Origin of the sequence: Micromonospora sp. MW-13, assembly GCF_003434305.1 — a bacterium.
Taxonomy (GTDB): Bacteria; Actinomycetota; Actinomycetes; order Mycobacteriales; family Micromonosporaceae; genus Micromonospora.
The window spans coordinates 1-56420 of sequence record NZ_QKKX01000013.1 but is presented as its reverse complement, the minus strand read 5'-3'; the positions used below and the strand labels follow the sequence as shown (position 1 = coordinate 56420).

At 74.6% G+C, this 56420-nt stretch carries 52 protein-coding genes and 1 pseudogene; 29 read left to right on the top strand and 24 right to left on the bottom strand.

Annotated elements, in window-relative coordinates; translation table 11 throughout:
- Positions 1–398: 398 nt before the first annotated feature.
- From C5N14_RS10320 to C5N14_RS10300, 6 genes are all read left to right on the top strand, one after another.
- Complete coding sequence (locus tag C5N14_RS10320) at positions 399–1010, top strand: hypothetical protein (protein ID WP_207892691.1); 612 nt, start codon at positions 399–401, stop codon at positions 1008–1010.
- Positions 1011–1016: 6 nt separating this feature from the next.
- Positions 1017–1607: a MauE/DoxX family redox-associated membrane protein gene (locus tag C5N14_RS10315; protein ID WP_117667856.1), complete on the top strand. Its 591-nt coding sequence runs from the start codon at positions 1017–1019 to the stop codon at positions 1605–1607.
- Positions 1604–2152 (top strand): hypothetical protein, encoded by a 549-nt coding sequence (locus C5N14_RS10310; RefSeq protein ID WP_117667855.1) that lies wholly within the window; start codon positions 1604–1606, stop codon positions 2150–2152. The genes C5N14_RS10315 and C5N14_RS10310 overlap by 4 nt, the downstream gene beginning before the upstream one ends.
- A complete protein-coding gene (locus C5N14_RS10305) occupies positions 2149–3084 on the top strand; it encodes a peptidoglycan-binding protein (protein WP_117667854.1) in 936 nt (311 codons plus the stop codon). Before C5N14_RS10310 ends, C5N14_RS10305 begins: the two co-directional genes overlap by 4 nt.
- A gap of 20 nt (positions 3085–3104) precedes the next feature.
- Positions 3105–3254 (top strand): hypothetical protein, encoded by a 150-nt coding sequence (locus C5N14_RS32070; protein ID WP_165878068.1) that lies wholly within the window; start codon positions 3105–3107, stop codon positions 3252–3254.
- Positions 3255–3341: 87 nt separating this feature from the next.
- Positions 3342–3839, top strand: coding sequence for a hypothetical protein (locus C5N14_RS10300; protein WP_207892690.1), 498 nt, complete (start codon positions 3342–3344; stop codon positions 3837–3839).
- Between the two features lie 108 nt (positions 3840–3947).
- Here the strand turns inward: C5N14_RS10300 and C5N14_RS10295 are convergent, their stop codons facing one another.
- Entirely contained in the window at positions 3948–5015 is a 1068-nt protein-coding gene (locus C5N14_RS10295) for an N-acetylmuramoyl-L-alanine amidase (protein ID WP_117667853.1), read from the bottom strand.
- Positions 5016–5255: 240 nt separating this feature from the next.
- Between C5N14_RS10295 and C5N14_RS10290 the strand changes: the two are divergent.
- Both C5N14_RS10290 and C5N14_RS10285 read left to right on the top strand, forming a co-directional pair.
- Positions 5256–5687, top strand: a pseudogene (locus tag C5N14_RS10290) (substrate-binding domain-containing protein); the annotation flags it as partial.
- A 290-nt stretch (positions 5688–5977) separates the two neighbouring features.
- Entirely contained in the window at positions 5978–7201 is a 1224-nt protein-coding gene (locus tag C5N14_RS10285) for a multidrug effflux MFS transporter (protein ID WP_117667876.1), read from the top strand.
- Positions 7202–7387: 186 nt separating this feature from the next.
- Here C5N14_RS10285 and C5N14_RS32065 read toward each other — a convergent pair whose 3' ends face one another.
- Positions 7388–8260, bottom strand: a complete 873-nt coding sequence (locus tag C5N14_RS32065) for a hypothetical protein (protein ID WP_165878071.1) — start codon at positions 8258–8260, stop codon at positions 7388–7390.
- The gene (locus C5N14_RS10270; RefSeq protein WP_128763548.1) at positions 8257–9378 is read right to left on the bottom strand and encodes a hypothetical protein; all 1122 of its coding nucleotides are present in this window, start codon (positions 9376–9378) and stop codon (positions 8257–8259) included. Before C5N14_RS10270 ends, C5N14_RS32065 begins: the two co-directional genes overlap by 4 nt.
- A 427-nt stretch (positions 9379–9805) precedes the next feature.
- Here C5N14_RS10270 and C5N14_RS10265 point away from each other — a divergent pair, with 427 nt between their 5' ends.
- Positions 9806–10237, top strand: coding sequence for an ATP-binding protein (locus tag C5N14_RS10265; protein WP_165878070.1), 432 nt, complete (start codon positions 9806–9808; stop codon positions 10235–10237).
- Positions 10238–10301: 64 nt separating this feature from the next.
- On the opposite strand, the gene C5N14_RS10260 is transcribed toward C5N14_RS10265, so the two are convergent.
- From C5N14_RS10260 to C5N14_RS10235, 6 genes are read right to left on the bottom strand one after another with little or no spacing between them, the layout of a single operon-like run.
- Positions 10302–10625, bottom strand: coding sequence for a CU044_2847 family protein (locus C5N14_RS10260; protein WP_117667849.1), 324 nt, complete (start codon positions 10623–10625; stop codon positions 10302–10304).
- Between the two features lie 29 nt (positions 10626–10654).
- Positions 10655–12001: an ABC transporter substrate-binding protein gene (locus C5N14_RS10255; protein WP_117667848.1), complete on the bottom strand. Its 1347-nt coding sequence runs from the start codon at positions 11999–12001 to the stop codon at positions 10655–10657.
- Entirely contained in the window at positions 11998–13122 is a 1125-nt protein-coding gene (locus tag C5N14_RS10250) for a hypothetical protein (protein ID WP_117667847.1), read from the bottom strand. Before C5N14_RS10250 ends, C5N14_RS10255 begins: the two co-directional genes overlap by 4 nt.
- Complete coding sequence (locus C5N14_RS10245; protein WP_117667846.1) at positions 13119–14552, bottom strand: VWA domain-containing protein; 1434 nt, start codon at positions 14550–14552, stop codon at positions 13119–13121. Before C5N14_RS10245 ends, C5N14_RS10250 begins: the two co-directional genes overlap by 4 nt.
- A 19-nt stretch (positions 14553–14571) precedes the next feature.
- Positions 14572–16779, bottom strand: a complete 2208-nt coding sequence (locus tag C5N14_RS10240; RefSeq protein ID WP_117667845.1) for a serine/threonine-protein kinase — start codon at positions 16777–16779, stop codon at positions 14572–14574.
- Positions 16779–18434, bottom strand: coding sequence for a serine protease (locus C5N14_RS10235; RefSeq protein ID WP_165878069.1), 1656 nt, complete (start codon positions 18432–18434; stop codon positions 16779–16781). The genes C5N14_RS10240 and C5N14_RS10235 overlap by 1 nt, the downstream gene beginning before the upstream one ends.
- A 227-nt stretch (positions 18435–18661) precedes the next feature.
- Here C5N14_RS10235 and C5N14_RS10230 point away from each other — a divergent pair, with 227 nt between their 5' ends.
- The 3 genes from C5N14_RS10230 (at position 18662) to C5N14_RS10220 (ending at position 21524) form a co-directional block, all read left to right on the top strand.
- A complete protein-coding gene (locus C5N14_RS10230; protein ID WP_117667843.1) occupies positions 18662–19204 on the top strand; it encodes a GNAT family N-acetyltransferase in 543 nt (180 codons plus the stop codon).
- A 56-nt stretch (positions 19205–19260) separates the two neighbouring features.
- Entirely contained in the window at positions 19261–20502 is a 1242-nt protein-coding gene (locus tag C5N14_RS10225; RefSeq protein WP_207892689.1) for an MFS transporter, read from the top strand.
- 92 nt (positions 20503–20594) lie between these two features.
- Positions 20595–21524 (top strand): alpha/beta fold hydrolase, encoded by a 930-nt coding sequence (locus C5N14_RS10220; RefSeq protein WP_117667842.1) that lies wholly within the window; start codon positions 20595–20597, stop codon positions 21522–21524.
- 153 nt (positions 21525–21677) lie between these two features.
- Here the strand turns inward: C5N14_RS10220 and C5N14_RS10215 are convergent, their stop codons facing one another.
- Together C5N14_RS10215 and C5N14_RS10210 are read right to left on the bottom strand one after the other, a co-directional pair.
- Complete coding sequence (locus C5N14_RS10215) at positions 21678–22850, bottom strand: YncE family protein (protein WP_243639399.1); 1173 nt, start codon at positions 22848–22850, stop codon at positions 21678–21680.
- A 97-nt stretch (positions 22851–22947) separates the two neighbouring features.
- On the bottom strand, positions 22948–24177 hold the full coding sequence (locus C5N14_RS10210; RefSeq protein WP_117667841.1) for a CdaR family transcriptional regulator: 1230 nt from the start codon (positions 24175–24177) through the stop codon (positions 22948–22950).
- Positions 24178–24263: 86 nt separating this feature from the next.
- On the opposite strand from C5N14_RS10210, the gene C5N14_RS10205 reads away from it, so the two are divergent.
- From C5N14_RS10205 to C5N14_RS10195, 3 genes are read left to right on the top strand one after another with little or no spacing between them, the layout of a single operon-like run.
- Positions 24264–25355, top strand: a complete 1092-nt coding sequence (locus tag C5N14_RS10205; protein WP_117667840.1) for a ferredoxin reductase — start codon at positions 24264–24266, stop codon at positions 25353–25355.
- Between the two features lie 14 nt (positions 25356–25369).
- The gene (locus C5N14_RS10200) at positions 25370–26521 is read left to right on the top strand and encodes an acyl-CoA desaturase (protein ID WP_117667839.1); all 1152 of its coding nucleotides are present in this window, start codon (positions 25370–25372) and stop codon (positions 26519–26521) included.
- A 37-nt stretch (positions 26522–26558) separates the two neighbouring features.
- Positions 26559–27212, top strand: a complete 654-nt coding sequence (locus C5N14_RS10195; protein ID WP_117667838.1) for a hypothetical protein — start codon at positions 26559–26561, stop codon at positions 27210–27212.
- A 15-nt stretch (positions 27213–27227) separates the two neighbouring features.
- On the opposite strand, the gene C5N14_RS10190 is transcribed toward C5N14_RS10195, so the two are convergent.
- The 3 genes from C5N14_RS10190 to C5N14_RS10180 form a co-directional block, all read right to left on the bottom strand.
- Positions 27228–27965, bottom strand: a complete 738-nt coding sequence (locus tag C5N14_RS10190; RefSeq protein ID WP_207892688.1) for a hypothetical protein — start codon at positions 27963–27965, stop codon at positions 27228–27230.
- Between the two features lie 172 nt (positions 27966–28137).
- On the bottom strand, positions 28138–29835 hold the full coding sequence (locus tag C5N14_RS10185) for a long-chain-fatty-acid--CoA ligase (protein WP_117667873.1): 1698 nt from the start codon (positions 29833–29835) through the stop codon (positions 28138–28140).
- Between the two features lie 178 nt (positions 29836–30013).
- Complete coding sequence (locus C5N14_RS10180) at positions 30014–30727, bottom strand: spermidine synthase (protein ID WP_117667837.1); 714 nt, start codon at positions 30725–30727, stop codon at positions 30014–30016.
- 168 nt (positions 30728–30895) lie between these two features.
- On the opposite strand from C5N14_RS10180, the gene C5N14_RS10175 reads away from it, so the two are divergent.
- Positions 30896–31912 (top strand): zinc-binding dehydrogenase, encoded by a 1017-nt coding sequence (locus C5N14_RS10175; protein ID WP_243639397.1) that lies wholly within the window; start codon positions 30896–30898, stop codon positions 31910–31912.
- A gap of 50 nt (positions 31913–31962) precedes the next feature.
- On the opposite strand, the gene C5N14_RS10170 is transcribed toward C5N14_RS10175, so the two are convergent.
- The gene (locus tag C5N14_RS10170) at positions 31963–32331 is read right to left on the bottom strand and encodes a DUF4180 domain-containing protein (RefSeq protein ID WP_117667836.1); all 369 of its coding nucleotides are present in this window, start codon (positions 32329–32331) and stop codon (positions 31963–31965) included.
- Positions 32324–32782 carry a helix-turn-helix domain-containing protein gene (locus C5N14_RS10165; protein WP_117667835.1) on the bottom strand — a complete coding sequence of 153 codons (459 nt, stop codon included), beginning with the start codon at positions 32780–32782 and terminating at the stop codon, positions 32324–32326. The genes C5N14_RS10170 and C5N14_RS10165 overlap by 8 nt, the downstream gene beginning before the upstream one ends.
- A gap of 613 nt (positions 32783–33395) precedes the next feature.
- Here C5N14_RS10165 and C5N14_RS10160 point away from each other — a divergent pair.
- Positions 33396–34283, top strand: a complete 888-nt coding sequence (locus C5N14_RS10160; protein ID WP_117667834.1) for a peptidoglycan DD-metalloendopeptidase family protein — start codon at positions 33396–33398, stop codon at positions 34281–34283.
- Here C5N14_RS10160 and C5N14_RS10155 read toward each other — a convergent pair.
- The 3 genes from C5N14_RS10155 to C5N14_RS10145 are packed head-to-tail and all read right to left on the bottom strand — an operon-like array spanning position 34261 to position 35882.
- Positions 34261–35025, bottom strand: a complete 765-nt coding sequence (locus tag C5N14_RS10155; RefSeq protein ID WP_117667833.1) for a class I SAM-dependent methyltransferase — start codon at positions 35023–35025, stop codon at positions 34261–34263. The genes C5N14_RS10160 and C5N14_RS10155 overlap by 23 nt on opposite strands.
- Before the next feature lie 51 nt (positions 35026–35076).
- The gene (locus C5N14_RS10150) at positions 35077–35268 is read right to left on the bottom strand and encodes a DUF397 domain-containing protein (protein ID WP_117667832.1); all 192 of its coding nucleotides are present in this window, start codon (positions 35266–35268) and stop codon (positions 35077–35079) included.
- On the bottom strand, positions 35259–35882 hold the full coding sequence (locus C5N14_RS10145) for a DUF5753 domain-containing protein (RefSeq protein ID WP_371685827.1): 624 nt from the start codon (positions 35880–35882) through the stop codon (positions 35259–35261). The genes C5N14_RS10150 and C5N14_RS10145 overlap by 10 nt, the downstream gene beginning before the upstream one ends.
- A gap of 438 nt (positions 35883–36320) precedes the next feature.
- Here C5N14_RS10145 and C5N14_RS10140 point away from each other — a divergent pair, with 438 nt between their 5' ends.
- From C5N14_RS10140 to C5N14_RS10120, 5 genes are all read left to right on the top strand, one after another.
- Positions 36321–39089: a LuxR family transcriptional regulator gene (locus C5N14_RS10140; RefSeq protein WP_117667831.1), complete on the top strand. Its 2769-nt coding sequence runs from the start codon at positions 36321–36323 to the stop codon at positions 39087–39089.
- A 46-nt stretch (positions 39090–39135) separates the two neighbouring features.
- The gene (locus C5N14_RS10135) at positions 39136–39657 is read left to right on the top strand and encodes a hypothetical protein (protein WP_117667830.1); all 522 of its coding nucleotides are present in this window, start codon (positions 39136–39138) and stop codon (positions 39655–39657) included.
- 31 nt (positions 39658–39688) lie between these two features.
- Positions 39689–40294 (top strand): hypothetical protein, encoded by a 606-nt coding sequence (locus C5N14_RS10130; RefSeq protein ID WP_117667829.1) that lies wholly within the window; start codon positions 39689–39691, stop codon positions 40292–40294.
- A gap of 17 nt (positions 40295–40311) precedes the next feature.
- The gene (locus C5N14_RS10125) at positions 40312–41697 is read left to right on the top strand and encodes a hypothetical protein (RefSeq protein WP_117667828.1); all 1386 of its coding nucleotides are present in this window, start codon (positions 40312–40314) and stop codon (positions 41695–41697) included.
- 138 nt (positions 41698–41835) lie between these two features.
- On the top strand, positions 41836–44178 hold the full coding sequence (locus C5N14_RS10120; protein WP_243639396.1) for a flippase-like domain-containing protein: 2343 nt from the start codon (positions 41836–41838) through the stop codon (positions 44176–44178).
- A gap of 37 nt (positions 44179–44215) precedes the next feature.
- On the opposite strand, the gene C5N14_RS10115 is transcribed toward C5N14_RS10120, so the two are convergent.
- Entirely contained in the window at positions 44216–44485 is a 270-nt protein-coding gene (locus C5N14_RS10115; protein ID WP_117667870.1) for a metal-sensitive transcriptional regulator, read from the bottom strand.
- Positions 44486–44626: 141 nt separating this feature from the next.
- Between C5N14_RS10115 and eccB the strand changes: the two genes are divergently transcribed.
- Positions 44627–46000 carry a type VII secretion protein EccB gene (gene eccB / locus C5N14_RS10110; protein ID WP_117667826.1) on the top strand — a complete coding sequence of 458 codons (1374 nt, stop codon included), beginning with the start codon at positions 44627–44629 and terminating at the stop codon, positions 45998–46000.
- Positions 46001–46034: 34 nt separating this feature from the next.
- On the opposite strand, the gene C5N14_RS10105 is transcribed toward eccB, so the two are convergent.
- Both C5N14_RS10105 and C5N14_RS31720 read right to left on the bottom strand, forming a co-directional pair.
- Entirely contained in the window at positions 46035–46646 is a 612-nt protein-coding gene (locus C5N14_RS10105) for a bifunctional 2-polyprenyl-6-hydroxyphenol methylase/3-demethylubiquinol 3-O-methyltransferase UbiG (protein WP_117667825.1), read from the bottom strand.
- A 61-nt stretch (positions 46647–46707) separates the two neighbouring features.
- Complete coding sequence (locus C5N14_RS31720; protein WP_128763547.1) at positions 46708–46890, bottom strand: hypothetical protein; 183 nt, start codon at positions 46888–46890, stop codon at positions 46708–46710.
- Between the two features lie 46 nt (positions 46891–46936).
- Here C5N14_RS31720 and C5N14_RS10100 point away from each other — a divergent pair, with 46 nt between their 5' ends.
- Positions 46937–48307, top strand: coding sequence for a hypothetical protein (locus C5N14_RS10100; RefSeq protein WP_371685826.1), 1371 nt, complete (start codon positions 46937–46939; stop codon positions 48305–48307).
- Positions 48308–48624: 317 nt separating this feature from the next.
- Positions 48625–49395: a VOC family protein gene (locus C5N14_RS10095; protein WP_117667824.1), complete on the top strand. Its 771-nt coding sequence runs from the start codon at positions 48625–48627 to the stop codon at positions 49393–49395.
- A gap of 55 nt (positions 49396–49450) precedes the next feature.
- On the opposite strand, the gene C5N14_RS10090 is transcribed toward C5N14_RS10095, so the two are convergent.
- Positions 49451–49867, bottom strand: coding sequence for a GNAT family N-acetyltransferase (locus C5N14_RS10090; RefSeq protein WP_243639394.1), 417 nt, complete (start codon positions 49865–49867; stop codon positions 49451–49453).
- A 248-nt stretch (positions 49868–50115) separates the two neighbouring features.
- Between C5N14_RS10090 and C5N14_RS10080 the strand changes: the two genes are divergently transcribed.
- Together C5N14_RS10080 and C5N14_RS10075 are read left to right on the top strand one after the other, a co-directional pair.
- Positions 50116–50556, top strand: coding sequence for a hypothetical protein (locus tag C5N14_RS10080; RefSeq protein ID WP_117667822.1), 441 nt, complete (start codon positions 50116–50118; stop codon positions 50554–50556).
- Between the two features lie 62 nt (positions 50557–50618).
- On the top strand, positions 50619–51347 hold the full coding sequence (locus tag C5N14_RS10075; protein ID WP_117667821.1) for a class I SAM-dependent methyltransferase: 729 nt from the start codon (positions 50619–50621) through the stop codon (positions 51345–51347).
- 56 nt (positions 51348–51403) lie between these two features.
- Here C5N14_RS10075 and C5N14_RS10070 read toward each other — a convergent pair whose 3' ends face one another.
- Positions 51404–52084, bottom strand: a complete 681-nt coding sequence (locus tag C5N14_RS10070; protein ID WP_117667820.1) for a CBS domain-containing protein — start codon at positions 52082–52084, stop codon at positions 51404–51406.
- Positions 52085–52393: 309 nt separating this feature from the next.
- Between C5N14_RS10070 and C5N14_RS10065 the strand changes: the two genes are divergently transcribed.
- On the top strand, positions 52394–52735 hold the full coding sequence (locus tag C5N14_RS10065) for a DUF2267 domain-containing protein (protein WP_117667819.1): 342 nt from the start codon (positions 52394–52396) through the stop codon (positions 52733–52735).
- A gap of 331 nt (positions 52736–53066) precedes the next feature.
- A partial coding sequence (locus tag C5N14_RS10060; RefSeq protein ID WP_117667818.1) for an AMP-binding protein occupies positions 53067–56420 on the top strand: 3354 nt, incomplete at its 3' end.

The window sequence follows — 56420 nt, the reverse complement described above, 5'->3', positions numbered from 1 at the left end:
CGCCGGGCGGCGAGTTCGGCGCGGTTGCGGACCCCGAGTTTGCGGAAGCGCCGCAGGTCGTTCAGCACCAGCGCGAGCATGCCGCCGGCACCGGTTCGGGCGTACCCCGCGCACTGTCTGGGCCTGGTGACGACGGCACGTCGACCGCGTGCCCGGCCCGACCCCGCCGGGGACGGGCCGGGCACGCAATCTCCGGCGTCGGAACTGCTGTCGGCCGGTGACGATGATCCATCTTGTCAGATATTTACATACCCGTATATTGTGCCGGTGGTTAGTTTCGGATCCGGACGAAGGGCGGTCGGATGGCAGCCAGCGGGGTGCCGGTGACACATCGGGCAATCGACAAAGGTCGGTTCCTGCTCGATGGGTCACTCGACCTGAGCGCACCGTTCACGTCCGTGGCCGATGTGACGATCGGCGGCCGACTGCACGAGTTCACGGCCGGATCGGTCGGGCTCGCGGACGACGTGGCCCGGACGCTCGGCGTCGAGAAGTTCGACGAGGAACTCACCTACCAGGGCGGAACGCTGCTGACCGCGCGCATCCGATCCTACGACCCGCAGATCCAGTTGGCCGAGGAACGGCTCGTGGCGGTCTGGCGGGGGCGGGGACACTGCTTCTTCACCGAGATGTACGGCGCGGCGACCGTCGACCTGCTCGGGGCGTTGCGGACCCTGCGCGTCGAGGAGCACGACGACGGCCTGACCCTGCGCCCGACCGCGAAGACCGGCACCGAGTTCGCCGCACCGGCCACCGTGCTCAAAGAGGTCCCCGGGCTCGGTCTGTTGGAGATCGCACCGCTCACCAGGCAGCGTGTTGGGCAACTGCCCTCCTGGCGGGGCCTGCAGACGCAGGCGGGCGAGCTCTTTCGGGACGTACTCCCCGACGGGACGCCCTACTTCGTGCTGGCCGCGGCGGACGCCTGGCTCAGCCTGGTGCCGTTCGCCGACACGGACCTGGAGCAGGTGCCCGCTCTGGTGAACCGGCTCCGTGTCCAGACGGCCGGGTAGGTCGGGATGTCCGGACTGCTGAGCAGCGTGGCCACGTACACCGTCCTGTTCACCCTGCTCGTCAGCACCGCCGAGCACCTGTCACGACCGGCGGCGCTCGCCGAGGCGTTGGCCGCGCACCGGGTGCTACCGGCTCCGGTCACGGTCGCCGTCCTCGCCATCGCGAGCGAAGGTCTGCTCGCCGGAGCCGGGCTCGCGGCGCTGCTCTATGACGGCGGCGAAGGCCTGCTCATCGCGGTCCTCGTCGGCAGCGGCGCGCTACTCGGCCTGTACGCCGGCTACGGCCGGCACCTGATGTCGACCGGGCGCACCGGGTCGTGCGGGTGTTCCCGGGTGGAACTGCCGATGACCGGTTGGGTGGTGGCACGAGCTTCGATCCTCGCCGGGCTGGCCCTGGTCGCACTGGCCCTGTCCGGCTCGATCATTCCGCTGAATCGAGCCGACGCCGCACTCGCCGTCGTGCTGCTGGCCTCCGCCACGTTCACCGCGCTGCTGTGGCATCTGCCCGCCGCGATGTACGAGCCGGCCACGGCGACAGCCGCGCGGCCCACGAACGGCCGGTCCGTCGGCATGACAGAGGGAGGCATACCCGGATGAGCTTCCAGACCAGCGCACTGATCCTGAGCTGGATCGCGATCCTCCTGTTGGCTCTCACGGTCTCGGGCCTGGTACGCCAGGTGCACGCGCTGTCGAGCGGGGCGGTCCAGCGTCGTCCTGAGTCGGTCGGCCTGCGGCCGGGAGCACCAGCGCCCGGATTCGCCCGGTTGGCGCCGGGGGCACCGACGGTTCCGCTGGTGCTGCTGTTCCTGGAGCCCGACTGCGGGACCTGCACCGAGGTGCTGGCCGAGGCGAACGGCCACGTCGGCCGCCCTGGCCTGGAGTTCCGGGTCCTCTACCGGGACAACCCCTCGGCGCAGGCAGCGGGCCTGCCGATCACCGTGCTCGGCGGGCAGGCGGAGCTGTTCGAGCGGTACGACGCCCTCGCCACCCCGTTCGCCACCGTTGTCGACCCGGCCGGGCGGGTGCTCCGCGCCGAGCCGCTCGGCTCCCGCGCGGCACTGCGCCGCCTGCTCGACGAGATCGACAGCCAACCCGGCGGCTCCGGACCGGCGGTCGCCACGAATCAGGGAGGTCGGGCATGACCGGTCTCGACACCGTGCCCTGGCTGCGCGGAGCCGACCCAGGTACCGGGGCCGCCGTCCGGCGGGTGCCGGTTCAGCCAGGTGGCCGCAGGCGCGCGGGCTGGGAGCTGTCGCGACGCACCCTGCTCCGGGCGGGCACCGCGGTGGGTATGGCCGCGCTCAGCGTGTTTCCGGCAGCCCGCCGCGCGTACGCCGACGGCTACGAGATCTATGCCGCATGCCCGACGTACGCCAGCGATCACAACTGCTCGCCGGGGTGTGGCCCGAGCACGATCTTCGCCGACTCCTGCAACACCAGCGGGACGTACACCGGATTCCACAAGAACGACGGCGTCACCTGGATCCTGCGGCCGAACCAGTGCTACGGCGGGACGTACGACGGTTGGCTGTGGGCCTACAACGGGGCGTGCGGCGCCTGCGCCTGCTCGGTCGAACGCCGATGCCACGACGGATACAAGAAGACAAGCTCGGGCTGGGTGAAGTCGATCTGCCGGTGGAACACCAAGTGCGGATGCCTGGGCACGGTCGGCTGGCCCACCACCCAGCGGACCAACACCGGGGTGAACGTCTTCACCGTGCAGCACCTGCTGACCGCCCGGGGCCACGCGACCGAGATCGACGGGATCTTCGGTGGCGACACCGAGGCGAAGGTGAAGAACTTCCAGGCGGCGGCCGGCATCGGGGCCACCGGTGTCGTCGACGCGACCACCTGGCCGGCGCTCGTGATCACGGTCCGCTCCGGGGTCAGCGGCGACGCCGTCAGCGCCGCGCAGCGCCAGCTCAACAGGCGCGGCTACGTGCTGGTGACCGACGGGGTCTTCGGCCCGGCGACCGACAGCGCCGCGCGCGACTTCCAGCGGCAGAACGGGCTGACGGTCGACGGTGTGATCGGGGTCAACTCCTGGCGGACGCTGACCGGCGCCGCCGTATGACCCGAACGCTGCCCGGGCCCGTGCGGGCGGCACGCCGCTGGGGCGCCGATCCGCTCGTACCCCTCCTGCTGCTCACCGTCGGTGCGCTCGCCGCCGCCGCGTACGGGCATGTGCTCACCTGGGCGATGATCGGAGGGCTCGCCGGCTACGCGCTCTCCGGCTCGGTTTGAACGCACAACAGCGCGCACGCGCTGGCCTCGCCCGGGTGGCGAGATCGAGATCGGCAGGGCGTCGTCCTCACGCTGTTCGTCACCGGGTTGATCGTCGGTGGCTCGCTCAGCGGGTTGGTGCTGGGGTTGCTCTCCGGGCTGTCCGCTCCGCTGCCCGGCCCCTGGCGGTACGCGGGCATCGTGGCGGTGGCGGTGCTGGGGCTGCTCCGTGAGCTGGGCCTGGTGCCGATCCGGCTGCCGCAGAACGCCCGGCAGGTGCCGCAGGACGTACTTCAGCGCAGCCTGCGGCGCGGGGCGCTGCAGTTCGGGTTCGAACTCGGCACCGGGGTCCGCACCTACGTCTCGGCGACCGCCCCGTACGTGCTGGCGGTTGCCCTGCTCCTCGGCGGTCAGCGCCTGCACGTCGCGATGCTCGCCGGAATCGGATTCGGTGTCGGGCGCGCGTTGACCCCGCTGGCCCGCCGTGCCGCTGGCACCGGCGACAGGTGGGACACCGACCTCCGGGTCCGGATTCGGATGATCACCGTCGTGGCGGCCGTCGTGCTGGTGGCCGTCCTCAGCCTGCTGGCCGTGCGGCAGATCTGAGTGCGGCGCGGTGCTCTGTGGCCAGAGCCGGCCACTGGGCACCTCCGTCGACGGACCGGCGGGCTCGTGCCCGCCGGTCCGGACGTCAAGAAGGCCGACCGGGCGGTCTCAGACCCGGGTGACCCGCACCGCATCGGCGATCACGTATCCGGTGGCGTTGGTCCAGCGGCTCACGCCCACCAGGTCACGGTCGCCCGCGGCGAGGTTGAAGGTGCCGATCGAACGCCATCCGCCGCCGCCGGTGCGCTGGTCCACATTCACCGTCTGGTTTCCCGAGGCGGTGACGACCACGTGCGGCGCCGCGCTGTTGTACCCGGGGTCAGCCGGATTCCACACGTCGATCCGATAGTTGCCGGCCTGCGGGATGTTCACCTTGAACCAGGCCGCGTCGCTCGCGAGCACCGGGTTGGCGAAGCGGTACTCGGTTCCGTAGCGCTGGGCCGAGTAGGCCGAGGTGGACCAGTTGGTGCTCGCGGTGAAGCGGCCCGCGGTGGCGTTGTCCACAATGGTGCTGTACGCGGGCGGAGTGGTGCCGAGCCCCAGGTAGGCGGCGATGCCCTGGGCGTGCCCACGCGCGACAGCGGTGATGAAGTCGGCGCGCTTGAGCAGGTTCGCGTCGGCGACCGTGTCGATGAACAGGCTCTCGGTCAGCACCGCCGGCATGGTGGTCTCGCGAAGCACATGGAAGTTGGCCGTCTTCTGACCACGGTCGGTGACCGTTCCGATCGAACGCATGCCGGACAGGACCCGTGGATGGAGGGCGTTGTGCAGGCTGACGGTCGCCGAGTCCGACGTGGGATACCGGTAGCTCTCGAAGCCGGTGCCGCCACCGGAGTTGATGTGGACGCTCACGAACAGGTTCGCGCCCCAGGCGTTGGCGTCGTCCGTACGGTAGGTGAGGCTGCGGGTGATGTCGGTCGTCCGGGACATCCGCACGTCGACACTCCAGTTGGCCTGCAGGATGTTGCGTAGCTGTAGCGAGATGTCGAGGGTGAGGCTCTTTTCCTGCAGACCGTTGCCGACCGCGCCGGGGTCGGTGCCGCCGTGTCCCGGGTCGATGTAGACGCGGGGGACGGCGGCGTGCGCCCGGCCGGCGAACATGGGCGCGACCAGTGCGCCCGCCGCGGTGGCGAGAAGGGTGCGGCGTCGCACGACGGAGTTACCAAAACTGGACATAGACGCCTCTCGACTACGGGGGATGGGGTGAGGTGGCGGGCTGGACCTCGCGTCGCGGCCGACGATGTGCTCGGCCCCGATCGGCGTCCCCGCTCACCCGTCGCCGCCGCCACGACGGGCCGGGTGTGCGTCCGCCTGGCGTGATCCAGAAGACGTTCCCGACGAGATCGTAACGAGCATCGATGCGCACGTGAAGAATGTTTACAGGAAAATATCTTGATCTTGGAAGTTTCCTACACGCTCGCCGAGGTGGTCACCGGGACGCTGGCCCAGCGCGGGTACACCCCGGCGCTCTGCGCCCGCACCATCGGCGGCGTGTCCGAGTCGGACTACGTCGAGATGCTGCTCGACCACCAGGTGTCCGGCATCATCTTCGCCGGCGGGTCGTACGCGCTCGCCGGCGCGTCGCACGACCACTGCCGGCGGCTGACCGACCGGGGGCTCCCGGTGGTGCTGGTGAACGCCGGCGTCGACGACTCGGCGTTCATGACCTGCACCGATCCGCCGCTGACCACGGTGCGGCAGCCGATCGAGACGATGGGCCAGGCCGCGGTGGACCTGCTGGTCACCCAGATCGACGGCGCCGGTGTGCTGCGCGACGAGTTGCTCTTCGAGCCGGAGTTGGTGGTCCGCGGCTCGACCAGCCCCGCGACCCGGCACCGACCCCGCTGAGCTGCGGTCCGCCCCCTACCCCCCGCCCACCCCGCCCGCCCCGGCCGCCCCCGGGGGTGCGCGGCTCGGTCTGGGGGCGTGCCGGCGTGCCTGCGGACGGCCGATCGTCACCGGCGGTGACGTCTGTCACCTCTGCTGCGAGGGGGAATCAGATCAGCGGATCCGGGTTTGCAGCCAGGTGTGACTGCTGAACCGTTCCCCGCCCGGCGCTGCGCCCACCGGTCGGAGCCGTCCCGGTGACCGCCACCGGTGTCGACGCCTCGGCGGCGCCGCGCACGCCGGGGGACCTGATGAGCCGCCGGCAGCGCCTGCGCCTCGTCCTCGTCCTCGGCTCGCTGATCGCGGTGGGCCCGCTGACCATCGACATGTACCTGCCCGCCCTGCCCTCGATCGTCACCGACTTCGGCACCACGTCGGCGGCGGTCCAGCTGACCCTCACCGGCACGCTGGCGGGCCTCGCCCTCGGCCAACTGGTGATCGGCCCGCTGTCCGACGCCGTCGGGCGGCGTACGCCCCTGATCGCCGGCATCGCGCTGCACGTCGTGGCCTCGCTGCTCTGCGTCGTCGCGCCGAACATCGCGGTCCTCGGCGCGCTGCGGGTGGTGCAGGGCCTCGGCGTCGCCGCCGCGTCCGTGGTCGCGATGGCCGTGGTCCGGGACCTGTTCGACGGCACGGAGTTCGCCCGGCTGCTGTCCCGGCTGCTGCTGGTCATGGGGGCGGCGCCGATCCTCGCGCCGACCCTCGGCAGCGGGCTGCTGCGCTGGACGGACTGGCGTGGCGTGTTCGTCGCCCTGGCCGCCTTCGGCGTGCTGCTCGTCGTCGTCGCCGCGATCGGCCTGCGCGAGACGCTGCCGGCCGAACGGCGCCGGCGCGGCGGGTTGCTTGGGACGGCCCGGGTGTACGCCTCGCTGCTGCGGGACCGTACGTTCGTGGGTCTGGTCCTGGTCGCCGGGCTGGCCATGGCGGCGCTGTTCGCGTACGTGGCCGGGTCGTCGTTCGTCCTACAGGAGCAGTACGGGCTGGACGAGCAGCAGTTCGGGCTGGCCTTCGGCGCGGGAGCGGTCGGCCTGATCGCGGCGACCCAGGGCAACGTACGACTGCTGCGCCGCTACTCGCCGCAGCGGATCCTCGTGGCCGCCCTGGCCGTCGGGACCGTGGCCGGGATGGCGCTGCTCGCCTTCGCCGCGACCGGGCTCGGCGGGCTGCCGAGCCTGCTGGCGTCGCTGTGGGTGGTGCTGGCGGCGGCGGGCCTGGCGATGCCGAACGCGCCGGCCCTGGCCCTGTCCCGGCACGGCGAGGCGGCCGGCACCGCCTCGGCGCTGCTCGGCGCGGTGCAGTTCGGCGTCGGCGCGCTGGCCGCGCCCCTGGTGGGCGTGCTGGGCACCGGCGCGGTGGCGATGGCCCTGGTCGTCGCCGGTGGCATGGTGGCGGCGACGACGGTCCTGTTGCTGGTGGTGCGGCCGGCCCGGCTCGCCGAGCTCGAAGCGGACGCGGTGGTCGTGGCGGCGCACTGAGCCGCCGGGGCGCTCAGCGCAGCGCGGCGTACGCCAGCGGCAGCGCGGGCCGGCCGTCCCACGTCCCGGTCAGCCGGTGCCCGGTCAGCCCGGTGTCGGCACCGGGGCAGCGGACGACGGCCAGCTCGACGTACTCCTTGACCTGGCCGCCGTCAGTGGGGACCGGCGCGCCCGGGAACGGCGTGCTCAGGCCGGCTCGCGCGGCGCGCAGGTCCGTGGTGGCGGCCGGTCGACATACCGTAGTTCGGCGCAGTACCGCAGGACGCGCGCCGGGGAGAGGGTCCACTCGTACCGGGCGGCCTGGAAGCCCATGAAGGTGGTGCGTCCGCAGCACCGGAAGTACCCGGTGCCGTTGCGCAACTCCCGGGTCTGTTCCACCCCGTCGACCTCCATCCGCACCTGGAGGTAGTAGTCGGCGATCCCGGGCGGGAACGCCCGGTCGGGACCGGACGGCGGGTCCAGGTCGACCGGCAGTTCCACGGCCTGCCCGGCGGTGAGGACGTGCCGCTGGGCGCCGACGTACGCGGGACCGTCGTCGGCCGGGAAACTGGTGGCGGCCGGGGAACTGGTGGCGGCTGGGGGGCCGGTGGCGGCCGGGGCGGCGTCGCGGCAGGCCAGCTCGACCCACGGCCCCTGCGTGTCGAGGGAGGGCTGCGCGACCGGCACCGCGACGACGCCGATGAACTGCACGTCCACGCTGCGCCGGGCGTGCAACGACAGGATGTGGACGGGATCCGGGCCGGCCGGGACGCCGCCCTCCCGCTGCGCCCACGCCGCGAACTGGCGGCAGTCCCGCACCTCCGGCGGCGGGCTCACCGCGGCCCGCTCCTGCCGTACCTGGAACGTCGGCTCGCGCTGGTAGCGGGTGCCGACGAGCGTGGCGGTCAGGTCGAGCGCCTCGGCCGGCCCGGTCGCGTCGACGTCCCCGCCGCCGCTCGACCGTCCCCGATGATCCTCGCCGTCACCCGCCCGCAGGGCGTGGACGACGACGAAGGCCAGCATCGCGGGCAGCACCCCGACGGCGACGAGCCGGACCAGCCGGTTCCGGCCGGCGCTCACTTGCGCCACACCGGCGGGCCGGCGCCGTCGGCGCTCCAGCCGCCGGTGAGCCGGGCGTGGTGCCGGTCCTGGTAGCGGGGGGCCAGGCTGCTGCTCCGGAAGGGCCGGCCGTCGTCGTCGACGGTGAGCACCCGCTGCTCGCCGCCGAGGTCGAGTTCCACCTCGATGACCCACTCGCAGTACGACCGGTCGGTCTGGGCCTGCACGTCCACGGAGAGCGGCTCGCCCGGCGCCAGGCTCAGCGAGTGCCGGTCCAGGTACGCCGCACCGAGCCGCCCGTCGGGTTCGAGGACCCGCGCGACGGCGTCGGTCGCGTCCAGGTCGAACCCGATCGGCAGCGGCTCCCCGCCACCCTCGCTCCCCTGGAACAGGAACGCGCCGGACAGCGGCGACGAGCGTTGCCGCACCCGGGCCCGGATCCGGGTGACGAAGACGGGACCGGTCCACTGGCCGACCACCGACAGCCGGACCCGGGTGAACGACCGGTACGGGTGCTGCTCGGCAACCCCCACCACCGTTCTGACCCCGCTGGCGGAGGCCAGGGCCGCCGGGGCGAGCAACTCCTCCGGCCGGGTGCGCAGGCGCTCCTGCTGCTCGGCGGTCAACGGCTGGGCGAACAGGTAGGCCACGGCGTCGTCGGACCGGTCGTAGTAGTAGGCGTTGACGGACAGGGGCGGCTTCCGCTGGGCCGTCGCCCGCTTGGCCTCCTCGACCGCGACGTCGTCGCGCACCGCCTGCTCGGACGAGGTGAGCCGGTTGGCAGCCTCGGCGACCACCGCGCCGACGACCGCGCTCACCAGCGCGCCTCCGGCCGCCCACAACACCCCGCGCCGCGAGAGGCGGGCCGGCGGGACGTCCGGCTGCCCGTCCGAGCGGGGCGGCTGCCCGTCCGCGGTGGCCGACCGTTCCTCCCGGCCTGATCGTTTCTCCCGGCCTGATCGTTTCTCCCGGGGGGCCGGCTGTCCGGCCCCGGCCTGGTCGGCCCGGGGTCCGGCCTGGTCGGCGTGCTGGCCGGCGCGGTGCGGCGACCCCGCGTCGGGTGGCGAGTTCCGGCCGTCGGCCCGGGGCGGCTGCGACCCGCGCCGGCGCTCCGGCTTCCTGGCTGAGGACGGCGGCACGTGGATCACCTCGGGGCAGCGGGTCGGTCGACGTTCCGCATTGTATTGAACGCGGCAACTGGTTCGGCCCGATCGCGGCCGGGGGCCGCCGAACCGCCGAACTACCTCTGCGGGTCTTCGTCGTGGTGCCGCCGCCCGGCGCCGGCCGACTGAGGTCGACGGTTCGGACGGGCGGCAGGCGCGGGCCTTGGCGGCGGGCGCGGGCGTTGTCGGCGCGCCCCGGCGGCCACCCCGGCCGGGCGGGACCGCCGACGTCGAAGCTCCGCAGGGCGGCGGGTCACCGCGAGGACGCCGCGACGGTGGCTGCGCCGCTGCCCTGCCGTACCCGGCGTGCCACACTGGGAGACGTCAGCCGCCGGTCGGCGGCGATCCGATGGGCACCGACGAGGACCCCGCGCGCCGCCAGCCATCGTCTCTGGAGCGCCTGTTGCCGCCGGATTCCGCGCTTTCCTCCTCCCACCACTGGCCGTACCTGGCGACCCTGCCCGTTCTGCCCAACGCCGGCACCGCGAGCGCCGAGGGTCGCCGCTTCGTCGCCGAGCACCTGCACCGGTGGCGGGTGCCGGACCAGGTCGCCGACACCGCCGTGCTGCTGACCAGCGAGATCATCACCAACGCCGTGCGATACGCAGCGCCCCCGCTCGGGCTGCGGGTGGGCCTGCGCGCCGGCCAGGTCCGGGTGGAGGTCACCGACTCGAACCCGGAGTTGCCGGTGCTCGCCCGCCCGGACTTCGAGGCGCTCGGCGGGCGGGGCATGTGGCTGATCGACACCCTCGCCGCCGCGTGGGGCTGCCACCCGGATCCCCGGGGCAAGATCGTCTGGTGCGAGGTGCACGTCCCGGCCCCCGACGGGAGCTAGGACCGGGCGCTCCGCCGGCGAGCGGACGAACCGTCCGAGGCACCCCGACGTGGAAGGGCGCCGGTCAGGCGGCGGGGGACCGGTGCCAGCGCACGGTCACCTGGAGCTGGCCCTGCACCCCCGTACGGGCGATCAGCGCGCCCGCCTCGGCGCTGAGCTGGACCCCGAAGCTGATCTCCACCTCGTCCGGCCGGTCGGCCATGGAGCGGAACTCGGTCAACGCGGCGGATGCGGCGTCGCGCGCCTGACCGATCGCCCGGTTGAAGCTCACCCCGGCCTTGCGCAGCACGTCCTCGGCGGCGGAGGCAGGAGCGATCCCCGGGGTGTCGTCCACCGCGACGAGCACGCTGCCGCCGCCATCCAGGGCGAACTCGACCACCTCGGTCATCGGCCACGTCCTTTCTCGATCGACTGCCGTCAGGCGCTGAGGCAGGACAGCCTCATCCACTGGTCCTTCGGCGTCCGGCCCCGAACGGTATCGAGTTCGGTCAACAGCCTGTCGAGCAGCGCGGGGTCGTCCAGGAATTGCAGCGCCGCCGACTGGAACGCCGCGGTCATCGTCGCCGGCATCATGTCCGAGGCGTCGCGGCAGCGGGTGCCGGTGGTCAGGGTCCGCGCGATCCGGCGCGGCAGGCCGTCCGGGTACGCGGTCGGGTCGGTGCCCGCGTTCAGGGTGAACGCCAGGTGGCCGCTCGCCTCCTGCCACACCGCGCGGGCCGGGTCGCCGGCCAGGTAGCGGATCAGCTCCCGGGCCTCGGGCGTGTCCCGGAACATGCCCATCACGTCCTCGGCGATCTCCCGAACCGGGTCGGCCGCCGCCGGGCCGGCCGACGGGAACGGGAAGAAGTCGAACCCGCGGGGTGGGTCCTGCGACTGGTAGGACCGGACGATGAACGACGCCTGGTGGTCCAGGTGGCACCTCGGCGGCGCGGTGAACATGCCCAGCCCGGCCGCGTCGAAGGTGGTCAGCAGGGCGTTGTCGGTGCGCCGGCCGGCCGCCACCAGCTCGCCCCACGCCTTCCAGGCGGCCCGTACCCGCGCGGACGTCCACGCCTCCTGACCCGCCGCCCAGCTCTCGTAGAAGGCGGGCCCGGACTGGTGCAGCAGGATGTCCTCGATCCAGTCGGTGCCGGGCCACCCGGACACCGGCTGCGCGCCCATCCCGAGGCACCACGGCACGCCCCCGCGGGCCTGGATGTCCCGGGTGAGCCCGACCAGCTCCGCCCAGGTGGCCGGGGGGTTCTGCGCGGTGGGGCCGCCGGGCACCCCCGGGACGTACCAGACCAGGCTCTTGGCGTGGGCGCCGACGGACAGGCCGTAGACCCGGGGGCGCTCGTCGCGCGGGCCCTGCAGGGGGAGCAACTGCGGCGCGAGGTCCGCCCGCTCCTGCGGGTCGAGGACGTCGTCGAGCGCGCGCAGGTCGCCGCTCTGGACGTACGTCTGAAGGTCGTTGAGCCGGGGCAGCACGGCCACGTCCGGCGGCCGGCCCCGGTCGACCCCGGACCGGAGCACCTGGCTGACGTCCCGGGTGCCCTGGTAGATGACCTTGATGCCGGTCTTCTTGGTGAAGGCCTTCAGCACCGCCAGGAAGGGCCCGGCCTCGCTGCCGCTTCTCCGCTCGGCGTCGCCACTGTCCACGTCGGACTCGTCGTCGTCGCCCGTGGTCCAGGACGCGACGACGTTCAGGGTGCGGGCCTGCGTGCAGGCGACGAGGCCGCCGGCGGCCAGCAGGACCGGGACCAGGGCGAGGGCTACGCGTCTCATCGCTGTCGAAACCTGTATTCCTCTAGGCGGGGCAGGAGTCCGAGGGCAACCATCGCCAGGGCGAACAGGGCCGCGGCGAGCAGGACGACCTCGCCGGCCCGGCTGTCGGCGGCGCGCTCGGCGGATCGGGCGGCGTCCTCGCCGTGCCGGGCACCGGCCTCGGTGACCTGCGGTGCGGGCGTCGTCGCCGCGCTGCCCGCGGACGGTGCGGGCGCCGGGCTCGCGTCCTGCCTGACCCGCGCGATCGTCTCCGGGCAGCCCGGCGATCCGCAGGCGGCCGTCAGCAGGGCGGACAGGCGGTCGCTGTCGCGGGCGGACAGCGTCGCGAGCTGCGCCTCGCGGTCGTGGGCGGCCTGGCCCGTCTCGGCCCGGGCGTCGGCGAGCTGGTGGCCCGACCACAGGCTCATCGCCGCCGTCGCGCCCATCACCACCACCGCGAGCGTCGCCAGCAGCAGCGGCACGTTCAGCCGGCGCCGGAACCGGCGGCGCAGGAACCGCTGCGCGGCGACCAGCAGCGCGAGCAGGGCCAGCACCGGCACGAGCCAGAGGAGCGTCATCGCCCCGCTGGTCCACAGGCCGTCGGCCTGGCCGTCCAGCGCGTCGATCTGCTTGGCCCCGAGCCGGTCGAGGCGGCGCAGGATCTCCTCCAGCAGGATCGACGCGTCCCACAGCGTGGCGGTGCCCCGCGCGTTGCCGCCGTCCTGCGCGAAGTACGCGTGGGCCCGCTCGACCAGGCCGGTGTACGTCACCACCGACGCCTCGACCACCTGGATGTCCCGGCTGCCGTCCTCCCCGGCGGCGTTGTCCTCGGCGGCCTGGGCGAGCTGCTGGCCGGCGCGGGCGATCTGGTTCCGGTAGTCCTCGCCGGGGTCGGCGAGCAGTCGGGTGCCGCCGGAGAAGCCGGCCAGGGCCGCGCCGTGCGCCTGCCGGAGGGCGAGTTGGGCGTCGTACACGGCCAGCACCGCCGGCACGGACCGGTCGTGGGCGGCAGCGGTGCTCCGGTGCACCCCGACGAAGACCGCGAGGCAGCCGCCCAGCGTGGCCACGATGCCCACGAGCAGCGCGGCGAGGAACCCCAGCAGCGTCCGCCGGGTGGTGCTGGTCGGCCGGTCCGGGCTCACGCCGGCACCGGCCCGGCCTCGTCGCCGGTCGGCAACCGCTCGCCGCAGCGCTCGCAGAACCGGGCCCCGGGCGGCGACCGGTGGCCGCAGGGACAGAGCCGGGGCGGGTCGTCGGGGGCGGGCGCGGGCGGCGGCACCGACCCGGCCTCGCCGTCGTGCACCGTGAACGACGACCGGAGCGCCGCGTTGATCACGTCGAGCCGGGCGAGGTCCTCGCGCAGGCGTACCGTGCCGGTGTCGACGCCGTCGACGAGCAGCCGCAACTGCTCCAGGTGCAGGGCGTCCCCGGCGGCGGTGGCCACCTCGACCGCGCGGCCGAGCAGGCCGACGGCGGCCTCCCGGTCGCCCGTGTCGTACGCGTCGCACCCGTCGGCGATGAGCTGGCTGAGCTGCTCCTGCCCGGTGTAGTGGGCGACCCGGGGATCGATCCGGCTGGACAGCAGCAGGTCGTCGGTCCAGTGCGCCAGGACGTTCTCCGGCCGGGCGGCCGGAGTGTCGCCCACCCGCAGGTCGATCCGGGCGACCCGGACGTCCTCGCCCCTCGGCCGGTTCGTCCCGTCCACCTCCAGGCAGAGGTGGTACTCCCGGCTCTCCTCGGCCCAGGACCCGGTCGGGCACTCGACGGTCCGGGCGTCGACCGGGGCCACCGGCAGGTCCGTCACCGTGGGGTACACCTGCCGGCAGTACAGCACCCGGGCCGGCGGCACCAGGGCGATCCGCAGCCGGGCTTGGGCCACCTGCTTGGCCATCGCCGCCCGCATGGTCTCCCGGAAGTCGGACTCCAGTTCGGCGGGCTGGCGTACCGCGTCGGCGGTGCCGTGCAGCGCCCCGGCGACGCGCATCAGCTCGCGGGGCTCCCAGCCGTCGCCGATGCCCCGGGCGTCGCAGACGAACTGCCCCGCGCAGCCGGCCAGCACCTCCGCCAGCCGCTGCGGCGTCTCGTGCTGGTTGCGACCGTCGGTGAGCAGCAGCGTGTGCCGGATCGCCTCGGGGTGCGCGGCCAGCAGCTCCCGGGCCAGCTCCAGCCAGGTGCCGATCGCCGTGCCGCCGATCGCGACCAGCTTGCTCACCGCCTGCCGCGCCTCGCGGCGGGTCGCGGGAGAGGAACTGGCCAGGCCACGGTGCCGGGGGTAGACCACCCGGGCCTCGTGGGTCCCCTCGACCACGGCGAACCGGACCCCGTCCGGCAGCACGGCGACGGCGGCGGCGGTGGCCCGCCGGGCAGCGGCGATCTTGGTTGGGGGATACGTCATCGACTCGGAGCAGTCGATGACGATCACCTCGGCGTGTCCCGGCCCGTCCGGGTCCGCCCCGGCGCGGGCCTGTCCGGCCCGGGCGGTGACGGTGAGGATCGCGTGCAGCTCGCGGTCCCTGGTGGAGAGGAACTTGTCGTGGCCGATCGTCAGGTCGAAGTCGAGCCTGCTGCGCACTGTTTCGCTCCTCCGCGGGTCAGAGTCCGGTCAGCGGCCGGACCGCGTTCGCCCGGTCGACGAGGACGCCGTGGTCGTTGGGCGTGCGTGCCTGCCGGGCCAGGGCGCGCAGGGAACTTTCGAGCAGCGTCCGTACCGAGCGCTCCGACACCTCGCCGCCGAGCGTCCCGCCGCCGGCCAGCCCGTCGGCGCCGTCGGCCAGCAGCAGGTCCAGGGCCGCCTGCCGGATCGCCGCGGTCATCCGGTCCCGGGACTCCCCGTGCCGGGCGCCCGCGTCCAGCCGCAGCTCGTCGAGGCGGCGGACCGCCTCGTTGACCTCGGCCGCCTCGGGCGGGTCGGTGCCGAGCCACGTCCCGAGCACCCGGACGGCGGCGATCCGGGCGGCGTCGTAGTGCCGCGAGACGCGGGGGACCTCGTCGAGACAGCGCACCGCCGCTGCCCGGTCGTCCTCGGCCAGCCGGAGCCGGGCCAGCCCGAACGCGGCGCTGGCCGCCGACTGGTCCCGGCGCCACACCGCGCGGTAGTACCGACCCGCCGGCTCCGCCTCACCCTGCTGCTCGTGGCAGTAGCCGAGCGCCAGCTTCGGCGTCACCTCGCCCGGCAGTTCGCGGTACGCCTCGTCGAACCACCTGGTGGCCCCGGCCACGTCGGACCGGGTCAGCGCCAGCAGCCCCTCGTGCCAGGTCAACCGCCAGTCGGCCACCGCGTCCTCGCCGAGCAGGGCGCGGGCGGCGGCCAGCGCCTGCCCGGCCGGGCCCGGCTCGGCCAGCTCCAGGTGGGCCCGGCAACGGGCCAGGTGCAGCTCGACCGACTCCGCCTCGACGGCCGCGAGCCGGGCCAGCAGGCCGCGCGGGTCCAGGGTGCCGATCAGGGCCAGAGCCGGCGTGGCCGGGTCGCCGGCCGCCGGCCGGGGCACCGGCAGGCCGACGGCCACGGCGGCCGGGCCCGGGCGGCCGTGGTGCGGCAGCTCACCGGTGGCCGGTTCGATCCAGGCGGCCAGCGGCGGCACCGCGCCGAGCCCCGCGTCGAGCAGCGCGGCGGTCGGCGCGAACACGGCCGACGGCTCCTGCGCCCGGTCCGCCGGCAGGTCCCGCAGCAGCTCGCGCAGCACCCCCCTGAGCTGTTCGGACATCTCCGTGGCGGACGCGAAGCGCCGCCGCCATCCCGCCTTGGCCCGGCCGACCAGTCGGCGGAAGGACTCCTCCCCGACCGGGTCGGGGGCGAGCGGTCGGGCGAGGGGCTTGCTCAGCTCCTCCAGCAGGACCCCGACCGCGTACAGGTCCGACCGCACGGTGAACCCGTGCGTCGCCATCTCCTCGTCGCTGACCCGGTACGGGTGGGGGGTGCGGATCCGTGGGCTGGTGTCGTCGTCGGCCCGGCGCGCCCCGCCGAGGTCGATCAGCTTGATCCGGTCCCCGGTCCGGATGGCGTTGCCCGGGTGCAGGTCGGTGTAGAGCAGGCCCTTGCCGTGCAGGTACTCCAGCGCGGTGAGGATCTCGTGGCCGTACGCGAGGATGTCCACCAGCGACAGCGTGACGCCCGGCTGGCCCAGGCGGACGGCCAGGAGCAGCTCGTGCAGCGACATCCCGGCGAGGTACTCCATCACGATGTAGCTGGTCTGCCCGCCGAAGAGCCGGTCCTCGGCGGTGACGAAGTTGAAGATCCGGACGATGTTCGGGTGATCCAGCGTGGTCAGGAACCGCCGTTCGGAGACCTCGATCGCCAGCGCCCCCGCGCTGGTCTTGTTGAGCAGCCGCTTCAGGGCGACCGGGTTGCGGTCCAGGTGGGTGTCCTCGGCGAGGTAGACCTGCCCGAGGCCGCCCTGGGCCAGGTACCCGACCACCTCGTACTGGTCGGCCACCAGGTCGCCGGGGTGCAGGGCGGACACGAACGCGAAGGGCGTCCCGCAGGCGGGGCAGTAGCCGTGGTCGAGCCGGTCGGCCCCACCCCGACCGACCCGGCCGCCGCACCGGGTGCAGGACCGGCTCTCCTCGGGCACGCTGAGCGGGGGCGAGACCCGGCCGTGTCGGGGGAAGGACAGCACCGGCAGCGACACGAGGCCGGCCACGGTCCAGGAGCTGTCCCCGACCGGCTCCCCGGCCGCCGGACCGTCCGGGAACGCGGGCGGCGTCGCCGGGCGCCCGGGCTCGGGCGCGAGGCCGCAGACCGTGCAGAAGCCGTCGGTGTCGACGGCGCCGGGGCATCCGGGGGTACGCGGACAGCGCATCAGGACGGCTCTCCCTCCCGCCGGTCATCGAGGGCGCGCCGGACCTGGTCGGCGTACCCGTGCACGGCGGCGGTGGCCTCGGTCAGCTCGCCGGGGCCGGCCCAGAGCAGGTCATGGGCCCGCCGGTAGGCCGCTCCCAGCCCGGGGTGCTCGGTGAGCCCGCCGGCCACCGCGCGGGCCCGTTGCGCGTCCAGCAGCCCCCGCAGCCGCTGGTGCGCGGACGCCAGTTCGGTCAGCCGCCGCCGCAGTTCCGCCATCTTGTGCAGGGCCCGGTCGGTGGCCCGCTCCACGGCGGCCAGGTGTTTGGCCAGCGCACCCGGGTCGGGCTGGCCGGCGGCGGCGCGTAGGGCGGTGAGCCGGACCCGCAGCCGGGTGGCCCGGGCGGGCACCGTCGGCAGCCCGGTCAGCAGCGCCGCCAGCTCGCTGTGCTGCGCACGGGCCAGTTCCTCGGCGGCGCGCAGCCCGTTGATCCGCCGGGCGAGCAGCCCGAGCCGGACGTCGATCGCGGGGGCCCGGAAGCCCAGCAGCACCCGCAGGTCGCGTTCGGCCGCCCGGTCGACGATCGGCCCGACCACCTCGGCGAGGAGCTCCTTGGGGTCGGTGGACTCGTCCACGCCGTCGATCAGCACCGATCGCGGCACCGCGGCGCCGACCAGGTCGCCCACCGGGCCCGTCGCCTGCTCGCCCGCGCCGACGAACTCCAGGATCCGCTCGGCCAGCTCCCGGGGCGGCTTGCCGGTGGCGTCCAGCGAGAGGTCGATGCTGCCCAGCGGCGGGACGGTGGGGTCGCCGTCCGCCTCGGCCGGGCCGGCCGAGGCCGGCCGCAGCTCCCGGTTGGACAGCACCACCGCCCGGCGCAGCGCGGCCGACACCGTGGACCCGGGTCGGCCGGTGACGATCACCAGGACGTTCTCGGGCGAGCGGCGGGCGTAGAGCCGGGCGATCCGCAGCGCGGCCGGGCCGTCCCGGTGGCCCGCGCCGAGCGAGGTGAGCTCCCCGTCCACCGAGGACCCGCCGACGACCCACCGCGCGACCGCGGGCACATGGCGCAGGATCGTCTCGACCGGGACCAGGTACGAGCGGCCGGCGGCCGGGTCGCTGTAGTAGGAGACCACCATGCCCACCACGTGGCCGGTCCGCTCGTCGACGGCCGCCGCCCCGCTGAAGCCGCTCCGCACCCACAGCCCGGGGTTCGCCGGGGTCATCTGCACCTGCTCCCCGCCCGGCCCGACCTGCCCGTCGAGGACGGCGTGGACGGTCTCGCCGTCGCTGAACTCCCTCGGGAAGCCGAAGGCGTAGACGTGTTGCTGCCAGAGGGGGAGTCGGCGCAACTCCGCGCCCTGCTGGTCGGGGACCGGATCCGCCAGTTCGAGCAGGGCGACGTCGCCGTGGCCGTCCTTGTCGAGCGGGGCCCACCCGCCGGGCGTCACGCGCGCCGACCGGGCGGCCAGGTGCGGCAGCCGGACCAGGTCGACCCTGACCCGGGTGGCGGGCGGGTCGCCCGTCGCCGCCCCCCGCCGGCCGGCCGAGCTGTCAATCACGTGGGCGCAGGTGAGGACGTGCCGGTCGCCCAGGAGCGTCCCACTGCCCAGGATCAGGCCGCTGTCGCCACGGATGCGGACCGGCCATGGCTGACGGCCATGACTCTCCTTCACCCAGAACATCCTATTCGCTCAGTCCCTACCCGGTGGGGCGCGGCATCGACCGGTGTAAGAAATGCGACTCGGGCGCGGAGCGTGGCTCCCGGCCAGGTGGCCGACTGTGGGTGGTGCAGTGCCACGGCCGCCGGGGCCGTCGGGTACCGGGGTCAGCGACCACCTCGGGGAATCGGGCCCGATATCCGCTGGCGGCCCGGGCCCCGGGGTGGCTAGCGTGCCCGGCCATGGAGATTCGCGCGGAGCGGCCCGAGGACCACGAGGCCGTACGGGAGGTGCACCGGCGGGCCTTCGGCGACCACGGCGGCGTGGTCGCCGACCTGGTCGACGCCCTGCGCCGCGCCGAACCCGACGCGTTGTCGCTGGTCGCCGCCGACGAGGGCGGGGTGGCCGGGCACGTGCTGCTGTCCCGGAGCCTGCTCGACGCGCCGCGCCGGCTCGTCGGAGTGCAGGTGCTCAGCCCGCTCGGGGTGCTCCCCGAGCGGCAGCGGCGGGGCGTCGGCGCGGCGCTGGTCCGGCGCGCCCTGGCGGTCGCCGACGAGCGGGGCGTGCCGCTGGTGTTCCTGGAGGGCGACCCGGGCTACTACCCGCGCCTCGGGTTCGTCCCCGGGGCGTCCCGGGGGTTCCGCAAGCCGTCGCTGCGCATCCCCGACGCGGCGTTCCAGGTCGCGGCGCTGTCCACGTACGAGCCGTGGATGACCGGGACGTTGGTCTACGCGGCGACGTTCTGGGAGCTGGACTGCGTGGGGCTGCGCGACCCGGGGCCGTGACGGTTGGCCGGTGGCGTCGCCCCCGCCGGGGTGGGTGGGCGGCTACGCTCGGCCCGGTGACGATCACGGGGCAGCCGGCCGCGCCCGCCTCGCTGGGGCGCAGCCGCGGCTTCAACGCGTTCTGGTCGGCGCAGATCCTCTCCGTGCTCGGCGACTCGTTCGCCCAGCTCGCCGTGCCGCTGCTGGTGCTCGACGCGACCGGCTCGATCGCCACGGCCGGCCTGCTCACCGGCGTGTCCGGCACGGCGGCGGTGGTCGCCGGCCTGTTCGCCGGAGTCGTGGTGGACCGGTGCGACCGGCGGGCGCTGCTGATCGGCGCCGACGCGGCGCGGATGCTGCTGTTCGCGGTGATCCCGCTGGTCTGGTGGCTGGCCCCGGCCCCGCCGGTCTGGCCGCTGTTCGTGCTGCTGCCCCTGGCCGCGGCGATTGGAATGGTGTTCCAGGTCGCCGCCGTCACCGCGATGCGCGGCCTGGTCCCCGGCGCGGAGCTGACCCGGGCGAACGGCCGGCTTTACGCGGGCGGCGCCCTGGCCTCCGTCGTGGGGCCGGCGCTGGCCGGCGCGGTGTCCGGCTGGCTCGGCCCGGCGGGCGCGATCGCCGTCGACGCCGCGAGCTTCGGGCTCTCCGCGGCCCTGCTGACGCTGGTCCGGCTGCCCCGGCGGACCGCCGGAGCAGCCGAGCAGGGGGAACGGACGGGACCCTGGGCGGAGTTCCTCGCCGGGGCGCGGTTCCTGCTGCGGCACCCGGTGCTGCGCCCGCTGACCGGGCTGCTGACCGTCTTCATCCTGCTCACCTACGGCATGGACGACGTGGTGATCTACCACCTCAAGCACGGGCTCGGCCAGAGCGACGGCACGGTCGGCCTGGTGCTGGCCGCCGGCGCGGCCGGGACGGTGACCGGCTCGCTGGCGGTCGCCTCGCTGCGCCGCCGGTTCGGCTTCGCCGCGTGCTGGACCGGCGCGGTGGCGCTCACCGGCGTCGCCGTCGTGGCGCTCGCGCCGACCCGCCGGCCCGCCGAGGTCGGCGCCCTGCTGCTGGTCTACTTCGGCTGCCTGAGCGTCGGCGGCATCTGCTCGCTGTCGCTGCGCCAGGAGGTGACGCCGGAGCACCTGCTCGGCCGGGTCACCGCTGCGTTCTGGACGATCCACTTCTCCCTCGGCGGCCTCGGCGCGGCGGCGTTCACCTGGCTGGCCCAGCACCACGGCACCACGCTGACGTTCGCCCTGGCCGGGACCGGTGGCGTCGCGGTCGCCCTGGCCGCCCTGTTCACCGCCGTCCGCCGCGCGGCCCCGGCCTGAGTGCCCCCGCCCCGGCCGGCGGGCGTCACCCGACCGGGTGATCCCCGGCAGTTCCCGCTCCGGGTCGGAACACCGCTGCCAGACTCGGCCGCATGTCCAGCACCGGGGAGATCATCACGCTCAGGGACGGTCGGCGGGCGATGGTGCACCGGCTCGGTGCGGAGGCCGGCAGGCGGGTGGTGGTGTTCTGCCACCCGGCCCCGGGCGCCGGAGCGTTCGATCCCGACCCGGCCGCCACCCGCGCGGCCGGGGTCACCCTGCTCGCCCTCGACCGGCCCGGCTACGGCCGCTCCGACCCGGCCACCGGGTGGGCCGACGTGCCGTCCGCCGCCGACGATCTCGCCGAACTGCTGGACCAGCGGGGCCTGGGCCCGGTGCCGGTGGTCGGGTGGTCGGCCGGCGGCCGGGTCGCCCTGGCGCTGGCCGCCCGCCGGCCGGAACTGGTGCGCCGGCTCGCGGTGCTGGCCACCCCCGCCCCCGACGAGGAGGTCCCCTGGGTCGACCCGGGGCAGCGGGAGCAGTTGGCGGCGCTGCGCGGCCAGCCGGTCGAGCAGGTCCGGGACCGGCTCGACGCCGAACTCGCGGGCCTGGTCCCGGCCGATCCGCAGGATCCGCAGGCGTTGCGGACGCTGCTCGGGGCGGGCCCGGCCGACGAGGCCGCGCTGGCCACCCCCGGTGCCGCCCGGCAGTTCGCCGACCTGCTCGCCACGGCGTTCGCGCAGGGCGCGCGGGGGCTGGTCGACGAGATCGCCGGGTACGTGTTGCGCCCCTGGGGCTTCACGCCCGACCAGGTGCGCGCGGCCACCCTGCTGCTGTACGGCGCCGACGACGCCCTGGCCGGCCCGGAGCACGGTCGCTGGTGGCGCGACGCGCTGCCCGACGCCCGCCTGGAGGTCGTCCCGGACGCCGGTCACCTGCTGGTGGTGCCGTCCTGGGCGCGGGTCCTCGACTACCTGGTCGGCCCGCCGACCCGGGCCACCTCTGCCCGGGAGGCGGTCGCGTACATCCTGCGTGCCCCGTGACCCCCGTGGCTCCGGCCGGCCGGTGCCGCCCACTGGCCGGTGGCGCCGATCGTCGGCACCAGCCGCCGGGCCGCCTGCGACCCCGCGACTGGGGGCACGGGCCGGGGCGACCACTGCGAGCAGCAGCCGGGCGCCCTCCGGTGGCGCGGAACGTCAGCGGATGTTGGCGGTGTGGCCGAGGGAGTAGCGGCCGGGCTGGGGCCAGACGGTGAGCCCGTGCGGGCCGGCGCCGACCGGTATCCGGGCGAGCAGCTTGCCGTCGCTGGTGCGGATCGCGTAGACCTCGTTGTGGAAGCGGCCGGACAGCCACAGGGTGCCCCCGTCGGCGGAGAGACCGCCCATGTCGGGGCTCCCTCCACCGGGGATCTTCCAGGTGGTGACGGGTTTGAGGGTGGCCAGGTCGAGCACGGTGATGCTGCCGGCGTCGCGGTTGGTGACGTAGGCGAGCCTTCCGTCGCGGCTGAAGTAGATGCCGTGGGCGCCCTTGCCGGTGGGAACGAACGCGGTCTGCCGGGTGGCCTGGGCGTCGAAGACGTACACGCCGTGGGCGTGCATGTCGGCGACCAGGAAGTGCTGTCCGTCCGGGGTGAGCCGGGTGTCCTGCGGCATCCCGTCGGGCGTCTCGGTCAGCCTGAACTCGCGCAGCTTGTCGAGCGTGGTGGTGTCCAGCACGATCATGCGGTTGGCGAACTCGCAGCTGAACAGCATGACCTTTCCGTTCGCGGAGTAGTCCATGTGGTTGATGCCGCCGCACGAGGGGAACCGCACCGACCGGGTCCGCTGCCAGGTGCCCAGGTCGTACAGGTCCAGTCGCTGGTACGCCTCGGCGACCACGATGGCCTGCCGGCCGTCCGGGGTGAAGTAGAGGTTGTAGACGTCCTCCAGTTTCCGGAACGTCCCCGGCTTGCCGGTGCGGGGGTCGATGGGCACCAGGCCGCCGTCGGGAATCTTGCTGGAGGCCACGTACAGCGTCCGCAGGTCGTAGGCGGGCACGACGTGCTGCGGCTCGGGCCCGCCGGGGAACGTGTCGACCACCTGGTACGTGGCCGGGTCGATCACCGACACGTCGTTGCTCTTGGTGTTGGGCACGTAGACCAGGGCCCGGTCGGACCGCACCGGCTCGGCCAGCATGCCCGGTCCCACGGCCGCGTAGACATCGCCCGCCTTCGGGTACGCCGGCATGCCCGCGACCAGCGGGCCGAAGGGCGACCCGGTCGACGCCGGTGCGGCGGAGGGCGGCTTCCGTTGTTCGCCGTCGGCGACGGTGCAGCCGTGGGCGGCCAGCAGCGCCACTCCCAGCAGGGTTACGAGCTGCACTCTCCGCACGGATCCAGCGTAGCGCCTGATAATACGCAAAAGGGTTCTTTGTGAACGGAGTGGACCGACCGGGGCTCTCCGGCTGCGGTGCCGGCCCGGCGCCGGCTCAGCTCGCCTCCTCCGGGGCGGGGAGCAGCGCCAGGGCCAGCGTCAGGTCCAGCACGGTCGCCGGGTCGTGCAGCCGCTCGCCGTACAGCTCCCGCACCTTGGCCATCCGGTAGCGCACGGTCTGCGGGTGTACGAACAGGGCCGCCGCCACGTCGTCGCGGCGGCCCTGGTGCAGCAGCCAGGCGCGCAGCGTCTCGGCGAGCCGGTGGGCGGTGGCCGGCGGCAGCGACGCCAGCGGGCGCAGCACCTGGGCGCGCAGGTCGGCCAGGGCCTCCGGGTCGGTGCTGAGCAGCAGCTCGGCGAGGTGCTGCTCGGTGTCCAGCGGCGCGTCGGCGCCGGCCCGGGGCAGCCCGAGCAGCAGCGCCCGGGTCGCCCGCTCGTACGACCCGGCCACCCGGTGCCACGGCCGGGCGGGCCCCAGCACCGCCCGGTGCCCGCGCAGCACCCGGGTGAGCTGCCGCCGCCGCCCGCCGTGCGCGTCCGGCACGAGCAGCACGGCCAGCTCCTCGGTCGGGTCCACCCCCGGCATGTCCTCCCCGCTCTCCAGGGTGTGCGGGCTCAGGGCGGTCAGCACGGTGCGCAGGCCGCTGCGGGGCAGCAGCACGACGGTCAGGGTCTGCGGCACCGGCCAGTCCGCCCGCTCGGCGCCGCGCCGCAGCACGTCCTCGGCCTCGCCGGCCAGTAGCTGTTGGGTCAGCCGTTCCAGGGACCGCCGGCGGGCCCGGCCGACGCTGGCCAGCTCGTCGGCGTGCCCCGCCACGCTGGCGGCGGACAGCTCGTCGATGTAGGCGAACATCAGCTCGGCGAACTCGGCGACGGTCGCCGCGGCGAGGCCGCTGCGCACGGTGGTGGTGGAGACCTCCCGCCAGGCCACCCGCGCCCCCACCCGGTACGCGGCCAGCAGCGCGTCCATGCTGCGACCGGAGCGGGCCTCGCCGCTGCCCAGCGCGTACGCGGCCTCCAGCGCCGGGGTCAGCGGGGTGCTCGGGTCCGACGCCTGGGGACGCCCGATGAGCTGGAGAAACGTGCCGAGCGCGATGCGTACCGCGTTCTCGATCTTCTCCCGCATCTGCCCGGTCAGGGTGCCGGAGTAGGCGGGCACCTCGGCGGTGATGGCGGTGATCGTACGCTCGGCGACCAGGGGCAGCGCGGCGCGCAGCCGGGCGGCCATCGGCTCGTCCAGTTCGAGGTGGGCAGCGCGGCGGCTGGTCCCGGACCCTTCCGACATCGATTGTTCTCCCGGAACAAACCCCTGCGGTTGATTCACCTTCCTTGGCCAAGATGTTATGCGATCGTGCCCGTCACCCTGGTCGTATGACCACCACCGTCCCGCGCCCGTCCGGCAAGCTCACTGTCCGGGACAGGCTGTTCCGGCTCGCCGAGACGGTCACCACGCCCCTGCTGCCCGAGGACTACCTCGACCTGGTCGCCCCGCTGCGCTCCGGGGCCGCCCTGCGCGGGCGGATCGTCGACGTCCGTCCCGAGACCCGGGACGCGGCGACGGTGACCATCCGCCCCGGGCGGGGCTGGCGCGGGCACACCCCCGGGCAGTACGTCCGCCTCGGCGTGGACGTCGACGGGGTCCGCCAGTGGCGGGCGTACTCGCTCACCTCCGTCCCCGGCCGCCGCGACGGGCTGATCTCGGTCACCGTGAAGGCGATCCCGGACGGCCGGGTCAGCAACCACCTGGTCCGCAGGGCCACGCCCGGCACGCTGGTCCAGCTCGACCAGGCGCAGGGCGACTTCGTGCAGCCCGCGACCGCCCCGGAGCGGATCCTGTTCGTCACCGCCGGCAGCGGCGTCACCCCGGTGATGGGGATGCTCCGCGCCGGCGCGACCGGTTCCGCCGACGTCGTGCTGGTGCACTCCGCGCCGACCCCGGCCGACGTGGTGTTCGCCGACGAGCTGCGCGGCCTCGCCCGGCAGGGCGCGATCCGCCTCGTCGAGCGGCACACCGACACCGACGGCGTGCTGGGCGTGGCCGAGCTGGCCGACCTGGTGCCCGACCACCTCGACCGGCAGACCTGGGCGTGCGGCCCGGTCGGCCTGCTCGACGCGGTCGAGGCGCACTGGGCCGGCCACGGGGTGGCCGACCGGCTGCACACCGAGCGGTTCCGGCCCACGGTGATCTCCCCCGGCGCCGGGGGCACGGTCACCTTCACCCGGGCCGGGGTCACCGTCGGCGCCGACGGCGGCACCGCCCTGCTCGACGTGGGTGAGGACGCCGGGGTGCTGATGCCGTCCGGGTGCCGGATGGGCATCTGCTTCGGCTGCGTGGTGCCGCTGCGCCAGGGCGCCGTCCGCGACCTGCGCAACGGCGACGTCACCACCGCCGTCCCCGGCGACGGCGTGCTCATCCAGACCTGCGTGTCGGCGGCGGCCGGTACCTGCGACATCGACCTCTGACAGGAGAACCGGATTTGACCGCGATCCAGAAGAAGCCCGTCAACCCGATCGCCCACCTCACCGCCGAGGACATCGAGACGCTGGGCCGGGAACTCGACGCCATCCGCGACCGGGTGATCGCCAGCCGGGGAGAACGGGACGCCGCCTACATCCGTCGGGTGATCTCCACCCAGCGCCGGCTGGAGCTGGGCAGCCGGGCCGTGCTGCTGTTCTCGCTGTTCCCGCCGGCCTGGCTGGTCGGCACCGCCGGCCTCGCCGTGGCCAAGATCCTGGAGAACATGGAGATCGGCCACAACGTCCTGCACGGCCAGTGGGACTGGATGCGCGACCCGAAGATCCACTCGACCACCTGGGAATGGGACCACGTCTCCCCGGCCGAGCAGTGGAAGCACTCGCACAACGAGCTGCACCACACGTACACCAACGTGCTCGGCAGGGACAACGACCTCGGGTACGGCATCATGCGCGTCGACGAGGACCAGCGGTGGCACCCGATCCACCTCGGCCAGCCGCTGTGGAACCTGATCAACGCCTGCTTCTTCGAGTACGGCATCGCCGCGTACGACCTGGAGCTGGGCCGCAACCTGCGCAAGGGGCGGCACAAGGCCCCGGAGTTCCGGGCCCGGGCCCGGGCTGTCGGCCGCAAGATCCGCCGCCAGTTCCTCAAGGACTACATCGTCCACCCGCTGCTGTCCGGCCCGTCGTTCCTCAGCACCCTGGCCGCCACCTTCACCGCGAACCTGATCCGCAACCTGTGGAGCCACTCGGTGATCATGTGCGGGCACTTCCCGGAGGGGGTGGAGACCTTCGAGAAGACCTCCATCGAGGGGGAGACCCGGGGCGAGTGGTACCTGCGGCAGATGCTCGGCTCGGCCAACATCAGCGGCAGCCGGCTGATGCACATCATGACCGGCAACCTGTCGTTCCAGATCGAGCACCACCTCTTCCCGGACCTGCCGAGCAACCGCTACCAGGAGATCGCCCCGCAGGTGCGCGCGCTGTTCGCGAAGTACGGCCTGACGTACACCACCGGGCCCCTGCCGAAGCAGGTCGCCTCCGCCTGGTGGAAGGTCATCCGGCTCTCCCTGCCCGACCGGGCCACCCCGGCCGCCAGCCGCCCGGCCGACGACCTGCCCACCCCCACCCCCGCCCTCGCCGAGGTGTAGGGCGGCCGGTGTCCGACCCGGGCGCTATCGTCCCGGCATGGCCAACCGCTGCTACCTCTTCGTCACCGACCACGAGGGCATCTGCCCGGACTGGGCGGACGTGCCGGACATCGCCCGGCAGGTGCTCGCCGAGGACGTGTGCGGCGTCCCGCTGCTGTGGCTGGCGATGTTCCGGCCGGGCGACCTGGTGACCGCGACGTTCCCCGCCGACTTCGACGACGAGGAGGACGTGACGGTCACCGCTCCGCTCGCGCCGAAACAGCGCGCGCTCGACCAGCTCGACGCGGCGCTGCCCGTGCTGGCCCGCGTCTTCGCCGACGAGGGGCCGCTGGACGGGCACGCCGCGCTGCTGCGCGCGGGCGTGGCGGCCATGCCGGGCGCGTTCGTCACCGTCAACCCGTACGAGATCGCCGTGCTCGACGACGAGCGGGCCTGGTACGACAACCTGCGCGCCGGCCTGGCCGGCCTGGACCGCCCCGGTGGCCCGCAGGCCGACCGGCGGTGCCTGGCCGACCTGGCGCAGTTGCGGCCGGGCCGGCCGTTCCCGCCGGCCCGGCTGCTGCTCGACCAGCTCGACGCGACCGACGACGACTGGTGGAACCACACCCGCCTGCTCGGTTCCGGCTTCGGCCGGCCGGCACCGTGGGAGCAGCGCGACGCCACGCCGCAGGGCGCGCCCGCCCCGGCCTGACCCCGTCCCGCGCCGTCAGCCCGCCGGTCGAGCCTGGGCCGCCGGGTCGGACGTCGCGCCGGCCGGGGTGGGCCTGGTCGGGGCGGCCGGCCGGGCGGCGCCTCCGCCGCGCCGGCGGCGCAGCACCAGCCAGGTGCCGAGGATCGCCAGGGAGACCAGCGGGGCGGGGTGGCCGAGCAGCGCGGCGACGGCGAGGTCCGCCGCCACTCCGGCGACCGTGGCGACGAAGACCCAGCGGGGCGCGGTGTCGTGGGCGGCCCGGCGGCGGTCCCTCGGCATCCACCGGGTGGTCGACCAGGGCTTGGCCACCGACACCCAGGCCTGGAACGCGATGGCCCCGGCCATCAGCGCGGATCCGGCAGCCAGCGGCACGGCCGGCCCGGACCGGCCCGCGGCGGCGGCCGAGGCGGACCCGGCAAGGGCGTCGCTGAGGACGAAGATGCCCAGGTGGAGCTGGACCAGGGTGATCGCGAACTTCACCAGCACCCAGCGGTACCGGAAGAACCCCCACGGGGTGGCGGCGGCGAGCATGAACCCGGTGAACGCCGAGGCGTTGGCCAGCGGCGCGAGCAGCCTGCCGTCGAGTACCTGGGCCATGGCCGTGGCGCTGACGGCGACGTCCCGACTCGGGGTCGTGAGGCTGGTGGTCACCAGGACGAAGATGGCCAGGGCCTGCGCCATCCAGCCCACCGAGGTCGTCACGTGCAGCCACAGGGCGAGCTGACGCCAGCCTCGCACGGATCGAGATGCCATGTGCCCCACGCTGCCACCGCCGTCGTCCGTCCTCCATCGGAGGAAACCCGCGATCGCGACGCGCACCGTCCTAAGGGGATCCCCTGGGCCGCCCCCTGTTCGCCAACCCTACCGACTGAGGTCTGGCCGGCGGCATGACCACCTCCAAGCCCTGCCGGGCGCGGCCGGTCACCTAGGCCCGGGCGGGCGGCTGCCCGGCGCGCAGCCGGTCGCGGACCTCCCGGTGGAGGACCTTGCCGAACTGCGAGCGGGGCAGGTCCTCGACCACGAACACCCGGCGGGGGACCTTGTAGCCGGCCAGCCGCTCCCGGCAGCCGGCCCGCAACGCGGCCTCGTCGGTGTGCGCGCCGGGACGCAGGACGACGGCGGCGGCGACCTCCTCGGCACCGTGTTCGCCCGGCAGGCCCACCGCGGCGGCGTCCCGGACGCCGGGCAGCCGGCGCAGCGCGTCCTCCACCTCGGACGGATAGACGTTGAAACCGCCGGTGACGATCAACTCCTTGATCCGGTCGACCACGGTGACGAAGCCGTCCGCGTCCATCGTGACGACGTCGCCGGTGCGCAGCCAGCCGCCGGGCAGCAGCGCCCGTGCGGTCTCCTCGGGCCGCCGCCAGTAGCCGGCGAACACCTGCGGGCCGCGGACCAGCAGCTCGCCGGCCTCGCCGGGGCCCCGGTCCCGCGTCGGGTCGTCGGGATCGACCACGCGTACGTCGGTGGAGGGGAACGCCACCCCCACGGTGCCGGGCCGCCGGGCCGGGGAGACCGGATTGGCCAGGGTGATCGGCGAGGACTCGGTCATGCCGTACCCCTCGACGAGCAGGCCGCCGGTCACCGACTCCCACAGCTCGACCGTGGCGGGCGGCAGGGCCATCGCGCCGGAGATGGCGTACCGCAGGGAGGTGAGGTCGACGCCGCGCTCCCGGGCTGCGGCGGCGAGCTTCTCGTAGATCGGCGGCACGGCGGGCAGGAAGGTCGGCGGGCGGCGGCGGACCGCGTCGAGGACCTGGTCGACGTCGAAGCGGGGGAAGAGCACCATCGTCGCGCCGATGCCCATCGAGAAGGTCAGGCAGAGCGTCACGCCGTAGACGTGGAAGAGCGGCAGCACCGCGTACACCGTCTCCTCGCCGTCGCGCAGGCCAGGCACCCACGCGCGGCCCTGCGCGGCGTTGGTGCGCAGGTTGCGGTGGCTCAGGATCGCGCCCTTCGGCGCCCCGGTGGTGCCGCCGGTGTACTGGAGCAGCGCGGTGTCGTCCGGGTCGGGCGCGGGATGGTCGGCGGGCAGCGGCTCCGCAGCGGCGAGCAGGTCGGCCCAGCGCAGCGCCCCCGGGGCGGGGCCGGTCAGCGCCGCCCGGGTCGCCCTGGTGCGGCGCAGTGGCAGCCGCAGCGCCCACCGTTTCGCCCGGGGCAACGCGGCGGTGAGGTCCACCGCGACCACCGTCCGCACCGCGCCCCGGTCGCGCACCAGCGGGGCGACCTTGTCCCAGACCACCGCCACCCGGGCACCGTGGTCGGTGAGCTGCCGATCCAACTCTCCGGCGGTGTAGAGCGGGTTGTGCTCGACCACCACCGCGCCCAGCCGCAGCGTCGCGTAGAAGGCGACCGCGTGCTGGGGGCAGTTCGGCAGCACCAGCGCCACCCGGTCGCCCCGGGAGACGCCGAGTCGGCGCAGCGCCTCCGCCGCGCGGGTCACCTGGTCGGCCAGCTCCGCGTACGTGGTGGTGGCGCCGTAGAAGTCCAGGGCCACCCGGGGACCGAACCGGCGGGCTGCGTCCCGGATCAGGCCGACCAGCGACCCGGCGGGCTCGGCGACGGTGGCCGGCACGTCGGGCCCGTAGCTGCGCAGCCAGGGGCGGTCGGCGGTGTCGTGCACTCGGATCTCCTCGAAGGTGGGCGCCGGGGCCGTCGCCCGCCTCTCGGCCCGACCCTGCGGGTCGGTGGCCTGCGGGTCGCCGGATGGCCGCCCGTGGGCGGCCCCGGACGCCTTTCCCGGTCCGGCCGGCACCATGCCTGCCGCGTCCAGTTCCGCCGGTGTCGGTTGGGCTGGTCGGCTACCGGCGGGCGACGTAGACGGTGTTGGCGGACTCCCGGCCCTGCAACGGGTTGGGAAAACGGACGACGTGGGCCAGCGAGGTCGGGAACACCCCGGTGAGCACTCGCTGGAAGTCGGTGTCCGGCGGGTCGTTGGACCACAGCGCGAAGACCCCGTCCGGGTGCAGCAGGTCGGCGAGCCGGCGCAGGCCGTCGGCCGTGTAGAACGGGGCGTGACTCGGGTGCAGCACGTGCCGGGGGGAGTGGTCCACGTCCAGCAGGATCGCGTGGAACCGTCGGCCGGTCTCGTCCGGGTCGAAGCCCGCGCCGTCGGCCACCGCCGCGAAGAAGTCCGCCCGGACGAACCGGGTGCGCGGGTCGTCGGCCAGCCCCGACGCGAACGGCAGCAGGCCCCGCCGGTGCCAGTCGATGACGTCCTCGATCGCCTCCACCACCACCAGGGAGCGGACCCGGGAGTCCTCCAGGGCGGTGCGGGCCGTGTAGCCGAGGCCCAGGCCGCCGACCACGACGTCGAGGGCCTCGCCGGCCAGCGGCGCCAGCCCCAGCCGGGCCAGCTCGATCTCCGCCACCGGGAACAGGCTGGACATCAGGAACTCGTCGTCCAGCTTGACCTCGTACACCTCGCGGTCCAGCGCGGGGTCGTGCCGCCGGCGCAGGCTGATCTCGCCGATCGGGGTCTCCCGCCAGGCCAGTTCCTCGAATCGCACGCCCACGCGGTGTCCTCACTTCGGCCGGGGTCCGAGCGGATGCTACCGCCCGCGCCGGGCCGGCCGTCGCAGCAAACCGCCATCCGGTACGCCCGCGGCGCATCCTCCGATCCGTCCCGGGTAACCCTCGCGGGAGGCGATCATGCCGGCGCGACCGGTGGAAGGGTGGTGTTGGTGGTGGCGGACATGCTGGCCGGACGGCTGCACGTGGCGGACCGGAGGCTGCGGATGGAGACCGTGCCGGTCCCCGAGCCGGACCGGGGACAGGTGCGGATCAGGGTCGAGGCGGCCGGGGTGTGCCTGTCCGACGTGCACCTGATCGACGGCACCCTCACCCCGCTCTACCTGCCCGACGACGTGGTGACCCTCGGTCACGAGGTGGCGGGGGTCGTCGACGCACTCGGTGACGACGTCGACGGTTGGGAGCCGGGGCAGCGGGTGCTGCTCCAGGCGGGGGAGCGGGACCGCGTGGGCACCGTCTTCACCCGTGGTGTCGACTACGACGGCGGCTGGGCCGAGTACGCCGTGGCCCGTCAGGACACCATCGTGCCGATCCCCGACGACCTGCCCTTCGAGCAGGCTTGCATCATCCCCGACGCGGTCTCCACCCCGTGGGCGGCGGTCACCGATACCGGCCGGACCCGCCCCGGCGAGGCGGCCGGCGTGTGGGGCGTCGGCGGCCTCGGCGCGCACGCCGTGCAGTTGCTGCGGCTGGTCGGGGCCGCTCCGGTCATCGCGGTGGAACCTCTCGCGGCGGCCCGCGAGCGGGCGCTGGCCCTCGGCGCGGACGCCGCCCTCGACCCGGGTGACGCCGCGTTCCGGGACGCCGTCCTTGAGCTGACCGGCGGGCGTGGCCTGGACGTCGCCTTCGACTTCGCCGGGGTCACGCCGGTACGGGAGCAGGCGCTCACCGTCCTGACCCGGCGGGGTCGGCTGGTGCTTGCCGGCATCGCCAACAAACCGGTCACCATCGCCTCGGACAGCACCTTCAACTACCTCCAGCAGGCGCTGCTCGGGCACTACGGCTCGGAGGCCGAGCACGTCGAGCAGCTCGTCGCCCTGGCGGGGCAGGGCCGGCTGAACCTGGCCGCCTCGATCAGCGACGTGCTGCCGCTGGCCGAGGCGGAGCAGGCGGTGGCGCGGGTGCAGTCCAAGCAGGGCAACCCGATCCGCCTGATCCTGCACCCCTGACCACCCCGCCCACCCGCTCCGCGTGCGCGAAGGGGCGGGGTGGGTGGGGGTCAGGTTGGGGTGGTGAGCCGGGATTCGAGGGCGTCGAGGTCGGGCAGGAACCACACGTGCTCGGCCCGGTTCGACTCGTGGACCAGGGCGCGCAGGGCGGAGCTGGCCGCCAGGTGCCGCGAGATGTCGCCGAGGACGGCCAGGCGTAGCCGGTAGTTGACGAACTTCTGCATGACCTCGCCCGCGAACCGGGTGCCCAGGGAGAAGAAGTCCTCGTTGAGCCGGCTCGCGGGCACGGCCACCACCTGGGCGCCGAGGAAGGCCGCGCCGATCAGGTCCAGCGCGTCCTGCACGGTCGCCACCGGCGGGCCGGCCGGGTCGCAGACCAGCACGGTCACCCCGGCCAGCTCCCGTACCTCGTCAGGCATGCTCGACCGCCCCGGCGAACAGGCCGTTGTCGCCGTCGAGCACGGCGTCGACCAGGCGCAGCAGGTCGGCGGTGGCGCCGGCGGCGCCCAGGATCACGATCTTCATCCGGTCTCGTTCCTCGTCGTAAACGGTCTGGACGCGTAGCGGGCGCGCGGGGTCGTGGTTGGTGTTCGCTGCGGCCAGGACGAGCGTGCCCAGCCGGTCGGCCGCCGCCCGGTCGACGCCGTCGACCTGCACGATGCTGGACACCTCCACCGACGCGCCGCCGGCTCGGGCCGCCGCCGGCCGGGACCGCCCGGTCAGCGCGTCGAGATCGGCGCGGGCGATCCGGTACTGCTTGCCGATCCGCACCGCCGCGAGCCGGCCCGAGCGGATGTAGCCGCGCACCGTGCGCACGTGCAGGCCGAGCAGCTCGGCCACCTGCTCGACCGAGTATATTTCTTCCTTCATCGTGCCCAATCATAGGCATGTCAGGGAACGATAGGGAGGGTTGGGGGCACGTTTTCATCACCCGGTCCGATCCGCTCCCGGCCTCGGTGGCCGCCCAGGGTCGGCTCTCCGGGGTGGCTGCCGTCGTTGGCGCGTCCCGGCGAGCGTCGCTGGTCGAAGTCGCCGGCGGAGCACCGATTCAACCCCTATCTCTTGCATTGATGCACATCGCATTGTGGGCTATTCTCGGCTCGCCAATGATCCAGGGTGATTGCGAAGTCGGGCGGGAGCGCTTGATCAGGGAGTCCGGGGGGGTCCTGGCGTGGGGCGTCGCTCCACCGCAGGTATGCCTACCGGCTCCTTTGGAGCTGAGTCGAACACGACATCACCCACGCCCGCCGCGATCGGCGACCGCAGGCGGACGGCCCGACGGGGTGGTGGGTGACGCGACGGCAGTGGCCCGACCGGCGGTGATGACGTGGACGACTCAGCTCCATAGGCGGCGTACCACGGCATCGAGCCGCCGCGCCCACGGCTCCGTCCGGGCCACGGTCCCCGGCCGACCGGGGACCGCACCCGCGACAACGCAATGACCCTGGTCAATGATCACCTGCGACCGCACGGAGGAACGATTATGGACCCTGAATTCCCGTCCGGCTGCTGCGGCGGTAAGGAGGACCGGACGCCGGTCGGGCTCAGCCGCCGTACGCTGCTGCGCGGCACCGCCCTGAGCACCGGCGCCCTCGCCGTCGGCGGTGTCGTCGGCCTGCCCGGAATCGCCCACGCCGCGCCGGCGATCTACAACCCGTTCACCGGTTACCCGATCACCGGAACCTGGCAGGACCACCTCGACAGCGGCTCGCTCGGCGGCATCGACTTCGGGATGGGGGTCGGCACCAACCTGCCGGCCTGCGGCGCCGGCACCATCCAGAACATCCCGAACAACGGTACGGGCGGGCACACCGTCACGATCTACCACGCGGACGGATACCGCAGCCAATACATGCACCTGTCGCAGTTCCTGCTGGGCAACGGTGCCGCGGTCGGCGCCGGTACGATCGTGGGACGCTCGGGTGGTGCTGTCGGCGCCCCCGGCTCCGGCAGCTCCACCGGCCCGCACCTGCACTGGCACATGATCAACCCGAGCGGGGTACGCATCAACCCGCTGACCTACGTCGGCCAGAACCCAGGTGGCGGTGGCCTGCCCAAGACGTCGACCGAGCAGGACGGCATCCCGGGCCCCATCTTCTACAAGCGAATGCAGAACTGGCTGCGGATCACCTCGGGCTACACCGGCCCGATCGACGGCGTACCCGGCGTGAACACCTACGCGGCACTGCAACGGGCCATGCGCGGCTACGGCTACACCGGCCCGATCGACGGTGTACCCGGAACCAACACCTGGAAGGCGGTCCAGCGACTCGCCACCGGGTGGGGATACACCGGCCCGATCGACGGAGCGATGGGACCGAACTCCTGGCGGGGCTTCGCCCGGTTCCTCAACCAGAACCAGTGGGACTGACCCGCGACGCCGGCTTCTCCCAGATCGAGACGTGCCCGGTGCTCTCGTGGGTGAAGGGCTCCCCGGCCCAGCCCGCCCAGCGGTCGCGCAGGCGTAGCCCGGCGAGCTGGGCCATCAGGTCCAGTTCGGCGGGCCACACGTACCGGAAGGGGATCGAGCGGAACTCGCCGCGCCCGTCGACCACCTTGACGTAGTTCGAGATGGTCGCCTGGGTCGCGGTGTCGTAGACGTCGTACGCCCACCGGGTCGGGCCGGTGTGCCACAGCACGACGTTCTCGCCGGGCGGGAGTTTGCGCAGCAGCGGCACCTCCACCTCGACGACGAAGCAGCCGCCCGGCGCGAGGTGCGCCGCGACGGTGCGGAAGCAGGCCACCTGCTCCGCCTGGCTGGTCAGGTTCATGATCGTGTTGTAGACCAGGTAGGCGAGCGAGAACGTCCCGGCCACCCTGGTCGTGGCGAAGTCGCCGATCGTCACGCCGATCGCGTCGCCGCCGGGCTTGGCGCGCAGCCGGGCCACCATCGCCCGGGACAGGTCGACGCCGTGCACCGGCACCCCGCGACCGGCCAGCGGCAGCGCGATCCGTCCCGTCCCGACGCCCAGCTCCAGGGCCCGGCCGCCGCCGGCCAGCTCCGCCAGCACGTCCACCGTGGCGGCCACCACGCCCGGGTCGAACCGCTCGTCCGCCGGGTCGTCGTACCTCGCCGCCACCCGCTCCCCGAAGTACCCGTCCCCGTCGTCCATCGGCGGACCGTACCGCGACCGTCTCCCGGGACGCCGGGAATTACCGGCGGGTCAGCTCCGGCCGGCGACCCGGGCGACGAAGGTGCGCCACGCCGCCGGGGGGAAGGTGAGGGCCGGGCCGGTCGGGTCCTTGCTGTCGCGTACGCCGACGACGCCCGGGAGGTTGTCGGCCACCTCGACGCAGTCGCCGCCGTTGCCGCTGCTGCGGCTGCTCTTGTGCCACCGCGCGCCGGTCAGGTCCATGTCTGCGCCACCTCCGTGATCAGGTCCACCGACTGCCAGTGGGACAGCGCCTCGCCGCGCACGTTCTCCCACGCCCCCAGTATCGCCGCGATGTCGTCCGGGTCGCTGACCACCTGTCCCTGGAGCTGGTTGTCCAGGTAGCCGGCGAGCCGGTGGTCCACGCTGGCCGCGATGACGAACGGCCCGTTCAGGCCGGCGTACGCGCCCACCCGGGACGGCACGACGTGCACCCGCACGTGCGGCTGCCCGCACGCCGCGACCAGGGCGTGCAACTGCCCGCGCATGGTCTCCGGACCGCCGACCGGCCGGCGCAGCACCGCCTCGTCGACGACGGCGGTGAACTGCGGCGGGTCGTCGCGGCGCAGGATGTCCTGGCGGGCCAGCCGGGTGGCCAGGTGCCGCTCCACGTCGCCCAGGGCGATCAGGCCGGTGCCGCCGAGCACCGCGCGGGCGTACGCCTCCGTCTGGAGCAGGCCGGGGAGCACCATGGACTCGTACCAGCGCAGCGAGACCGCCTCGCGCTCGATCTCCTGCCACGGCCGGAACCAGATGGGCTCCCGACGTCTCGAAGTGTCCGCTGACCATACCCCTACGCCCTGTATCTGGATCGTCACGCGCGACAGGGTTTCTCCGCAGAGGACGGCGCGGCCGGTGGAGGCATAGGCCCGGCGGTCGCGCCGTCGGCCGCCCCGCGCACCCGGCGCGGGGCGGCCCCCAGCGGAGTCGAAAGGGGAGAGCCACGCCGCACAGGTCAAGCCGGCACCGGTCGCGCCGTGGATCGCGCTGCGGATGCGTACGCTGCCGTGAGTACCGGGCAGGAAGCCACCGCCGCCGCAGCCGCCGCCCGCCCCGGGCGTGCTGCACACCCGCTTCCTCGGCTGGCTGTCCCCCCCGGCAACGCCCGGACGAACCAGCTCCACCGCAGCGGCGAACCCGTCCGGAATGAACCGGGACACGGCGCGCGGGCGGGACGCCGACCTCGTCCGCCGGGCCTGGGCCGGTCAGCCGTAGGCGGGATTCCCACCGTTCGCGGCGGGTGCCAGACTTCCCCCATGCGGCACGGCGTCGTCGGGCGGGACGAGGTGTTCGACCAGGCCTGGCGGCTGCTGGGCCGACCCGGACCGGTGCTGCTGGAAGGGCCCGCCGGCATCGGCAAGACCGAACTGTGGCGCGCGCTGGTCGCCGAGGCGGCACACGCCGGCTGGCTGGTGCTGAGCTGCGCGCCCACCGAGGCCGAGACCGAGCTGCCGTACGCCGCCCTGGCCGACCTGCTGGGCCCGCTCGCCGACCGGGTGGCCGAGCTGCCCCGGCCGCAGCGGGTCGCGGCCGAGGTGGTGCTGCTGTCCGGCGACGCCGACGAGACGGTCGACGTACGGGTGGTCGGGGCGGCCACCCGGTCGCTGCTGGAGGCCGCGACGGCGGCGAACACCCACCCGGCGGTGCTCGTCGCGGTGGACGACGCGCCCTGGCTGGACCGGCCCAGTGAACGCGCGTTGCGGTTCGCGCTGCGCCGGGTGACCGGCCTGGCCACCCTGGCGAGCCGCCGGCCCGGCGGGACCGCCCCCGGGGAGGTGCCGCTCGGGCTCGACGAGGGCCGCGACGGTGGTCGGCTCGGCCGGGTCGAGGTGCCTCCGCTCGACGTCGGCGCGCTGCACCACGTCCTGCGGGAGCGGCTCGGCGTCACGCTCAGCCGGCCGATGCTCGTCCGGGTGGCCCGGGAGGCCGAGGGCAACCCGCTGCTGGCCATCGAGGTGGTGCGCGCCCTGCAACGCCTGCCGCGCCAGCCCTCGCCCGGTGAGGACCTGCCGGTGGCGGCGTCCATGCACCACCTGCTCGCGGACGTCCTCGCCGGGCTGCCGTCGGAGAGCCGCGCCGCGGTGCGGCTGGCCGCGCTGCTGACCGTGCCCGCCGTCGTCGACCTGGCGGCGGCGGGGGTGTCCACCGCCGCGCTGGACGCGCCCGAGGAGGCCGGGCTGCTCGTCGTGACGCCGACCGGGGTGCGGTTCACCCACCCGGTGTACGCGGCGGCGGTCCGGGCCGGCATCCCGCCCGGGGTCCGTCGCCGGCTGCACCGGCAGCTCGCCGGCCTGGTCACCGACCAGGACGAGCGGGCGCGGCACCTCGGGCTCTGCACGACCGATCCCGACCCGACCGTCGCGGAGACCCTTACCGCCGCGGCCGGCCGGTGGCACAGCCGGGGCGCGCCCGACTTCGCCGCCCAGCTCTACGAGCGCGCCGCCCAGCTCACCCCGGCCGACGACCGGGACCGGCTGGGCCACCGGCGGCTGGCGGCGGCCCGCTGCCGGTTCGACAGCGGGGACTTCCCGGCGGCCCGCACCGCCGCCGACGCGGTCGCGGCCGAGTTCACCGATGACGTACGGGCGGAGTCGCTGCTGCTGCGCGCCGTGGTGGCCTGGTGCGGCGGTGAGGCCGGCCGGGTGGCGGTGGACAACGGCACCCGGGCGCTGGCGGCGGCCCGGCCCGGCTCGGCCCTGGCCGGCCGCATCCACGCCCACCTCGCCGTCTTCGACGACCGCCCGGAGCAGGGCCGGGCGCACGCCGAGGCCGCCGCCGTGCTGCTGGACGGGCGCGACGACGACCACGAACTGCTCGCCGCCGCCCTGGTCCTGCTCTTCTTCCAGGAGGTACGGCTGGGCCGGGCGCCGCGCACCGACCTGCTGGACCGTGCCCTGCGCCTGGAGGGCGACGAACCGGCCTGGCTGGCGGGCACGGTGCCCGCCATCTGGTGGAAGGCGATCGACGACGCGGAGCGGGCCCGGCGGCGGCTGCACCGGATGCTCGGCCGCGCCGAGGCCCGGGGCGACGAGCCGCTGCAACACGAGCTGCTCTCCCACCTGGGCGAGGCCGAGCTGCTGGCCGGCCGCTGGGCCGAGGCCGAGCGGCACATCACCGCGGCCCGGGAACTCGGTGACCAGCTCGGCACCGGCCTGGTCGGCGAGACCTGGCTGGCCGGACTGCTCGACGCGCACCGGGGCCGGCTGGCCGAGGCGGCCCGGGTGGCCGAGTCCGGCCTGCGGCTCGCCGACGAACTGGACGACGACTGGTGCCGGCGGATCCACCAGCAGCTTGCCGGGTTCGTGGCCCTAAGCGCCGGCCGGATGGTGGAGGCCGCCGCCGCGTACTCCAGCCTGGCCGCGACGATCGACGGGACCGGCCTGGTGGAGCCGCTCGCCATGCGGTTCGAGCCGGACTGGATCGAGGCGTGCGTCGGAGCGGGGGATCTCGACCGGGCGGCGGCCGTGCTGGACCGGTTGACGGCCCGGCACCACCGGTTGCCGCGGCCCTGGACGACCCTGGGCTCCGCCCGGGCCCGGGCGCTGCTGGACAGCGCCACCGGCGTCGACCCCGGCGACGCGCTCGACGCGCTGGCGGCGGCGCGGGACGCCGTGCCACCGGCGGTGCTGCCGCTGGACCGCGCCCGCTGCCTGCTCGTCGCCGGGATCGTGCACCGCCGGTCCCGCCGCAAGCTGCCGGCCCGGCAGGCGTTGGAGGCGGCGGTCGGGGAGTTCACCGCGATCGGCGCGGCGGCGTTCGCGGACCGGGCCCGGGCGGAACTGGCCCGCGTCGGTGGCCGCCCGCCGACGCCCCGGCACCTCACCGCCACCGAGGAGCGGGTGGCCCGGCTCGCGGCGCGCGGGCGGACCAACCGGGCCATCGCCGACGAGCTGTTCGTCAGCCCGAAGACCGTCGAGGCGAACCTCGCCCGGATCTACCGCAAGCTCGGCATCACCACCCGAGCCGAACTGGGCGCCGCCATGACCAGGGGCGACGCGCCGACCATGGGCGACGTCGGCGGATAGGGAAACACCCGATTCCTCGCCGCCCGCGGCGGCCTAACCTCGGCCCATGACCGTGCGCCGTCTGCTCGTACCCGTGTTGTGCTCGTTCCTGTTTGTCCCGCTCGTCGCGTGCGGCGCCGAGGACACCGGCGGCACCGACCCGGCCACCGGGGCGGGCGTGGAGGTGAACGCCGGCGGGGACGTGGCGGACGCGCCCGCGCCCCCGTGCCCGTTCACCGCGACCCGGGTGTCCGAGATCGTCGGCCAAGCCATGGTCGACCAGGGCAACTGCTCGTTCGGGGACGGCAAGGGCGTCGCCCAGCTCACCGTCACCACCGCCTCCCGGCTGGCCGGCGGCAGCACCTACGACTACCAGCGGAACCAGGCCACGAAGGTGTACCGCGAGGTGACGGACGTCGACAAGGGGGAGAAGGCGTACCTGGCGGTCAAGGACATCGAGGCCGAGGCCGTCGTGGTCAGCGGCACCGGCAGCTACACCGTGATCCTGAGCAGCTTCGAACGGCTCGGCGCCAGCCCCGACGGGTACGAGCGGACGCTGCGCGAACTGCTCGACGCCCTCCCGCTGTGACGCCGGTCCAGGACAGGAAAGTGAACCCACGATGACGTATCCCGCAACCTCCCGGCGGCGCACCGGCCCCGGCCGCGCCGTCGCCGTCGCCGTCGCCGGGCTGACGGTCACCGCGCTCGCCGGCTGCGGCATGATCGGCGTCGGCGGAGCCGGCGACGGCGGGGCCGCCCCGGCGGCGGGCGGCGGCCCGGGCCTGGCGGCCACCCCGACGCCGGGCGGCGACCCGCTGCCCACCGCCACCTCGCAGGCGCCGGAGGAACCGCCGGCAGCGCCCCCGGTCGACGCCTGCGACCTGGTGTCCAAGCGGGAGGCCGAGAAGCTGGCCGGCACCCCGCTCGACGACCCGGTGGCGATCCGGGAGACCTGCACCTACACCGGACCGGTCACCGGCCCCACCGCCCAGGTGGAGGTGTTCGTCGGCGACGGCGCGAAGAAGTTCCTCGACATCGAACGCGAACTCGGGCACGAGTTCACCCCGATCGCCGGCGCGGGCGACGAGGCGTACGCGGAGGACGGCACCGTCTTCGTCAACAAGGGCGGGGTGTGGGTCTCCATCCGGCTGGTCCGCACCGACGACCCGGCGAGGTACCGCAAGCCCCTGGCGGACCTGGCCCGTACGGTCGCCGGCCGGCTCTGAGCTGCGGGGGAGTCGACGTGCCGGCATCCGGGACCCGGCGTGGCCGCGCGACGGCGGCGCTGCTCGCGGCGGTCCTGCTGCTGCCCGCGGCCTGCGGTCGGTCGGGACCGGGCCCCACGCCACCCGGCCCACCCGCCACCGGCGACCAGCGGTACGGGGCGGCGCCGGCCCGCGATCCGCAGGTGACCTACCAGCCCGACGTGGTGTTCGTGGGCGGTGGCGGCGGGTCGGTGCGGGGCCTGTCCGACGACGCGCTCACCTGGCGCATCGATCCCGCCGCCAGCGGCGCCGACCAGCTCGCCCGGGGCCGGGTCATGTTCCTCACCGGGCGGGCGGTCGGGCGGGTGCTGGACGTTCGCCGTGACGGGGACGACCTGGCGGTGACCCTCGGGCCGGTGGACATCACCGAGGTGATCCGCGACGGCACCTTCGCCGGCGACCGCCCGGTCTCCCTCGACTCCCCGACCCGGTACGACGCGGGCACGCCGTTCTGGGCGGAGTACGACGCCGAGTCGGGCGCGGGCGGCGGCGGGCGCATGATGCCCGTGGTGGCCCGGCGGCGGGCCGCCGGCTTCGCGGTCACCCCGGTCTGCTGCGCCGACGGCGTCGGCGCGCGGTTCAGCTACGACGGCGGCGGGATCCGCGTCGCCGGCACGGTGACCCTGTTGATGAAGAGCCCGTCGGCCCGGTTCCACCTGGAGATCCGGGGCGGTGCGGTACGTCGGGCGGAACTTCGGATCGCGGGCATGGCCGGGTTGCGGATCGAGATCGCGGGCGCCACCGACGCGGGGCGCAACATCAACAAGCGGATCCCGATCCCGCTGGACTTCAGCGTGCCGGTCGGTGAGATCCTCGGCGTGCCGTTCTCCGTCACCGCCAACCAACTCGTCGGGGTGCAGACGGCGTTCAGCTCCCGGGACGGCAACATCAAGGCGGCCGGCGAGTGGTCGCTGGGCGGCGACCTCGGGTTCGGCTACGCCGACGGCGCGTTCGGCGTCACGAAACCCTGGAACCTCACCGTCCGCAACAGCATCACCGACTCGATCTACGGCCCGTCGGTCGGGGTCAGCGGGATCATCGTCCACTACCAGGCGGCGTTCCGGGTCGGCCTGGGCATCCTCGGCTTCACCTCCGGGCTGTACGCCACGGTCACCGCCACGGCGGGACTGACCGTCGGCTCCGCCCTGGGCGCGCCGATCGAGCTGTGCCGCAGCACCCAGCTCGGGCTGTGGCTGGACTACGGCGTCGGCTACCGCATCCCCGCCGGCCTGGTGAAGGTGATCAACGCCTTCCTGGACCTGGTCAACGCCGGACCGATCGAGGAGAAGGCGGGCATCGGCCGGGTGGACAACGTCTTCAACAAGCTGGACGTCCAACCGGACGTGAGGATCTGTCGCGGCTGACGGCCCCCGCGCACGCCGTACGCCGTTCGGCCCGGCGGCGCGGGGAAACGGCCGTGCCGGAGCCCACCCGGGCCGTAGGGTCGATCCACAGGCCCGGAGCCGGCTCCGGGGAGCGACCGTCGGAGTCGAGGACTGGTGATGGCCCGGACGCACCGCCCGTCACCGGCGCTGCTGGTCAGCCTGGTCACCTCGACCGGCCTGCTGGTCGCGGTGAGCCTGGCGGTGCGCCACCACCCGGTCGCCCGCTGGGAGCGGGACCTGTTCACCCTGCTCAACCGACTGCCGGCCGGGCTGACTCCCGGGCTGGTCGTGGTCATGCAGCTCGGGTCGTACGTGGCCGTCTTCGTCGTCGCCGCCGTGGCCGCGCTCATGCGGCGCCTCGCGGTCGCCCGCGACCTGTTCCTGGCCGGCAACCTGGCGTACTGGCTCGCGGTGCTGGGCAAGGCTGCGGTGGCCCGGGAGCGACCGACGGCGCTGCTGGCCGACGTACGGACGCACGACACGATCACCGGAGCGTTCGGCTACCCGTCCGGGCACGTCGCGGTCGCCTCCGCCCTGTGCCTCGTCACCGCCCGCGCCGTCGACCCGCGCTGGCACCGACCGCTGTGGGCGGTGATCGTCCTGGTCGCCCTGGCCCGCGTGCACGTCGGGGCGCACCTGCCCGCCGACTCGGTCGGCGGGTTCCTGGTCGGCTGGCTGGCGGTGTGCCTGACCCGCCTGATCGTCGGCGAGGTCGGCCCGGAGCGGTCCACCTCGCGGCTGCGCCGGGTGCTCGCGCGGCGCGGGATCGACGCCGTGCGGCTGGAACCGATCACCGGGGACGCCCGTGGCTCACGGCCCTGGCGGGCGGACACCGCCGACGGCCGCCGGATGTTCGTGAAGGTGACCGGTGGTGAACAGCGCGACGCCGACTGGGCGTACAAGTTCTACCGGCGACTGCGCTACCGGCATGTGGCGGACGAACCACCATATGCCACTGCGAAGCAGAAGAACGAGCACGAAACCTACCTGGTCCTGCTGGCGCAGCGGGCCGGGGCGCGCGTGCCCGCAGTCGTCACCACCGCCACCACCGAGGGCGGTGACGCCCTGCTGGTGCAGGAGTTCGCCGACGCCCCCGCGCTGGACTCGGCGATCGGACCGCTGCCGCTCGCCGCGGTGGCCGACGTCTGCCGACAGGTGGCGCTGCTGCACCGCGCCGGGATCGCGCACCGCGACCTGCGCGCGGCCAACATCCTCGTCCGCGGCCGGACCGTGTACCTCGTCGACTTCGGCTTCGGCGCCGACAACGCCTCGACCGACCAGCAGTCCCGGGACGTCGTCGAGCTGCTGGTCACCCTCGCCAGCCGGGTCACCCCACGGGCCGCGGTCGACGCGGCCGTCGTCCAGTTCGGCGGCGGGCCCGTCGCCGACAGCCTGCCGTACCTACAGAAACCGGTGCTCTCCCGGGCGGGACGGAGCACGCTACGCCGGTTCCCCGACCTGCTGGACCAGGTACGCGACGAGATCCTGCGGCACTACCCGGCCCGCGACGACCGGCTGGCCCGTGTCGTGCGCGTCAGCCCCCGCGGCATCGGGCTGCTGCTCATCCTCGGCCTGCTCGTACACCTCCTCCTTCCCCAGGTCGGGCAGGTACGCACCGCCCTGCGCCTGATGGCCCACGCGAACCCGGCGGCCGTCGCCGCGACCCTGCTCGCCTCCGGGGCCACCTATGTGCTCAGCGCCGTCGTGCTGCGTCTTGCCGCCGCCGACCGGATTCCGCTGGGGGAGGCGACCGTCGTGCAGGTCGCCGCGTCCTTCGCCAACCGGCTGGCCCCGGGCAGCGTCGGCGGTGCCGCCCTGAGCCTGCGCTACCTGCACCAGAAGGCGATCCCCACGGCAGAGGCGGCCACCGCCGTCGCCGTGTCCCGGGTCGCGGGCGTCGGCTCCGTCGTGCTGCTGCTGCCCGTGCTGCTGCCCTTCGCCCGCGAGCCCGCCCGCACCCTGACCCACGAGGCCAGCGCCAGGGCGCTGCCCATCCTGCTGACCGTCGTGGCGGTGCTGCTGGCCGCGGCGGCGGCCCTCGCCATCCCCCGGCTGCGCCGGCAGGGACGCGCCGCGGTCGGTCAGGTGCTGTCGGCCCTGCGCGCCCTGACCCGCCAGCACCGGCTGGTCCGGCTGGTCGTGTCCTCGCTCGCCCTCACCCTCTGCTACGGCGCCAGTCTCTACCTCGCGGTGCTCGCCGTCGGCCAGCCGGTCGACTTCACGCTGCTGCCCCCGGTGATCCTGGTGTGCGTCGTCGGCGAGGGCGTCGCCTCCGCCGCCCCCACGCCCGGTGGGCTCGGGGCGACCGAGGCGGCGCTCGTGTCCGGGCTGCTGCTCTACGGGCTGACCGCGGAGACGGCCGTCGCGGCGGTCCTGATCTACCGGCTCGCGACGTTCTGGCTGCCCGCCGTCCCCGGATTCGTGGCCCTACGGGTGCTCGTCCACCGGCGGCTGGTGTGACCGCAGGAGACCCGCGCCCGGCTCGGGCCGCCGCCGGTCAGGACAGGGCCAGGAAGAGCTTCTCCAGCTCCTCCTCGGTCATCTCCGGCTCCTCGCCGCGGTCCCGGGCGGCGGTGCAGTGCCGCATCCCGGAGGCGATCAGCTTGTAGCCGGCCCGGTCGAGGGCCTTGGAGACGGCGGCGAGCTGGGTCAGGGTGGCCCGGCAGTCCTCCCCCGACTCGATCATCTCGATCACGGCGTTGAGCTGACCCCGGGCCCGCTTCAGGCGGGTCAGGGCGTCGGACGTCATCTCCGGTCGCAGCCTCACCACGTCACCTCCACGTCGAAGGTACCCCGGGGGGTAATCCGCCGGCCACCGGGCCGGCCCCTGCGGCCGGCGACGGAGGGTCTTCGAGGGATCGACGCAGCGCTTATCCTGTGCCCCGACCGACCCGTCGGAGGGGACCGCATGCCGTCGCGGCAGGACCAGCTTCACTCGTACCAGTTCACCGTCCAGCGGGCGGTGGCCGCCCTGGTGATGCGGGAGACGGACCCGGCGCGGTCCCCGTTCCGGCGGCTGGCCGGGGCCGGGCTGGCCAGCGTGCTGGTGGCCGCGATCACCCTGGGCGGCTTCGCCCTGTACGGCCTGTTCACCGGCGGCGGCACCAGGTGGCGCGACCCCGGCGCGGTGATCGTGGAGAAGGAGTCCGGCGCCCGGTTCGTCTACCGGGACCGCAAGCTGCACCCGGTGCTCAACTACGCCTCGGCGCTGCTGATCATCGGCGCCGAGCGCCCGCAGACCGTGTTGGTCTCCCGCCGCTCGATCGAGGGGGTGCCGCGCGGCCTGCCGCTGGGCATCCCCGACGCCCCCGACTCGCTGCCCGACCGGGCCCGGCTGTCGACCGCCCCCTGGACGGTCTGCTCGGTCGCCACCACCGAGGCCGAGCGGACCGCCCCCCGATCGGCGGTGCTGATCGGGGTGGCCGCCACCGGCGGCCGGGCCCCGGGCGACGACGCGGTCCTGCTCCGGCACCCGGACGGCGGCCTGCACCTGGTCTGGCACGCCCGCCGGTACCTGCTGCGCGACACCGCCCGGTCGCTCGCCGCGCTCGCCGCCACCCGGCAGCGCGCCGTGCCGGCCGCACCCGCCCTGATCGACAGCTTCCCGGCCGGGGCCGACCTCGCCCCGCCGGACCTGCCCGGCCTCGGGCGGCCCTCGGCCGGGGTGCCCGGCGCAGTGGTCGGCGACGTCTTCCTGATCCGCAACTCCGGCGGCGGGCGGCAGTACGCCGTCGCCCTCGCCGACGGCCTCGCCGGCATCACCGAGTTGCAGGCCAGCCTGCTGCTCGCCCGCACCGGCCAGGGCGAGCCGGCGGCGTTGACCCTCGGCCGGTTCGCCGCGCTGCCCAAGCAGCCCGACCTCGTGCCGACCGGGCCGGCCGCCCCGCCCACCAGCCCGCCCCGGCTGGCCGCCCCGGACGGCGGGGCGCTCTGCGTCGGGGTGGCAGCCGACGGGGAGGTGCGCGACCTGCGGCTCGGCGCGGCCGTGCCCGACCTGAGCGGCAGCCCGCGTACCACGGGCCCGGCGGTCGCCGACCACGTGGTGGTCGAGCCCGGGCACGGCGCTGTCGTGGAGTCGGCCGCCGCGCCGGGGGCCACCGGCGGCGCGGTGTCCGTCGTCACCGACCTCGGCCGGCGGTACGTGCTGGCCGACGCCGAGGTGCTCGGCATGCTCGGCTACCGGGACGTGACGCCCGTCCGGTTGCCGGCCGGCGTGGTGAGCCGGGTGCCCGCCGGCAGCCCGCTCGACCCGGCCGCCGCCCGCGCCGTCGCCGCCGGGTGAGGGCGAGCCACCCGTCGGCGCCTCGGGTGCCGGCTCACGCCGTAGCCGCCGGGCGGCGCAGCACGGTGACCGCGAAGTCGGCGTCGTCGGTCCAGGGGCGCAGGTCCCAGGTGGCGAAGCGGTGCTCCCGGCGCAGCCCGGCGGTCACCGCGTCGGCGTCGAAGTCGGCCAGCGGGTAGCCCCGTTCGGTGCCGAAGCCGACCACGACCACGCCGTCCGGGCGCAGGTGGGCGGCGACCCGGCGGAGCACCTCCGGCTCGGTGCCGGGGGCGACGAAGGCCATCACGTTGCCGGCCACCACGGCCGCGTCGAACGGCTCCGGCTCGCCGGCCGCCGGGAGGTCCAGCTCGGCCAGGTCGCCGACCAGCCAGCGCGGGCCGGGGTGGTCGGCGCGGGCGGCCTCGACCAGCGCCGGGTCGGCGTCCACGCCCACCACCGTGTGGCCACGGGCGGCCAGCGCCGCGCCGACCCGCCCCGTGCCGCAGCCGGCGTCGAGGATCCGGGAGCCCGGCGGCACCAGCGCGTCCAGCAGCCGGGCCTCCCCGGCCAGGTCGGCGCCCTCGGCCGCCAGGCGGCGAAACCGGTCGATGTACCACTGCGAGTGCTCGGGGCCGGTGTCGGTCACCCAGCGGGTCGGTCTGGCCATCACCCCACGCTATCCGGGGCGCGGACGGCCCGAGCGGCCACCCCCGGCTCGGGCCGCCGGGTCAGCCCTGCTCCACGCCGCTGGTCAGGCCCTCGGCGGGCAGCGGCAGCCCGGGCGCGACGGCATCGGCGGCACCCCCTGCGAAGGGTAGGTAGCTGATTCGTACCTTCAATTGATCAATTGCGAGACATCTGCTGATTTTTTGTTCGACACTGGAGCCCAGTGCTACCGGGATGTGACTCATGGTAAATCACCGTGCTCGGGCCCACCGAGCCGGAGCGGACGGCGGCGTGCGCGCCGGCGCCGCCGCCGACGGCGCGCCCCCGGGCGGGCCGCCCGGGGCCCGGGACCTCGGGGCGCTGCGCCGGCTGGCGGTGGCCACCCTCGACGGCAACTGGGAGCACGACCACACCGTCCCGTCACGCACCCTCTACCCGCACCAGTGGAGCTGGGACTCAGCGTTCATCGCGATCGGCCTGGCCACGGTGCGTCCCGCCCGCGCCTGGCGGGAGCTGCGCACCCTGTTCGCCGCCCAGTGGGCCGACGGGCGGGTGCCGCACATCGTGTTCAACCCCGCGCTGCGCGCCGGGTCGTACTTCCCCGGGCCCGGCTTCTGGGACTCCGCCCGCGTCCCGGGCGCGCCCGCCGTGGCCACCTCCGGCATCGTCCAGCCGCCCGTGCACGCCCTCGCCGCCTGGCTGGCGTACCGGCGGTCGCCGTCCGAGCGGGGCCGGGCGGAACTGGCCTGGCTCTACCCCCGGCTGGTCGCCCAGCAGCGCTACCTGACCGGCCGGCGGGACGTGGGCGGGGCGGGGCTGGCCTGCCTCGTGCATCCCTGGGAGTCCGGGCTGGACAACAGCCCCGCCTGGGACCCGCCGCTGGCTGCGGTGCCCGCCGACGTGGCGGTGCTGCGGGCGTACCGGCGGCACGACACCGTGCACGCCGACGCCGCGCACCGGCCCACCGACCTGGACTACGCGCGGTACGTCGCGCTGGCCGACGCCTACCGGGCGGGTCGGTACGGCGACGACGGGCTGGCCGGGCGGCACCAGTTCCTGGTGGAGTGCCCGCTGTTCAACACCGCGCTCGGGCTCGCCGAGCACGCCCTGGCGGCGATCGCCGGCGCGGTGGGCGGCGATCCCGGTCCGCACCGCGAGCGGGCGGCCCGGATCACCGCGGCCCTCGTCGACCGGCTGTACGACCCGGCGACCGGCGCCTTCCACCCCCGGGACCTGCGCGCCGGCCGGCTCGTGCCGGCCCGGACCGCGCTCGGCGTCGTCCCGCTGGCGCTGCCCGACCTGCCGCCCCGGCAGGTCGCCACGGTGCTCGCGGAGGCGTGCTCGCCCCGGTTCGGGCTGGCCGCGCGGATGGACCGGCCGCTGCCCAGCCACGACCGGACCGCGCCGGACTTCGAGCCGCTGCGCTACTGGCGGGGACCGAGCTGGCTGAACCTCGACTGGCTGCTGTGGCGTGGCCTGCGCACCCACCACCGGCTCGACCTCGCCGCCGGGCTGCGCGCGTCCATGGTGGACCTGGTCGCCACGGCCGGCTGCCACGAGTACTTCCACCCGGACACCGGCGTCGGCCTCGGCTCGCCCGCGTTCGGCTGGACCGCCGCCCTGCTGCTCGACGTCCTCGCCGCCGATCCGGCCGCCGACTGAGCCGCCGGCCGGTCCGTCGGCCGGGCCGCGCGGTCAGGCGGTCTCGGCGCGCGGCGTCAGCCGGTGGGGCCGCTCGCGCGCCGGTCGTCCGCAACCGGGACCGGCCGTTTGGCGGCGCCGGGCCCGGGTAAGCGCGGGCCCGGTCCGAGGACGGGGGGACGCGGTGCGGTATCCCCGCTTCGTCGACGCGGTGTCCCGGGGTGCCGGGATCCCGGTGGCGCAGGCCGCCGCGGTGACCGGCGCGGTGCTCGCGACGATGGCCGAACGGGTCGAATCCGGCCCGGCTGGCCCCAATGAGAGGAAGCGAAGCCGAAGCCATGACAGATATTCCACCGGGGGCACCCGCCTGGGTCGACCTGGTCACCACCGACCTCCCCGGCGCGGCGCGCTTCTACGCGCCCCTGTTCGGCTGGGCCGTCGCCGAGGCGGACCGGCAACCCGCGGCTGACGGTCACCTCGTCTTCCACCAGCAGGGCAAACCGGTGGCCGGTGCCGGGCCGGGGGCCGGCCCGCAACGCTCGCCTGCCTGGATGCCCTACCTGGCGACCGACGACGCCGAGGGGGCCTGCCAGCGGGTGACCGCCGCCGGCGGCCGGATCCTGACCGAGCCCTTCGACGTCCCCGGCTCCCGGCGGACGGCGCTCTTCGCCGACCCGGCCGGGGCGCCGTTCGGGGTGTGGCAGTCGCTCGGTATGCCGGGGGCCGAGGTGTTCGACGTGCCCGGCTCGCTGACCTGGCCCGAGCTGACCACGCGGGAGTGGGACCGGGCGAAGGAGTTCTACGGGTCGGTGTTCGGCTGGACGGCGGACGACCAACCGATGGGCCCGATCACCTACACCACCTGGCTGCTGGATGGCCGCCCGGTCGCCGGGATGATGCCCATGCTCGGCGAAGATTGGGGTGACCTTCCGTCGCACTGGATGGTCTACTTCGCGGTGTCGGACACCGACGCCGTCGCCGACGAGGCGCAACGGTTGGAGGGGCTGGTGTCCGTGCCGCCGACCGATCTGACGCGGGGCCGGTTCGCGGTGCTCACCGATCCACAGGGGGCGTTCTTCTCGATCATCGGGGCTACCTCGCCAGCCTGACCGTACGCGGCTCCGGTCACGTACCATGACGCCCGGTCGGCGGAAGACGAGTGCGTCACTGTCCGAGAGATTTGGCAAGAATGATCTCCAGCGGTTCGCCCGGTAGCAGGAGGCATCCGCGATCGACGTAACCCAGGCGGCGGTATAGATGCTGGGCTTCTTCGCTCGCCAGGGTTGATGTCATCACCGAGCCGTAGCCCGCTGCTCGCTGCTGATTCTCCCAGTGCTGGATCAGCCGCGTGCCGAGGCCCTTGCCGCGGTGCTGCTCGAGAACGAACAACATGTTCATGAAGGGGATCTCGTCCCAGAAGAGGCCCCACCTGAGCCATCCCTGGATGGACGTGTCTTCCACGGCAACGGTGACTCGACCAGCCTCGATGACCCTGTGGAGTTCCTGCCGGCCGACGTGAAGGTCCGCCTGGACGAGGAACGACACATCCCGATTGTCCGCCACGCGCAAGTCGATCGACATGGAAGGACGATGACACAGGCCGCCTGCGACCCGCGTTCGCACATCGGCAGAGTCGCTTGTCATGTTCCGGAGGCCATGTGGGCGGCCAGGATGTGGGTGGGGTGGCGGTCGAGGTTCTTGCGGGCGCGGTCGTAGCGCATCGTGGTGCGGGGGTCGGCGTGGCGTGCGGCGATCTGTTTTACGGGCTGGCGGCGCTCGCTGCGGCCGGGGCTGTCGTTCGCCGGGGGCTGACAGGCTAGTTTGCTCGGATGAGTCTCCTCGATGACGTCGCGCGGCGTGACAGTTGGCGATGCTGGGTGTGCGACGAGCCGGTCGACGCCGACATGTCGGTGAACGACCCGCGTGGTCCCAGCGTCGACAGCCGCACCGCCGACAAGAAGGCCAAGGTCGCCGAGCGACTCGCGCACCGTGCCTGCAACACCCGCAAGGGCGCGGTCAAGGTGGTCATCGCCTGGCCGGACCGTCTGCACGTGGTGGAGCCCGCGCCGCTGATCGCCGTCGCCGAGCGACTCGAACGCAAGGGTGGCCGCGAGCTGGTCGCCCGCTGTCCGAGCAAGAAGGACGCCCAGGAGGCGGCGGACTGGCTGGTCGACCGGTTCTCCCGGCTGGTGCCCGGACTGCCGGTGACCGCAAGCGTCGACGCAGGCGGGGGACAGTACCTCGTCGCCCTGGCCACCGGCCGCCGCTGACCGGTGGCCCTGGTCGGCGAATGTCCGTCACCGAAGCGCTTGATGGTGGAAATGGTCCCCGGATGCCCGATGCGATCTTTGCCCACCCCCTCCTCGCACGTGTCTACGACGCCTTCGATGGAGACCGCGACGACCTGGCCGCCTACCTCGCGATCGCCGGCGAGTTGACCGCGAGTCGGGTGCTTGACGTCGGTTGCGGGACAGGATCCCTGGCGATCCTGCTCGCTCAGCGCGACTATACGGTCGTGGGCGTCGACCCGGCCGAAGCCTCACTCAAGGTCGCGAAGCTGAAAGACCAGGCGGGGAGGGTCCGCTGGATCCACGGCGACGCCACGGTACTGCCGGCGCTCGATGCCGACCTGGCGACGATGACCGGGAACGTGGCCCAGGTCTTCCTTACCGACACCGACTGGGCGCAGACCCTCCAGGGCATCCACGCCGCCCTTCGCCCGAACGGCCATCTCGTTCTCGAAACCAGACGCCCCGAACATCGCGCTTGGGAGGAGTGGGCGGCGGACGGCGATCCGGTCACCCTCGATATCCCGGACATCGGACGGGTGGAACAGCGCCTTGAGGTCACCGACGTCAGCCTTCCCTTCGTCTCCTTCCGATACACCTACCGGTTCCTGACCGACGGCGAGATCGTCACGTCGGACTCGACCCTCCGGTTCCGCAACCACGACGAGGTCGAATCGAGCCTGGCCGCCAACGGCTACCGAGTCCTCGACGTGCGGGAGGCATCCGACCGCCCAGGTCGAGAGTTGGTGTTCATTGCCGAACGTTCGACCTGAGGCAGCCAGCCCGAGCAACCTGAAGGACCGGTCCGAGGCGGGAAACGGCCGGAGTGTTAGCCGGCTCGCAGCGTGCCCAGCGGGGCGTCGTCCACGGCGAACCCGAGCGCGTCGACCACCTCGACGACCCCGCTGACCTGGGCGGTGAGCCGCAGCGCGAGGTGCACCGTGGACCTCCGGTCGAGCTGGCCGGTGAGGGTGACCACGCCGTCGTGCACGGTGACGTCGACGGCCCCGTCCGGGACGGCCAGCACCCGGCGCAGCACCTCGCAGACCACGTCCCGGCGGATGTCGGCGTCCGGGCGCAGGTGCACCCGCAGCAGGTCGCCCCGGGTCACGATGCCCACCAGCCGGCCCAGGTCGTCCACCACCGGCAGCCGCTTGACCCGGCGGTCGGTCATCAGCCGCGCGGCCTCCACCAGGGAGGCGTCCGGAGCGACGGTGACCGCGGGCGCGGTCATCAGGTCGCCGGCCAGGGTCGCCCCCGCCTTGACCCGTGCCTCGCGGTGCCGCCGGCCGGGGAACACCCGCCGCTCGTGCGGCTGCCCCAGCAGCTCCACCTTGTGCAGCAGGTCCGCCTCGGAGACCACTCCGAGGACCCGCCGCGCGTCGTCCAGCACCGGCGTCGCGGTGACGCGCCGGCCGGTCAGCACGTCGACGATCTCCCGGTACGCCGTGCCCTCCCGTACCGCCGCGACGTCCGTCGTCATCACGTCCCGTACCTGCCACGTCCGCATGGTGACCTCCTCGTTCCCACCTCGACGGTAGGAGCGGGCCGGCCGGCTCGGGCAGGGCCGGGCGGCCCGCCGGGGCGGGGCCGGGGGCCCGGGCCGCCCGGACCGGAAGTCCCGGGGCGTACCGGGTGCGGGAAGGACTTTCGTCGATCGACCAACGACGAGAGGCAGGGGCGACGGCCGACCGCACCGGTCGCCCCCATGGCGCCGGCCGGTGCGCGGCCCGCGTGGCAGCCGGCCGGCCCGGCACCGACCGTTTGGCGACGGCGGGTCCGGGTAAGCGCGGGCCCGGTGCGAGGATGGGAGGGCATCGTGCGGTTTCCCCGTTTCGTCGACGCGGTGTCCCGGCGCGCGGGCGTGTCGCCGGCCGAGGCCGCCGCGGTGACCCGGGCGGTGCTGGGCATGCTGGCGCAGCGGGTCGAGGGCGGTCCGGAGCGCGGCGTCGAGGCGTCCGACGGTTCCGCCGAGGACTTCCTGTCCCGGGTCGGGGTGCGGGCGGGCGTCGACCCGGAGACCGCGCGGGCCGGCGCCGAGGCCGTGTTCGCCACCCTCCGGGAGACGATCACCGTCGGGGAGTTCCGCGAACTGGTGACGCGCCACCCGGACGGTTGCGACGGGGCCGTCGATCCGGCCGAGTCGCCGTACGATAACTGACGCCGACGGCGGGCGACGCCCTTCCTGAGCTGCCGTTCAGGGCCGGTCGCCTAGGAAAAACCCCTGCCTGCGGGGGTCTTCGCCGCAAAAACACTTGTGGGTACCTGTCTATTCCGAAGCTCCTCTATGCGCTAGGGGGATGATCGGGTGAACTTCGCCGACCTTCCCGGGTCGCCGCGTTCGGCCGTTCGGTCCGATCTCTGATCGATGATCTTGCCGCCCAGGTATCGAGTCCTATGCTGCATCCATTGTGAAGTCCTGGGGGGGATCGTGATCACAGTTACCCGATGCTGCGCGCCTGCCGGCGGTGCGCCGCCTCGCCGCGGCTGACATGGAAACGTACGCGGTCATCCATCGTTTCGCCGACCTGGCGGCCACGGTTCCCGAGCGGCCCGCCCTGCTCGGCGGGGCGAGTCCGGTCAGCTACGCCGACCTCGCCGCCGCCGCCGGGGGGCACGCCGCGCTGCTCACCGCCGCAGACGCCCGCCCCGGCCACCGGGTCGCCCTGCTCACCCCGCACGGCGCGCCGACCGTCGCGGCGCTCCTCGGCGCGCTCGCCGCCGGCTGCGCGTACGTGCCGCTGGATCCCGGCTTTCCCGTCGACCGGCTGCGGCACATGCTCGCCGCCGCCGACGTGCACGCCGTGCTGGCCGCCCCGGAGCACCGGGAACTGGCCGACCGGCTCGCCGCCGACCGCCCGGGCACCGCCGTGCTGACCACCGACGCGGTGACCCCCGCGCCGCTGCGCCCGACCCCGGTCGACCCGGACGCGCTGGCGTACGTGCTGTTCACCTCCGGCTCGACCGGGCTGCCGAAGGCGGTCGGGCAGACCCACCGCAACCTCGCCCACGTGGTCGACAACCAGATCGCCACCCTGGCCGTCGGCCCGGACGACCGGCTCAGCCTGCTCGCCTCGTTCAGCTTCGACGCGGCCATCCCCGACCTGTACCCGGCGCTGCTCACCGGCGCCGCCGTCGTCCCGGTCGACCTGCGTCGGCACGGCCTGGCCCACGCCGTCGACCAGCTCGTCCGGCACCGGGTCACCGTCTACCACTCCACCCCCACGGTGTACCGGTTCCTGCTCGACGCCCTCGGCGACCGGCGGCTGGCCGCCGTCCGGGCGGTGCTGCTCGGCGGCGAGCAGGCCACCTGCGCCGACGCCGCCCGGGGGCGGGACCGGTTCGCCCCCGACTGCGTCCTGGTCAACGGCTACGGCGCGACCGAGATGACGTTCGCCGCCCGGTACGCGCTGCCGCTGGCCGACGTCGACCCCGCCGCCACCGGCCCGCTGCCGATCGGCGCCGCCCTTCCCGGCTACGAGGTGGACCTCGCCGGCGACACCGGCGAGATCGTGGTCCGCGGCCGGCACGTCGCCCCCGGCTACCTCGACCGGGCCGACGACCGGTTCACCCGCGAGCCTGACGGGGTCTGGTCGTACCGGACCGGTGACCTCGGCGCGCGGCTGCCCGGCGGCGCTCTGGTCTGCCTCGGCCGCCTCGACCGGCAGGTCAAGGTGCGCGGGTTCCGGGTCGAGCTGACCGAGATCGAAGCCGTCCTCGCCGCCCAGCCCGGCGTCGGCGCGGTCCGCGCCATCGCCCGCGACGGCGAGCTGCTCGCGTACGCCCGGCCGGCCGGCGGGCCCCTCGACCCGGCGGCCCTGCGCGTCGCCCTCGCCCGGCGGCTGCCGGAGTACGCGCTGCCCCGGGCCGTCGTGGTGGTGGACGAGTTCCCGCTCACCGTCACCGGCAAGATCGACGAGCGCGCGCTGCCCGACCCGGCCCGGGACGTCCCGGCGGGGGAGGAGCCGGCCACCGCCACCGAGCGGGCCGTGCACGACATCTGGTGCGCGGTGCTGGGCCGACCGGCGGTCGCCCGTACCGCCAGCTTCTTCGACGTCGGCGGCCAGTCGCTGCTGCTCGGCGTGGTCCAGCAGCGGCTCGCCGAGCGGTTCGGGGTGCGCCCGCCCCTGCTGCGGCTGTTCGAGAATCCCACGGTCGAGGCGCAGGCCCGCCTCGTCGACGCCCCGCCGGTATCCGGCCGCGCCCCGGTCGGGCCGGCCCCGGCCGCCCCGGCCACCGCCGCCCGCGAGTACACCGGCGACGAGATCGCGGTGGTGGGGATGGCCGGCCGCTTCCCCGGCGCCCCGGACCTGGCCACCTTCTGGTGGAACCTCTGCGCCGGGGTCGACGCGATCCACGACCACACCGACGAGGAGCTGGCGGCCCTGGGCATCGGCCCACGGCTGCTCGGCGACCCCCGGCACGTCCGGGCCGCCGGCCGGCTCGACGACGTGGCCGACTTCGACGCCGACTTCTTCGGCTTCGGCGCGCAGGAGGCCGCCCGCACCGACCCGCAGCACCGGCTGTTCCTGGAGACCGCGTGGGAGGCCCTGGAGGACGCCGGGCACGACCCGTCGCGGTTCCCCGGGCTGGTCGGCGTCTACGCGGCCAGCTCCGCCAACCGGTACTTCCTGTTCCACCTCATGGACAATCCGGCGGTCGTCGGCGACGTCGACCCCGACGACTGGGAGGCCCGGCTGGTCGGCCGGCAGTCCACCGACCACCTGCCCGGCCAGGTGGCGTACCGGCTCGGGCTGACCGGGCCGGCGATGGCCGTGCAGAGCGCCTGCTCCAGCTCGCTGGTCGCGGTCTGCGTCGCCGCCCAGAGCCTCGCCGACTACCAGTGCGACATCGCCCTGGCCGGCGGGGTCAACGTGACCTGGCCCCGGTACCGGCACACCGCCGGCGGGATGGCCTCCCCGGACGGCCGGTGCCGGGCCTTCGACGAGGCCGCCAACGGCTCCGGCTTCGGCTCGGGGGCCGGCGTGGTCGCGCTGCGCCGGCTCGCCGACGCCCAGGCCGACGGGGACCGGGTCTACGCCGTGCTGCCCGGCTGGGCGGTCACCAACGACGGCGCCGACCGGGCCGGCTTCGCGGTGCCCGGCCCGGCCGGGCAGGCCGCCGCCGTGGCCGGCGCGCTCGCCGCCGCCGAGGTCGCCCCCGGCGAGGTCCGGTTCATCGAGGCGCACGGCAGCGGCACCCCGCTCGGCGACGCCCTGGAGGTCGCCGCGCTGCACGAGGTGTACGGGGGAGCCGCCCCCGCCGAGTCCTGCGCGCTGGGCTCGGTGAAGACCAACATCGGTCACCTCGACGCCGCCGCCGGCATCGCCGGGCTGATCAAGACGGTGCTCGCCGTCCAGCACGGCGTCATCCCGCCGAACCTGCACTTCACCCGGCCGCACCCGGAGATCGACCTGGCCAGCGGCCCGTTCCACGTGCCGACGAAGGCCCGGGACTGGCCGCAGGCGGCCCGCCGGGTGGCCGGGGTCAGCTCGTTCGGGCTCGGCGGCACCAACGCCCACGTGGTCGTCGAGCAGCCGCCACCGGTCGAGCCGGCGGACGCCCCGGACGCCCCGGACGCGGCGGAGCACCTGCTGCCGGTGTCGGCGCGTACCCCGGTGGCGCTGCGGGCGGCGCTCACCCGGCTGCGGCGGCACCTGGCCGGCGCGGCCCCGCCGCTGGCCGAGGTGGCCGCCACCCTCGCGCTCGGCCGCCGGGCCTTCGCCTGCCGGGCGGCGGTCGTGGCAGCCGACCTCGCCGACGCCCTGGCCGGCCTGGACGCCCTGCTCGCCGCAGACGCCCTGCCCGCTCCAGACGCCCTGCCCGCCGCGGACGGTCGGGTCGCC

Coding starts and splice junctions, on each gene's coding strand:
- C5N14_RS10295 (WP_117667853.1), bottom strand. CDS start 5,015: ATGTCCAGTTTTGGTAACTCCGTCGTGCGACGCCGCACCCTTCTCGCC.
- C5N14_RS10255 (WP_117667848.1), bottom strand. CDS start 12,001: ATGAGACGCGTAGCCCTCGCCCTGGTCCCGGTCCTGCTGGCCGCCGGC.
- C5N14_RS10135 (WP_117667830.1), top strand. CDS start 39,136: ATGACCGTGCGCCGTCTGCTCGTACCCGTGTTGTGCTCGTTCCTGTTT.
- C5N14_RS10105 (WP_117667825.1), bottom strand. CDS start 46,646: ATGGCCAGACCGACCCGCTGGGTGACCGACACCGGCCCCGAGCACTCG.
- C5N14_RS10120 (WP_243639396.1), top strand. CDS start 41,836: ATGGCCCGGACGCACCGCCCGTCACCGGCGCTGCTGGTCAGCCTGGTC.
- C5N14_RS10205 (WP_117667840.1), top strand. CDS start 24,264: ATGACCACCACCGTCCCGCGCCCGTCCGGCAAGCTCACTGTCCGGGAC.
- C5N14_RS10155 (WP_117667833.1), bottom strand. CDS start 35,025: ATGGACGACGGGGACGGGTACTTCGGGGAGCGGGTGGCGGCGAGGTAC.
- C5N14_RS10150 (WP_117667832.1), bottom strand. CDS start 35,268: ATGGACCTGACCGGCGCGCGGTGGCACAAGAGCAGCCGCAGCAGCGGC.
- C5N14_RS10190 (WP_207892688.1), bottom strand. CDS start 27,965: ATGGCATCTCGATCCGTGCGAGGCTGGCGTCAGCTCGCCCTGTGGCTG.
- C5N14_RS10170 (WP_117667836.1), bottom strand. CDS start 32,331: ATGCCTGACGAGGTACGGGAGCTGGCCGGGGTGACCGTGCTGGTCTGC.
- eccB (WP_117667826.1), top strand. CDS start 44,627: ATGCCGTCGCGGCAGGACCAGCTTCACTCGTACCAGTTCACCGTCCAG.
- C5N14_RS10285 (WP_117667876.1), top strand. CDS start 5,978: ATGAGCCGCCGGCAGCGCCTGCGCCTCGTCCTCGTCCTCGGCTCGCTG.
- C5N14_RS10240 (WP_117667845.1), bottom strand. CDS start 16,779: ATGCGCTGTCCGCGTACCCCCGGATGCCCCGGCGCCGTCGACACCGAC.
- C5N14_RS10075 (WP_117667821.1), top strand. CDS start 50,619: ATGCCCGATGCGATCTTTGCCCACCCCCTCCTCGCACGTGTCTACGAC.
- C5N14_RS31720 (WP_128763547.1), bottom strand. CDS start 46,890: ATGAGTCACATCCCGGTAGCACTGGGCTCCAGTGTCGAACAAAAAATC.
- C5N14_RS10160 (WP_117667834.1), top strand. CDS start 33,396: ATGGACCCTGAATTCCCGTCCGGCTGCTGCGGCGGTAAGGAGGACCGG.
- C5N14_RS10070 (WP_117667820.1), bottom strand. CDS start 52,084: ATGCGGACGTGGCAGGTACGGGACGTGATGACGACGGACGTCGCGGCG.
- C5N14_RS10310 (WP_117667855.1), top strand. CDS start 1,604: ATGAGCTTCCAGACCAGCGCACTGATCCTGAGCTGGATCGCGATCCTC.
- C5N14_RS10220 (WP_117667842.1), top strand. CDS start 20,595: ATGTCCAGCACCGGGGAGATCATCACGCTCAGGGACGGTCGGCGGGCG.
- C5N14_RS10140 (WP_117667831.1), top strand. CDS start 36,321: ATGCGGCACGGCGTCGTCGGGCGGGACGAGGTGTTCGACCAGGCCTGG.
- C5N14_RS10210 (WP_117667841.1), bottom strand. CDS start 24,177: ATGTCGGAAGGGTCCGGGACCAGCCGCCGCGCTGCCCACCTCGAACTG.
- C5N14_RS10315 (WP_117667856.1), top strand. CDS start 1,017: ATGTCCGGACTGCTGAGCAGCGTGGCCACGTACACCGTCCTGTTCACC.
- C5N14_RS10080 (WP_117667822.1), top strand. CDS start 50,116: ATGAGTCTCCTCGATGACGTCGCGCGGCGTGACAGTTGGCGATGCTGG.
- C5N14_RS10195 (WP_117667838.1), top strand. CDS start 26,559: ATGGCCAACCGCTGCTACCTCTTCGTCACCGACCACGAGGGCATCTGC.
- C5N14_RS10165 (WP_117667835.1), bottom strand. CDS start 32,782: ATGAAGGAAGAAATATACTCGGTCGAGCAGGTGGCCGAGCTGCTCGGC.
- C5N14_RS10095 (WP_117667824.1), top strand. CDS start 48,625: ATGACAGATATTCCACCGGGGGCACCCGCCTGGGTCGACCTGGTCACC.
- C5N14_RS10230 (WP_117667843.1), top strand. CDS start 18,662: ATGGAGATTCGCGCGGAGCGGCCCGAGGACCACGAGGCCGTACGGGAG.
- C5N14_RS10305 (WP_117667854.1), top strand. CDS start 2,149: ATGACCGGTCTCGACACCGTGCCCTGGCTGCGCGGAGCCGACCCAGGT.
- C5N14_RS10260 (WP_117667849.1), bottom strand. CDS start 10,625: ATGACCGAGGTGGTCGAGTTCGCCCTGGATGGCGGCGGCAGCGTGCTC.
- C5N14_RS10090 (WP_243639394.1), bottom strand. CDS start 49,867: ATGTCGATCGACTTGCGCGTGGCGGACAATCGGGATGTGTCGTTCCTC.
- C5N14_RS10130 (WP_117667829.1), top strand. CDS start 39,689: ATGACGTATCCCGCAACCTCCCGGCGGCGCACCGGCCCCGGCCGCGCC.